42 protein-coding genes (1 of these 42 cut by a window edge) are annotated in these 44550 nt (G+C 61.3%); 17 read left to right on the forward strand and 25 right to left on the reverse strand.

Translation table 11 applies throughout. The annotated features are described in order from the left end of the window. Together CGA22_RS25765 and CGA22_RS25770 are read left to right on the forward strand one after the other, a co-directional pair. A protein-coding gene (locus tag CGA22_RS25765; RefSeq protein ID WP_041021346.1) for a two-component system sensor histidine kinase NtrB crosses the window boundary here: on the forward strand, positions 1 to 58 show its final stretch. The gene continues 1532 nt to the left of window position 1, outside the view; 58 of the gene's 1590 nt are visible here — the last part of the coding sequence; its start codon lies beyond the left edge, outside the window; it ends in the stop codon at positions 56 to 58. After that, positions 55 to 1398 carry a sigma-54-dependent transcriptional regulator gene (locus CGA22_RS25770; RefSeq protein ID WP_041021345.1) on the forward strand — a complete coding sequence of 448 codons (1344 nt, stop codon included), beginning with the start codon at positions 55 to 57 and terminating at the stop codon, positions 1396 to 1398. The genes CGA22_RS25765 and CGA22_RS25770 overlap by 4 nt, the downstream gene beginning before the upstream one ends. Before the next feature lie 507 nt (positions 1399 to 1905). Here the strand turns inward: CGA22_RS25770 and thiO are convergent. From thiO to CGA22_RS25805, 7 genes are read right to left on the reverse strand one after another with little or no spacing between them, the layout of a single operon-like run. Then, entirely contained in the window at positions 1906 to 3006 is a 1101-nt protein-coding gene (thiO, locus tag CGA22_RS25775) for a glycine oxidase ThiO (RefSeq protein WP_041024769.1), read from the reverse strand. A 56-nt stretch (positions 3007 to 3062) separates the two neighbouring features. Further along, a complete protein-coding gene (locus CGA22_RS25780; RefSeq protein ID WP_041024770.1) occupies positions 3063 to 3464 on the reverse strand; it encodes a type IV pilin protein in 402 nt (133 codons plus the stop codon). Between the two features lie 11 nt (positions 3465 to 3475). Next, on the reverse strand, positions 3476 to 6586 hold the full coding sequence (locus tag CGA22_RS25785) for a pilus assembly protein (protein WP_041024771.1): 3111 nt from the start codon (positions 6584 to 6586) through the stop codon (positions 3476 to 3478). After that, complete coding sequence (locus CGA22_RS25790; protein WP_041024772.1) at positions 6573 to 7052, reverse strand: PilX N-terminal domain-containing pilus assembly protein; 480 nt, start codon at positions 7050 to 7052, stop codon at positions 6573 to 6575. The genes CGA22_RS25785 and CGA22_RS25790 overlap by 14 nt, the downstream gene beginning before the upstream one ends. 10 nt (positions 7053 to 7062) lie before the next feature. Next, entirely contained in the window at positions 7063 to 7776 is a 714-nt protein-coding gene (locus tag CGA22_RS25795) for a PilW family protein (RefSeq protein ID WP_041024773.1), read from the reverse strand. After that, positions 7773 to 8231, reverse strand: coding sequence for a type IV pilus modification protein PilV (gene pilV, locus CGA22_RS25800; RefSeq protein ID WP_041024774.1), 459 nt, complete (start codon positions 8229 to 8231; stop codon positions 7773 to 7775). The genes CGA22_RS25795 and pilV overlap by 4 nt, the downstream gene beginning before the upstream one ends. Next, positions 8228 to 8701 (reverse strand): GspH/FimT family pseudopilin, encoded by a 474-nt coding sequence (locus CGA22_RS25805; RefSeq protein WP_041024775.1) that lies wholly within the window; start codon positions 8699 to 8701, stop codon positions 8228 to 8230. Before CGA22_RS25805 ends, pilV begins: the two co-directional genes overlap by 4 nt. A gap of 153 nt (positions 8702 to 8854) precedes the next feature. On the opposite strand from CGA22_RS25805, the gene CGA22_RS25810 reads away from it, so the two are divergent. After that, positions 8855 to 9370, forward strand: coding sequence for a GspH/FimT family pseudopilin (locus CGA22_RS25810; protein WP_041024776.1), 516 nt, complete (start codon positions 8855 to 8857; stop codon positions 9368 to 9370). Here CGA22_RS25810 and ispH read toward each other — a convergent pair. The 6 genes from ispH to murJ all read right to left on the reverse strand — a co-directional run bounded on the left by ispH (position 9347) and on the right by murJ (position 16818). After that, positions 9347 to 10294: a 4-hydroxy-3-methylbut-2-enyl diphosphate reductase gene (ispH, locus tag CGA22_RS25815; protein WP_041024777.1), complete on the reverse strand. Its 948-nt coding sequence runs from the start codon at positions 10292 to 10294 to the stop codon at positions 9347 to 9349. The two genes, CGA22_RS25810 and ispH, sit on opposite strands and share 24 nt — an antisense overlap. 137 nt (positions 10295 to 10431) lie before the next feature. Then, the gene (gene fkpB / locus CGA22_RS25820; protein ID WP_041024778.1) at positions 10432 to 10869 is read right to left on the reverse strand and encodes an FKBP-type peptidyl-prolyl cis-trans isomerase; all 438 of its coding nucleotides are present in this window, start codon (positions 10867 to 10869) and stop codon (positions 10432 to 10434) included. After that, on the reverse strand, positions 10862 to 11374 hold the full coding sequence (gene lspA / locus CGA22_RS25825) for a signal peptidase II (RefSeq protein ID WP_041024779.1): 513 nt from the start codon (positions 11372 to 11374) through the stop codon (positions 10862 to 10864). Before lspA ends, fkpB begins: the two co-directional genes overlap by 8 nt. Then, positions 11367 to 14198 (reverse strand): isoleucine--tRNA ligase, encoded by a 2832-nt coding sequence (gene ileS / locus CGA22_RS25830; protein WP_041024780.1) that lies wholly within the window; start codon positions 14196 to 14198, stop codon positions 11367 to 11369. The genes lspA and ileS overlap by 8 nt, the downstream gene beginning before the upstream one ends. Positions 14199 to 14211: 13 nt before the next feature. After that, a complete protein-coding gene (gene ribF, locus CGA22_RS25835) occupies positions 14212 to 15150 on the reverse strand; it encodes a bifunctional riboflavin kinase/FAD synthetase (RefSeq protein WP_041024781.1) in 939 nt (312 codons plus the stop codon). Between the two features lie 129 nt (positions 15151 to 15279). Then, positions 15280 to 16818 carry a murein biosynthesis integral membrane protein MurJ gene (gene murJ / locus CGA22_RS25840; RefSeq protein WP_041024782.1) on the reverse strand — a complete coding sequence of 513 codons (1539 nt, stop codon included), beginning with the start codon at positions 16816 to 16818 and terminating at the stop codon, positions 15280 to 15282. 254 nt (positions 16819 to 17072) lie between these two features. On the opposite strand from murJ, the gene rpsT reads away from it, so the two are divergent. Then, complete coding sequence (gene rpsT, locus CGA22_RS25845; RefSeq protein ID WP_020798646.1) at positions 17073 to 17351, forward strand: 30S ribosomal protein S20; 279 nt, start codon at positions 17073 to 17075, stop codon at positions 17349 to 17351. Positions 17352 to 17532: 181 nt separating this feature from the next. Here rpsT and CGA22_RS25850 read toward each other — a convergent pair whose 3' ends face one another. The 5 genes from CGA22_RS25850 to rplU all read right to left on the reverse strand — a co-directional run bounded on the left by CGA22_RS25850 (position 17533) and on the right by rplU (position 21423). Then, the gene (locus tag CGA22_RS25850; protein ID WP_039593900.1) at positions 17533 to 17997 is read right to left on the reverse strand and encodes a CreA family protein; all 465 of its coding nucleotides are present in this window, start codon (positions 17995 to 17997) and stop codon (positions 17533 to 17535) included. Between the two features lie 9 nt (positions 17998 to 18006). Then, complete coding sequence (gene proB, locus CGA22_RS25855; protein WP_041024783.1) at positions 18007 to 19125, reverse strand: glutamate 5-kinase; 1119 nt, start codon at positions 19123 to 19125, stop codon at positions 18007 to 18009. 276 nt (positions 19126 to 19401) lie between these two features. After that, positions 19402 to 20625, reverse strand: coding sequence for an Obg family GTPase CgtA (cgtA, locus tag CGA22_RS25860; protein ID WP_041024784.1), 1224 nt, complete (start codon positions 20623 to 20625; stop codon positions 19402 to 19404). A 190-nt stretch (positions 20626 to 20815) separates the two neighbouring features. Then, positions 20816 to 21073, reverse strand: coding sequence for a 50S ribosomal protein L27 (gene rpmA / locus CGA22_RS25865; protein WP_003176049.1), 258 nt, complete (start codon positions 21071 to 21073; stop codon positions 20816 to 20818). Positions 21074 to 21108: 35 nt separating this feature from the next. Continuing rightward, the gene (rplU, locus tag CGA22_RS25870) at positions 21109 to 21423 is read right to left on the reverse strand and encodes a 50S ribosomal protein L21 (protein ID WP_007950961.1); all 315 of its coding nucleotides are present in this window, start codon (positions 21421 to 21423) and stop codon (positions 21109 to 21111) included. A gap of 239 nt (positions 21424 to 21662) precedes the next feature. On the opposite strand from rplU, the gene CGA22_RS25875 reads away from it, so the two are divergent. From CGA22_RS25875 to CGA22_RS25885, 3 genes are all read left to right on the forward strand, one after another. Next, positions 21663 to 22631, forward strand: a complete 969-nt coding sequence (locus CGA22_RS25875; protein WP_041024785.1) for a polyprenyl synthetase family protein — start codon at positions 21663 to 21665, stop codon at positions 22629 to 22631. A gap of 124 nt (positions 22632 to 22755) precedes the next feature. Further along, on the forward strand, positions 22756 to 23097 hold the full coding sequence (locus CGA22_RS25880) for a zinc ribbon domain-containing protein YjdM (protein ID WP_041024786.1): 342 nt from the start codon (positions 22756 to 22758) through the stop codon (positions 23095 to 23097). Positions 23098 to 23300: 203 nt separating this feature from the next. Beyond that, positions 23301 to 23558 carry a hypothetical protein gene (locus CGA22_RS25885; protein WP_188258748.1) on the forward strand — a complete coding sequence of 86 codons (258 nt, stop codon included), beginning with the start codon at positions 23301 to 23303 and terminating at the stop codon, positions 23556 to 23558. Between the two features lie 117 nt (positions 23559 to 23675). On the opposite strand, the gene CGA22_RS25890 is transcribed toward CGA22_RS25885, so the two are convergent. The 4 genes from CGA22_RS25890 to CGA22_RS25905 form a co-directional block, all read right to left on the reverse strand. Next, a complete protein-coding gene (locus tag CGA22_RS25890) occupies positions 23676 to 24293 on the reverse strand; it encodes an FKBP-type peptidyl-prolyl cis-trans isomerase (protein ID WP_041022757.1) in 618 nt (205 codons plus the stop codon). Between the two features lie 187 nt (positions 24294 to 24480). After that, complete coding sequence (locus CGA22_RS25895) at positions 24481 to 24969, reverse strand: TIGR00645 family protein (RefSeq protein ID WP_003185611.1); 489 nt, start codon at positions 24967 to 24969, stop codon at positions 24481 to 24483. A 123-nt stretch (positions 24970 to 25092) separates the two neighbouring features. Next, entirely contained in the window at positions 25093 to 25434 is a 342-nt protein-coding gene (locus tag CGA22_RS25900; protein WP_041022769.1) for a hypothetical protein, read from the reverse strand. Between the two features lie 307 nt (positions 25435 to 25741). Then, a complete protein-coding gene (locus CGA22_RS25905; protein WP_041022758.1) occupies positions 25742 to 28180 on the reverse strand; it encodes a Lon protease family protein in 2439 nt (812 codons plus the stop codon). A 294-nt stretch (positions 28181 to 28474) separates the two neighbouring features. Here CGA22_RS25905 and CGA22_RS25910 point away from each other — a divergent pair, with 294 nt between their 5' ends. The 4 genes from CGA22_RS25910 (at position 28475) to CGA22_RS25925 (ending at position 31941) form a co-directional block, all read left to right on the forward strand. Further along, positions 28475 to 28963 (forward strand): DUF3015 domain-containing protein, encoded by a 489-nt coding sequence (locus CGA22_RS25910; protein ID WP_041022759.1) that lies wholly within the window; start codon positions 28475 to 28477, stop codon positions 28961 to 28963. 88 nt (positions 28964 to 29051) lie between these two features. Beyond that, on the forward strand, positions 29052 to 30905 hold the full coding sequence (locus tag CGA22_RS25915) for a DUF4105 domain-containing protein (RefSeq protein ID WP_041022760.1): 1854 nt from the start codon (positions 29052 to 29054) through the stop codon (positions 30903 to 30905). A 117-nt stretch (positions 30906 to 31022) separates the two neighbouring features. After that, positions 31023 to 31379: a hypothetical protein gene (locus tag CGA22_RS25920; protein ID WP_041022761.1), complete on the forward strand. Its 357-nt coding sequence runs from the start codon at positions 31023 to 31025 to the stop codon at positions 31377 to 31379. A 70-nt stretch (positions 31380 to 31449) separates the two neighbouring features. Then, positions 31450 to 31941 carry a GreA/GreB family elongation factor gene (locus CGA22_RS25925; RefSeq protein ID WP_041022762.1) on the forward strand — a complete coding sequence of 164 codons (492 nt, stop codon included), beginning with the start codon at positions 31450 to 31452 and terminating at the stop codon, positions 31939 to 31941. Between the two features lie 174 nt (positions 31942 to 32115). Here CGA22_RS25925 and ettA read toward each other — a convergent pair whose 3' ends face one another. Further along, positions 32116 to 33780, reverse strand: a complete 1665-nt coding sequence (ettA, locus tag CGA22_RS25930) for an energy-dependent translational throttle protein EttA (RefSeq protein ID WP_041022763.1) — start codon at positions 33778 to 33780, stop codon at positions 32116 to 32118. 272 nt (positions 33781 to 34052) lie between these two features. Between ettA and CGA22_RS25935 the strand changes: the two genes are divergently transcribed. The 6 genes from CGA22_RS25935 (at position 34053) to CGA22_RS25960 (ending at position 43196) form a co-directional block, all read left to right on the forward strand. Further along, positions 34053 to 37901 carry a bifunctional diguanylate cyclase/phosphodiesterase gene (locus CGA22_RS25935; protein ID WP_041022770.1) on the forward strand — a complete coding sequence of 1283 codons (3849 nt, stop codon included), beginning with the start codon at positions 34053 to 34055 and terminating at the stop codon, positions 37899 to 37901. A 212-nt stretch (positions 37902 to 38113) separates the two neighbouring features. Continuing rightward, positions 38114 to 39367: a serine hydroxymethyltransferase gene (glyA, locus tag CGA22_RS25940; RefSeq protein ID WP_024780756.1), complete on the forward strand. Its 1254-nt coding sequence runs from the start codon at positions 38114 to 38116 to the stop codon at positions 39365 to 39367. A gap of 198 nt (positions 39368 to 39565) precedes the next feature. Continuing rightward, entirely contained in the window at positions 39566 to 40090 is a 525-nt protein-coding gene (locus CGA22_RS25945) for a hypothetical protein (protein ID WP_041022765.1), read from the forward strand. 294 nt (positions 40091 to 40384) lie between these two features. Continuing rightward, the gene (locus CGA22_RS25950) at positions 40385 to 41698 is read left to right on the forward strand and encodes a C4-dicarboxylate transporter DctA (protein ID WP_041022766.1); all 1314 of its coding nucleotides are present in this window, start codon (positions 40385 to 40387) and stop codon (positions 41696 to 41698) included. A 60-nt stretch (positions 41699 to 41758) separates the two neighbouring features. Beyond that, the gene (locus tag CGA22_RS25955) at positions 41759 to 42460 is read left to right on the forward strand and encodes a FadR/GntR family transcriptional regulator (protein WP_041022767.1); all 702 of its coding nucleotides are present in this window, start codon (positions 41759 to 41761) and stop codon (positions 42458 to 42460) included. 22 nt (positions 42461 to 42482) lie between these two features. Continuing rightward, entirely contained in the window at positions 42483 to 43196 is a 714-nt protein-coding gene (locus tag CGA22_RS25960; protein WP_052435128.1) for a GntR family transcriptional regulator, read from the forward strand. Here CGA22_RS25960 and yjiA read toward each other — a convergent pair. Together yjiA and CGA22_RS25970 are read right to left on the reverse strand one after the other, a co-directional pair. Continuing rightward, a complete protein-coding gene (gene yjiA / locus CGA22_RS25965) occupies positions 43188 to 44156 on the reverse strand; it encodes a GTPase (RefSeq protein WP_041022768.1) in 969 nt (322 codons plus the stop codon). The genes CGA22_RS25960 and yjiA overlap by 9 nt on opposite strands. 287 nt (positions 44157 to 44443) lie before the next feature. Then, positions 44444 to 44550 (reverse strand): CstA-like transporter-associated (seleno)protein (locus tag CGA22_RS25970; protein ID WP_188258655.1); only part of this gene is annotated, 107 nt, incomplete at its 5' end.

The raw sequence follows: 44550 nt of genomic DNA on the forward strand, positions 1-44550 counted from the left end.
ACGCCAAGGCGGCGGCTGCTTTCGCATCACCTTTGCTCACGGACGGAAACAGATTTGAATACACGCTCACGGCAACGAATCCTGATCGTCGATGACGAACCGGACATCCGCGAACTCCTGGACATCACCCTGGGCAGGATGAAACTCGAAACCCGCAGCGCCAAGAATCTTGCCGAGGCCCAATCCCTGCTGGCGGATGAAGCCTTCGACCTGTGCCTGACCGACATGCGCCTGCCCGACGGTACCGGCCTGGAACTGGTGCAGCACATCCAGCAACGCTTCCCGCAACTGCCAGTGGCCATGATCACGGCCTACGGCAGCCTGGAAACCGCCATCGATGCCCTCAAGGCCGGGGCTTTTGACTTTCTGACCAAACCGGTCGACCTGGGTCGACTGCGGGAACTGGTGACCAGCGCCCTGCGCCTGCCGCCAGCCACCGCCCCGACCACCATCGAACGCTGCCTGCTGGGCGACTCCCCACCGATGCGCAGCGTGCGCAAACAGATCGAAAAACTGGCCCGCAGCCAGGCACCGGTGTACATCAGCGGGGAGTCCGGCTGTGGCAAAGAACTGGTGGCACGGCTGATCCACGAACAAGGCCCCCGCTCCAGTCGGGGGTTTGTGCCGGTCAACTGTGGCGCCATTCCGACAGAGCTGATGGAAAGCGAGTTTTTCGGCCATCGAAAAGGTAGCTTCAGCGGTGCCATCGAGGACAAGCCCGGTCTGTTCCAGGCCGCCCACGGTGGCACCCTGTTTCTCGATGAAGTGGCCGACCTGCCCCTGGCGATGCAGGTCAAACTGCTGCGGGCGATCCAGGAAAAGGCCGTGCGCGCCGTTGGCGGCCAGCAGGAGGAAGTGGTGGATGTCCGCATCCTCTGCGCCACCCACAAGGACCTGGACGCCGAAGTGGCCGCGGGACGCTTTCGCCAGGACCTGTACTACCGCCTGAACGTCATCGAACTGCGCGTCCCGCCCCTGCGCGAACGCCGCGAAGACATCGAACCGCTGGCCAACCACATGCTCCAGCGTCTGGCCGCCAGCACCGGCAACCCCGCCGCCAGGCTCCATCCCCAAGCCCTCGAGGCCCTTCGAAACTACCGCTTCCCCGGCAACGTGCGAGAGCTGGAAAACATGCTCGAACGGGCCTATACCCTCTGCGAACACCAACAAATCGAAGCCGACGACCTGCGCCTGGCCGAAGGCAACGGCATCACCGATGCCACCAACCCCGATCTGATGCGGGTCGACAACCTGGAAGACTATCTGGAAGACGTCGAACGCAAAGTCATCCTCCAGGCCCTGGAGGAAACCCGCTGGAACCGCACCGCCGCAGCCCAGCGATTGAAGCTGTCGTTTCGGTCGATGCGGTACCGGTTGAAGAAGTTGGGGTTGGATTGAGCAACTTGAAGCCCCTGTGGGAGCGAGCCTGCTCGCGATAGCGGTGGGTCAGTTCGAATACATGTTGAACGTACCGACGCTATCGCGAGCAGGCTCGCTCCCACAGGGGGCTCCGAATTCAGCTTCAAGAACAAACCCGCTCGCTTTTTTGTTTTTGCTTTTGCTTTTGCTTTTGATCTTCGGGCCCCGTTAACCATGACGGCCGAACGCAGGCATTGCGTAGTGGGCAACCCGGCATGGATGCCGGGTTAGCCGCGCTGGGCCATGGATGGCCCTTCGCGGCGGGCCCACGGAGCAATGCCGGAGTGAGGGCACACCGAGCCTAGGCGAGGTGCCGAGTGGTGGGGCCAAGCCTTTTTGGTTACTTTTGGGGCGTCTGCCAAAAGTAACCCGCTGTAAGAGCGGAACCATAAGTAGCCGTTACCGCAGCAACGGATATGTACTCAATAAGACCGCCATCGCGAGCAGGCTCGCTCCCACAATTGGATCGAAGTACAACCGCAAGTCCTACATCCGCCCCGCCGGCGCATACGGCGCAGGATCAATCACCGGCTCACGCCCCAACATCACATCCGTAAACAACTGACACGACGCAGGCGCCAACACCAACCCATTGCGATAATGCCCACAGTTCAACCACAGCCCCGCAAACCCCGGCACCTCGCCGATATAGGGAATACCCGCCGGCGATCCAGGCCGCAGTCCGGCCCAATGCCCGACCAACTCAGCCTCCGCCAGCGCCGGAATCAGTTGCTGCGCCGAAGCCTTCAGGCTCTCCAGCGCCGCTTCGGTCGGAGTCTTGTCGAAACCCTCGCGCTCCAGGGTACTGCCCACCAGGATATGCCCGTCACGCCGCGGAATCGCATAACGTCCCTTGGCCAGGACCATGCTCGACAGGAAGTCCGACGCGCATTTGTACAGGATCATCTGCCCCTTGACCGGCTCCACCGGCAACTTGAGGCCCAGGGTCTTGAGCAATTCCCCGCTCCAGGCCCCAGCAGCCAGTACCACCTGATCGCCACGAATCGCCCCGGCCGAACTCTCCACCCCCACGACACGTCCGCCGTCGCGGATGAAGCCATTGACCTCGCATTGCTCATGCAGCGTGACATCGGGCAGCGCCAGCAACGCAGCCTTGAGGGACTTCACCAACCGGGGGTTGCGCACGTTCGCCACGTCAGCCATGTGGATCGCTCGGGAGAACCCGGCACCCAGTACCGGCACCGCATCGTGGACGGCCGAGATATCCACGGCCCGCAGCGGCCGCCCTTCCCGCGCGGCCCAGGCCAGCGCTTCGTCCTGATCATCCAGATCCAGCCAATACAGCCCGGTGACATGCACCTGCGGATCAATACCCGTGGCCGCGAACAAACGTTGGCCCAACTGTGGGTAAAAATCCTGTGACCAGTGCGCCAGCGCCGTGACCGCCGGGCTGTAGCGCCACGGGTACAACGGCGAAACGATGCCGCCACCCGCCCAGGACGATTCCTGGCCGACACTGGAACGCTCCAGCAGCACCACACGTTGCCCTTCGGACGCCAGATTGAACGCTGTCAGCAGGCCAATGACTCCGCCGCCGACAATCACCACTTGCTGTTGCCTGGTCATGTTCTGATTCGACTCGTAAGACTGAAGGGCGCATGACAGCGCCCGAAAAAAGAAGCTCAGCGACCCCAGCAATCCTTGGTGGTCAGCCCGGACGCGGCGTTGAGCATGCTGCGCACGCCGGTGTTGTTGATGGTGAAATCACCGCACTTGTCCGTCGCCATGGACGAGCCACTTTTGCGTACCGCGGTCAGGGTAAAACTCTGGTCCGCCAGCGTCCGGTTGATGGTGTAGAAATCATTGCCATTGCTCAGCCCGGTCGCGTTGGTATAGACGTTGTTCTTCGAATAGTAGCGCTCGAGTATCTGCGCCTGTTCCGACAACAGCCCGGCGATTTCGGCGCGGCGGCCCTTTTTCATGTACTCGGTCAGGCTCGGGTAGCCGACGGTGATCACGATACCGATGATCGCGATCACGATCATGATTTCGATCAAGGTGAAACCCCGGTTGGTTCTGCGCATTCCCTTACCCCTCACTGTATTTGTCGCCACATGACGCGACGGCTACCGCCAACGGATTTGCCCAGCAGCTCGGTGATACCGCCGCCGGAATCATTCACGATCATGTTGGTGGCTCCGTTGGCACTGACGACGGCACTCAAGGTCGGGATACCGCCGGTGAACACCACCCCGGCGGAGATCGTGTCGAGGCTGCTGAGATTGCCGTCGCCGTTGGTGTCGAGCACCGCATAGTTGAGCATCTTACCGCTGAACGCATCCACTTCGATCAATTTGCCGGTCCCGAAGCTGGCGCAAGGGTCGGTGGTGTCCACCGCAGCCGTGGTAAAGACAACGCGCCCAAGCACCAGGTTGGCCGGGTTGATCACCCGCTCCCCGGTCAGCGCGTTGTTGTACACCAGGGGCAGGTACCAACCCTTTTTCGCCGGGTAAGTCACGTCGGTCTGGCTGGTGGTCACGAACTGCCCCGTGCTGCCTGAGAACACACCGGTGACCGACTGGGCCTGCAGACTCGATACCGTGATCTGCCCACCGCCACCGGTGGCGTCCCAGATCGAATAGAACCCCTGCAGATCCTTGTTGAGTTTGTCTGTTGCCTCGTTGAATTTACCGGTACCGAAAAAAACCTGAACCCCACCCTGAGGGTTATCCGCCAGCAACGGTTGAACGGTGATGGGCTGGGTCGCTCCGCCGGACGCGGTGAACAAGGGCTGGCCGGCAAATGCCAGCCCCCAGGTTGTCGGGGATGTGCCGCTGAGATCGAACTTCCACATCCGTCCTTTCAAGTCGCCACCATAGGCAGCCTGCACCACATTCTGGGAGTTGACCCGAAGCTTGACCGACGACAAGCCGTTATCGGTCTCGCTGCTATTGATGACGATTTTCCGAATCAGCGAACCGTCGCGGATATCCACCACATACAACGCCGCCACGCCGCTGTTGCTGCCGTAGCCGTTGGAAATGAACGCCGCCCAACGACCGTCCGCCAAACGGGCGACTTCGGGACGGGCATAGGCGTAGCCCAGGTCGTTGAAGGTATTGGCGGTGTTGGCAACGGTCGGCGCGCTGATTTCCCACAGCGCCCGAATGGTATTGCCGGCCGCTGCATCGAACAGTTGCACCGCAAAGAACGTCCTGCCCCCGGCCCCGGTCCCGCCCACGGCCACGGTTTTCCAGGCACTGCCCGATTGCGTATCGAATACGCCAACCTGACCATCCACCAGGAACCTGTGGCTCACCCCATTGATGTAGTTGACATCAGCGATGTCATCCAGCGCCGGCAACACGCTCGAAGGCATGTAGGCGTAACGCCGCGTGCCGTTGGCAGCGTTGATGACGCTGAAGAAGCCGTCATTGGCGTTCACCACGAGGCTGGTGTTCATGTTTGTCGCCTTGGTCGCCAGGTACGTGCTGTAGCTGGTGTCGTTCAGCAGGTCCGCGGCCGTCTGGTCATTGGGTGACGCCAGCACCAGCGGCGAGTTGATGATGTCCCCCAGCAATGCACTGCGCACCTTCAAGCCGGTTTTGTTGGTGCCCTTGCTCCACTCCACCAGATCATTCCCGGTGATCCCTGTGGGCAGGTTCTGGCTGAGGGTAGTTTGCTGAGCCGTTGAAAAGTTGCTGTAGGCCAGAGTCACCGGCGCATTGGTCGTGGGGTTCCACGATTGGTAAAGCGGCGCCGTGGCGCCGGGGACAATGGCGGTGTCGGTGGTCCATTGCACCGCAGCCCTGTTGACCGTGCCTGCCGAAGTGAAACCGAACGCCCGGATCGTGCCACGCCAGTCCTTGGGGTCATAGGTGGTCTGGTAGAAGCTGGACGTGGTGGATAATGTCGCACCGTTGGTGGTGCCGCCGCCCCCCGACCCGGCCTTGGAGGTGATGTCGCTCAGGGCCGATGTCAGGGCCGAGTTCAGGCCTTCGCTGTCGGTCGCCTGGTAATACCTGCCTGCACCGTAGCGAGCGGCGTCGGACAGCATCTGGTTGGTGGCGGTGAAACCGACCGTATAGGTGTTGAGGTACTGCCGGGGGAAATCCGCAGTGTCCCAGCTCTTGCCGGTGGCATCGGTACCGGTGGAGCGCATGTCGATGTCGAAGGCGAATTTGGCGATATCGTCCAGATACAGCGTATCGCCCTCATCATCACCATTAGGGTCGTTGCCATCGTTGGTTATGCCGTCCCAGTTTGGCAGACGCGGGCCGCCCGTAGCGACGGCCTGCGGGTCGTTGGTCGGGAACGTCCGGTCATAGGTGGGGAAGCCGTCGGTAATCACTACGCCAAAGTTTTTCTGGCAACGGTACTGTATCGGGCTGGTATAGGTACTGGGCGTGCCGTTGTAGTACGGCGCCATGCCCCGGAAATAGCGGGTAACCTCGTAATAACTCTCGGCCAGTGGTGTATTCGCGATAGCGCCCAGGCCGTTGATGGCGTTGATCAAGGCGGTGTAGTTGGCGTTGGCCTGGGTCTGGGTAACGCTGCCGGTCACGGGCGACAGGTCGCTGACAGAACGGGCGATAAAGCCTCCCGGGCCGGAGTTGGTGCTGTTGGGCGGGTTGAAGGTTGCAAGACCGATGCGCAAGGCGCGGTTGCTGGTGACCAGGTCGTTGGAGACATCCCGGGCCACGTTGATTCGATAGTCGTTGGGAATCGTGCCGGTGGTGAAGTCCCGGTTCGCGCCGTTGGCCAGGGTCAGCAGATAAGACAGGTAATTGGTGGTGTAACGTGTATTACCGTTGCCCACAGGATCCGGTAGGCGCAGGCAAACCCGCCCAAGGTTGCCTCGGTAGAAACCGTACCAGCCGCTGGAACAACCACCGCGAAACAGGCCCGCCAGCAAAACGTTCGTGTCATCCGGGTCCAGGGGCAGCCCCCCCGAGCAACTGCTACTGGAGTTGCAGTTGGAAATGGCTGGCCGGGGCACCGTCGGATCAAACCCCGCCGCCCAGATGATGTTGTTCATACTCCCCGAATCATCGATCAGCAGCATCACGTTCGGTGTCACCGCGGCCGCACTCAACAACGGCGAATCCGAAGGCGTGAACCCATAGACCGGGGCCGTCAGATAAAGGCTGAGCAATACCCCCCACAGCGCCTGCCTCCAGCCACGGCGAGCCTCAATATTTCGCATAGATGCTCTCCACTACGCTGCGCTGGTTGTTCCCCACCACCGCCACCGCCGTGATCCGGTACAGCGTCGCCGACGTCCCGTTGGGTACATTGACCGCCGCAAGCGTGGTGCCGATGTTCTGCACCCCATAAAATCCTCCGGCGGCGGCGACCCAGGTGACCCCCGACGATGAATTGCGCCCTGCCCCCGTCAGCGTGGCGGATTCCGCCGGTGGCGCACATTGGGTGGCGGTGGTGCAGACCGCCAGCGAGTAGGTTTCGACTTGCACGGCGTTCTCGCCCATCCTCAGCGCCGCCTCGGCCATCTGGAACGACTGGTTGCGCAGCATGACGCTACTGGTCATCTTTTCCTGAAGGGTGGCGCTCTGCATCGACGACAGGCCGATCAGCGTGAGGAGCAGCAGGAAGACCAGGCTGACCAGCAATGCCATGCCGCGCTGACGCTGCCCGAAGGATCTCGATCTCATCAAGCGCCCCTCACAAGAGCCGGTTGCGCAAGGCGGCAACCACGTTGAAGGTCTGGTCGCGCACGTTGTTCTTCGGATCGAAGAGCGTCAGGGTCAGGCGCACGCTGCGGATCAATGCCGGATCCGGCGGGTTGCTGCTGTAGCTCGAGGCCGCGATGTCCGTCGAGCTGCCGGCCACGCCGAAGGTCACGTTGAACGTGCGGACGTTGTCCACCAGCACCGCCAGGGTCGGATTGCCGGCCCCGGTGCCCATCGATAGCTGGTTGTTGCTGAAGCTGTAGATCAATCGGCGTACCGGAAACGCCAACTGCCCGGCCGCGGGAGCCCGCGCACCGGTATAGGCCGTGGCCGTGGTACGGCAGTCGGAGACGACGGTCCAGGTCGGCACGCCGCCACTGTTGCCCACATCCGTCGTCACCAGGGTCATTTTCTGGTTGGTGTTGTCCCACCGGATCGGCGTGATCTGACTGGCATTGAAGTCCCCTGCCGAGGACGCGTCGGTGATGGTACCCAGGCAACCGAACATCCCCACCATGCGAATCTCCTGGACCATCTTGCTCAAGGCAAAGCGCGCATCCTCCTGCATCACCGCCGCCGCACTCTGGCTGATGTAGGTGTTCTTGGCGGCGATGAAGATCTGCACCACGCCCAGGACCACAATGAGACTGATGACCAACGCGATCATCAACTCGATCAGGCCAAAGCCCCGGCAGCCCTTGTTCATGGCGTCCCCACCGGATCGACGGCGGCGCGACTGGTCAGCACGAAACTACGCCGCGCCTCGGCCGCGTCGGTGGTGTTGGCAGCCCGGGCATCGTCCCAGGAAATGGTGATGGTGTAGACCCGCTGGTTCAGCGCGATGGTCCCGGTGGCCGTGGCGCCGCCGAAGCTGATGATGTTGGTCTTGAAATCGTAGAGGTCCTGGTCCCGGGTCACGTTGAGGTTGGGTGAGCTGGGCGGCGTGACGGTGTAGTCGGCACCGGAGTTGGCGCGGATGCGGTCCAGCATGTCGTAGGCGATGAAGCTGGCCTGGCTGGTCATGCGCGAGCTGTCGGTGTACTTCAGGGCATTGAGCTGGATCATCGCCGCCCCCAACAAACCCACACCGAGAATCAGCACGGCCACCAGCACTTCGATCAGTGTCATGCCCTCCTGTGGCCTTTTACTGCACCCCTTCATCCGCAACTTCCACCCAATACGATTCGTCCATTGAGGCAAACGTTAAGCGTCCGGCTCTGCGTCCCCCTCACATAATTGAAGCTCACCGGTGTGGCCGGTGCCGACAACCCACCCAGGTTGTTGAAATCAATGTTGGTCACGTCTGAGGTTAGCGTCAGAGTCGCACCACTGCTCATCGCTGGAACAACCCGCAATACATTGGCCGGATTGCCAGTACTGTCGTACACCGTCAGTTCGCCGCTCCAGGCGCTGCCCTGGGCGGTGGGGCCAATGCGCGTGGTGACACCCCGGTCGATCGCTTCCATGCGGGCAAAGTTCAAGGCCCGGCGCAGGTCGCCGATCTCGGTATCCGCCTTGGTACTCTGCATCGAACCGGTGAACGCCGGCACTGCCATGGTGATGAGGATCAACAGTACGCCAAGGGCCACCAGCAGCTCGATCAGCGTGAAACCTTTTGTACGAAGATCCATCGATGCCCTCCGTTGCCGTCGGCTATACCTGCTTCTTGTAACGCTAGAACAAACCATTGGCGCTTGCTTGTGGCGAGGGGATTTATCCCCTCGCCACAATGAGCCCCCCAAGTCCTCAAGGACCACCCCCACACTCTCCAGGGAGGAGACATCATGCCCCAACAGGGTTTCAGCCTGATCGAACTGCTCATGGGACTGGCGATTGTCGCAATTGTTCTACCGTGGGCCAGTTCAAGCTTCAAAGCGCTGGTGGAGTCCACTGAACGCAATGACACCGCGCAGCTATTGGCCAGCGGCTTGCGCAGTGCCCGCAGCGAAGCCATCACGCGCAATCGGACAGTGACCATTCAAGGGATAGACAACGATTGGAGCCGAGGGTGGCAAATCAGGTTGGACGACGATGACCGGACATTGCTGGAACAGCGCAGCAATCGCACCCTGGTGGTGGGTAACTGGCCGGTGAAGCACCGGGTAACGTTCGCCGGTCATGGGGCCGCGCTACTGCCCAGTGGCGCCTTTCAGGCAGGCACTTTGCACGTGTGCGCCCGGTACGAGCCAGTCAGCCATCATCAAGTGGTGCTGTCACCCACCGGCCGCGTCAGCCTGCGCAGCAAGGTCACCGAGCAGGCTTTGTGCGCAAAGAATCTAAAGCAGGGAGCGGACGCGTAGTTCCTTGGGCATGGAGAACGTGATGTTTTCCTCCCGGCCGGCCAGCTCATCGGCACCGATGGCACCCCAGGCCTGCAATTGCTGGATCACACCGCGCACCAGGACTTCCGGCGCTGAAGCACCCGCGGTAATGCCGATGTGCTCGATGCCATCGAACCAGCTGCGCTGCATGTCCTCGGCACCGTCGATCAGGTAGGCCGGCGTTCCCATGCGTTCGGCCAACTCGCGCAGCCGATTGGAGTTGGAGCTGTTCGGGCTGCCGACCACCAACACGACGTCGCACTCGTCCGCCAGCTGCTTGACCGCGTCCTGGCGGTTCTGGGTGGCGTAGCAGATGTCGTCCTTGCGCGGTCCGCCAATGGCCGGGAAGCGCGAGCGCAGCGCATCGATCACCCGGCTGGTATCGTCCATGGACAAAGTGGTCTGGGTGACGAAGGCGAGTTTTTCCGGGTTACGCACCTGCAAGGCAGCCACATCCTCCTCGTCCTCCACCAGGTAGATCGCGCCGCCATTGCTGGCGTCGTACTGGCCCATTGTACCTTCGACTTCCGGATGCCCTTCGTGGCCGATCAGGATGCACTCTCGACCGTCACGGCTGTAGCGCGCCACCTCGATGTGCACCTTGGTCACCAGCGGACAGGTGGCGTCGAACACCTTCAGGCCACGCCCAGCCGCTTCGGTACGCACCGCCTGGGAAACCCCATGGGCACTGAAGATCACGATGACGTCGTCCGGCACCTGGTCCAGTTCCTCGACGAAAACGGCCCCGCGGCTACGCAGGTCTTCGACGACGAATTTGTTGTGGACCACTTCGTGGCGCACATAGATCGGCGGCCCGAAGACTTCCAGGGCGCGGTTGACGATTTCGATCGCCCGGTCCACGCCGGCGCAGAAGCCACGGGGGTTGGCGAGTTTGATTTGCATGCTGTGCCTCGTGTCTGTGGGAGCGAGCCTGCTCGCGAAAGCGGTGTGTCAGTTAATGATCCTGTCGCTGACTGTCCGCCTTCGCGAGCAGGCTCGCTCCCACAGGTAGTGTGAAAGCAGTGATTGCCCGTTAAACCTTAAACCGCCTTGACGTCGAGGATTTCCACTTCGAAGTTCAAGGTCTTGCCCGCCAACGGGTGATTGAAGTCCACGGTCACCTGGGCGTCGTCAAAAGCCTTCACCACACCCGGCAACTCGGTATTGGCCGCGTCGTTGAAGATCACCAGCAAGCCTTCGGACAGCTCCATGTCCTGGAACTGCGAGCGTGGCATGGTCTGCACGTTTTGCGGGTTGGGCTGACCAAAGGCGTTTTCCGGTGTCACGACCACGGTGCGTTTGTCGCCGGCCTTGAAACCGAAGATCGCCGCCTCGAAGCCTGGCAACAGGTTGCCGTCGCCCACCTTGAACACGGCCGGGGCCTTGTCGAAGGTGCTGTCGACGGTGTCGCCGTTTTCCAGGTGCAGGGCGAAGTGAAGCGTCACTTCGGTGTTTTGAGCGATACGCTGCTCAGTCATGGACGGCTTCTCCGGTTTTCTTGCTCTTGAACATGTCCAGGGCGAGCATGATGGCGCCCACGGTGATGGCGCTGTCAGCGAAGTTGAACGCCGGGAAATACCAGCGGTTCTGCCAATGCACCAGGATGAAATCGATCACGTGGCCCAGGGCAATGCGGTCATAGAGATTGCCCAGCGCGCCGCCGAGCACCAGCGCCAGCGCCACGGCCAGCCAGGTTTCGTCGCGGCCCAGGCGCTTGAGCCAGACCACCAGCACCGCGCTGACCACAACGGCGATCAGGGCGAACAGCCAGCGCTGCCAGCCCGAACTGTCGGCCAGGAAGCTGAACGCCGCGCCGGTGTTGTAGGCCAGGGTCCAGCTGAAGTAGTCGGGGATGACCACGATCTGCTGGTACATGGTCAACGAGCCTTCGAAGTAGAACTTGCTGGCCTGGTCGATGACCAGGACCAGCACGCTCAACCAGAGCCAGCCCAGCCGTCCGAAACGGCCCGCTGCGTTAGGCATAGTGGCGAACCTCGCCGGTGCCGCTGATGTTGTCGACACAACGCCCGCAGATTTCCGGATGTTCCGGGTTCACGCCGACGTCTTCGCGGCAGTGCCAGCAACGGGCGCACTTGACGAAGCCCGACTTGACCACCTTGAGCTTCAGCCCGGCCACTTCGGTCACCACGGCATCGGCCGGGGCTTGCACCAACGGCGCGACACTGGCGGTGGAGGTGATCAGCACGAAGCGCAGTTCGTTGCCCAACTTGGCCAGGTCGCCACTCAGGGCTTCTTCGGCGTAGAGAGTCACTTCGGCTTGCAGGTTGCCACCGACGACCTTGGCCGCGCGCTGGATTTCCATTTCCTTGTTGACCGCGGCCTTGACCGCCATGATCCGGTCCCAGTAGGCACGGTCCAGCTCGAAGCCTTGCGGCAACTCGCTCAGGCCTTCGTACCAGGTGTTGAGCATCACCGATTCGTTGCGCTCGCCCGGCAGGTATTCCCACAGCTCGTCGGCGGTGAACGCCAGGATCGGCGCGATCCAGCGCACCAGTGCCTCGCTGATGTGGAACAGCGCGGTCTGGCACGAGCGGCGTGCCTTGCTGTTGGCGCCGGTGGTGTACTGGCGATCCTTGATGATGTCGAGGTAGAAACCACCCAGCTCCTGCACGCAGAAGTTGTGGATCTTCGAGTAGACGTTCCAGAAACGGTATTCGCCGTAGTGTTCCTGCAACTCGCGTTGCAGCAGCAGGGTACGGTCCACGGCCCAGCGGTCCAGGGCCAGCATGTCTTCGGCCGGCAGCAGGTCGGTGGCCGGGTTGAAGCCGGTCAGGTTCGACAGCAGGAAGCGGGCGGTGTTACGGATGCGCCGGTAGGCGTCCGCGCTGCGCTGCAGGATCTGCTCGGAAACCGCCATTTCGCCGGAGTAGTCGGTGGAGGCGACCCACAGGCGCATGATGTCGGCGCCCAGGGTGTCGTTGACCTTCTGCGGCGCGATGACGTTGCCCAGGGACTTGGACATCTTGCGGCCGGACTCGTCGACGGTGAAACCGTGGGTCAGCAGCTCGCGATACGGCGCGTGGTTGTCGATGGCGCAACCGGTCAGCAGCGACGAGTGGAACCAGCCGCGGTGCTGGTCCGAACCTTCCAGGTACAGGTCGGCACGCGGGCCGCTCTCATGGCCCATCGGGTGCGAACCGCGCAGCACGTGCCAGTGGGTGGTGCCGGAGTCGAACCAGACGTCCAGGGTATCGCTGATCTTGTCGTACAGCGGCGCTTCGTCGCCCAGCAGCTCGGCGGCGTCCATCTTGAACCAGGCTTCGATGCCTTCGACTTCGACGCGCTTGGCAACGGCCTCCATCAGTTCGACGGTACGCGGGTGCAGCTCGCCGCTTTCCTTGTTCAGGAAGAACGGGATCGGCACGCCCCAGTTGCGCTGGCGGGAGATGCACCAGTCCGGGCGGTTGGCGATCATCGAGTGCAGGCGCGCCTGACCCCAGGCCGGGACGAATTGGGTGTCTTCGATGGCTTTGAGCGAACGTTGGCGCAGGGTGTCGCCGCTGGCAGGCTGCTTGTCCATGCCGATGAACCACTGCGCGGTGGCGCGGTAGATCAACGGGGTCTTGTGGCGCCAGCAGTGCATGTAGCTGTGTTCGATGACGGTGGTGTGCAGCAGCGCGCCGACTTCGGTCAGCTTGTCGACGATGGCCGGGTTGGCTTTCCAGATGAACTGGCCGCCAAAGAACTCCAGGGACGGCGCGTATACGCCATTGCTCTGGACCGGGTTGAGGATGTCATCGTTGACCATGCCGTATTTCTTGCAGGTCACGAAGTCGTCGACGCCATAGGCCGGCGCGGAGTGAACCACGCCAGTGCCTGCGCCCAGCTCCACGTAGTCGGCCAGGTACACCGGCGACAGGCGGTCATAGAACGGGTGACGGAAGTTGATCAGCTCCAGCGCCGAACCGGGGGCGGTGGCCAGCACCGAACCTTCGAGGCCATAGCGGGACAGGCAGGATTCGACCAGTTCTTCGGCCAGCACCAGCAGCTTGTCGCCAACGTCGACCAGGGCGTAGTTGAACTCCGGGTGGACGTTCAGCGCCTGGTTGGCCGGGATGGTCCACGGGGTGGTGGTCCAGATCACGATGGCGGCCGGCTTGGCCAGGTTGCCCAGGCCGAAAGCGGCGGCGAGCTTGTCTTCATCGGCAATCGGGAACGCCACGTCGATGGTCGACGACTTCTTGTTCTCGTACTCGACTTCCGCCTCGGCCAGGGCCGAACCGCAATCGAAGCACCAGTTCACCGGCTTGAGGCCCTTGAACACGAAGCCACCCTCGACGATTTTCGCCAGGGCACGGATTTCGCCGGCTTCGTTCTTGAAGTCCATGGTCTTGTAGGGGTTGGCGAAGTCGCCCAGCACGCCGAGGCGGATGAATTCGGACTTCTGCCCTTCGATCTGCTCGGTGGCGTAGGCACGGCACAGCTCGCGGGTCTTGTCCGCGCCCAGGTTCTTGCCGTGGGTCACTTCCACCTTGTGCTCGATCGGCAGGCCGTGACAATCCCAGCCCGGGACGTATGGCGCGTCAAAACCCGACAGGGTCTTGGAGCGGATGATCATGTCCTTGAGAATCTTGTTCAGTGCGTGACCGATGTGAATGGTGCCGTTGGCGTACGGAGGGCCGTCGTGCAGGACGAACTTCGGACGATCCTTGCCAATTTCGCGCAACTTTCCGTACAGGCCAATGCTGTCCCAACGCTGCAGAATCTGTGGTTCGCGCTGAGGCAGGCCGGCCTTCATCGGGAAGGCGGTGTCCGGAAGGTTTAGCGTGGCTTTATAGTCGGTCATTTAAGGCTCTTCATTAGCGATTGGCGCTGGTTGCGACAAGGGCACGGGCGGCGGCGATATCTGCATGGATCGCCGTCTTGAGCGCCTCCAGGGAGGCAAAACGCTGCTCTTCACGCAGCTTCTGGTGGAAAACCACCGTCAAACGCCGGTCATACAGATCGCCGGCAAAATCCAGAACATGTACTTCGAGATGGGCCTTGCCATCCCCCTGGACCGTGGGCCGTACGCCGATATTGGCGACACCGGGCCAGGCCTTGCCGTCGATCTCGACACTCACCAGGAACACCCCGGTCAGCGGCACACGACGGCGCTTGAGTTGCACGTTGGCGGTCGGCGTACCCAATTGGCGCGCCAGCTTCTGTCCGTGCAGGATCCGCCCGGCAATCCGGTACGGGCGGCCGAGCAAGCGCTCGGCCAATTCGAAGTCGGCAGCGGCCAGGGCGTTGCGGACCTGGGTACTGCTGACACGCAAGCCATCCATCTCGACGGTCTGCGCCGCCTCAACGGTAAAGCCACGGGCGAGGCCGGCCTGCTGCAGGTAGGCGAAATCCCCTGCCCGATCGCAGCCGAAACGGAAATCGTCGCCGACCTCCAGATGCTTCACGTCGAGACCGCCCACCAGGATGGTCTCGACGAACTCAGCGGCGCTGAGCTTGCTCAGGCGCTCGTTGAAGGCCAGGCACAGGACCCGGTCGACGCCTTCGGCGGCCAGCAGTTGCAGCTTGTCCCGCAGGCGGGCCAGGCGGGCCGGCGCGGTGTCCGGGGCAAAAAACTCCCGGGGTTGCGGCTCGAAGATGACCACGCAACTGGGCAGGCCCAGCTCCAGCGCACGCTCGCGCAGCCGCGCCAGGATAGCCTGGTGGCCACGGTGAACACCGTCGAAGTTGCCAATGGTGGCGACACAGCCCCGATGCCGGGGACGCAGGTTGTGGAGGCCTCGAACCAGCTGCATAACGCGCTTCTTGCTCATAAAGTGGCCGATTATAACCACACCCGGCGGCCAACGACAGGCAACACCGTAACCCAAAGTGATCGAACCGACAAAACCACTGCCCGGCCCGCCCTCATCGAGGGCAATCCCTCAGCGCAAGGCCTTGCGATTGAAGTCCCGCAGACGGAAGCCCATCAGCAGCAACATGCCGAAATACGCCACCACACCCGCGACGACCAGCACGCCCAGGCGCAGGAAACGCTCGAGCATTTGCCCTTCGCCCCAGGCCGGCATGAAATGCATCGCCCCCAGCAGCACCGCCGCCATCACCCCCACGGCCACCAGCAGCTTGAGGCCGAACGCGCCCCAGCCCGGCTGCGCTTGATACATCTTCTGCTTGCGCAACTGGTAGAACAGCAGCCCGGCGTTGAGGCAGGCGCCAATACTGATCGCCAGCGCCAGCCCGGCGTGGGCCAGGGGACCGATCAGCAAGAGGTTGAACAGTTGCGTCATCACCAGGGTGAAGATGGCGATCTTTACTGGCGTGCGGATGTTCTGCTGGGCATAAAAGCCTGGCGCCAACACCTTGATCAGGATGATCCCCAACAACCCCACCGAATAAGCAATCAGGGCCCGCTGGGTCATCAGGGCATCGAACGCCTTGAACTGGCCATACTGGAACAGCGAGACGGTCAGGGGTTCCGCCAGGATCCCCAACGCTACCGCGCAGGGCAGCACCAACACGAAGCACAGGCGCAGGCCCCAGTCGAGAATGCGCGAGTACTCCTGGCGATCCCGGCTGGCATAGGTCCTGGCCAGGGTCGGCAACAGGATCGTGCCCAGCGCCACGCCCAGCACGCCGGACGGCAACTCCATCAGACGGTCGGCGTAGTACATCCACGACACCGAACCGGCCACCAGGAACGAGGCGAAAATGGTGTTGATGATCAGGGAAATCTGACTCACCGACACCCCGAGGATCGCCGGCAGCATCTGCTTGAGCACCCGCCAGACGCCGCTGTCGCGCAGGTTCAGGCGCGGCAGTACCAGCATGCCGATCTTCTTCAGGTAGGGCAGCTGGTACAGCAGTTGCGCCAGGCCGCCCGCCAGCACTGCCCAACCGAGGGCCATCACCGGAGGGTTGAAATAGGGCGTCAGGAACAGCGCAAACACGATCATGCTGACGTTGAGCAGCGTCGGCACGAAGGCCGGTACCGAAAACCGGTTCCAGGTATTGAGGATCGCTCCGGCCAGGGATGACAGGGAGATCAGCAATATATAAGGAAAGGTCACCCGCAAGAGATCGGTGGTGAGCTGGTATTTTTCCGGAGTATCGGTAAAGCCCGGCGCCGTGGCCCAGATCACCCAGGGCGCGGCAAGCATGCCGGCCGTCGTGACGAGCGCCAGCACCAGTGTCAGCAGGCCGGTGACATAGGCAATGAAGGTGCGGGTCGCCTCGTCGCCCTTCTGGCTTTTATATTCCGCCAGGATCGGTACGAAGGCCTGGGAAAACGCCCCTTCGGCGAAGATCCGGCGCAGCAGGTTAGGCAGTTTGAAGGCGATGAAGAAGGCGTCGGTGGCCATTCCGGCGCCGAATATCCGTGCGATGAGCGTGTCGCGAACAAATCCCAGGACGCGGGAAAGCATCGTGATAGAGCTGACGGCAGCCAACGATTTGAGCAGATTCATGAAAAGAGTTTCAGCCTGTCGATAAACAGCAGGCGAACAACGCGCCCACTTGTGCGATACTCCGCGCCGCTAAACAGCACAGCGCCAAAGCCCGCGAGTTTACAGGTCACACGCCGGAAAGAAATCATCCGGTGCGTTGTACCTGCCATTCAGCGGAACGCGTCACCCGCCCTTGACAAGACCTCAACTCATCGGCATGATTCGCGGCCTATTTTGTTTGCTATTTCCCAAAAAGTCTTTCGAGGAGCTCGACGGTGGCCAACTCACCTTCCGCCAAAAAACGTGCAAAACAGGCTGAGAAGCGTCGCAGCCACAACGCCAGCCTGCGTTCCATGGTTCGTACCTACATCAAAAACGTAGTTAAGGCCATCGACGCAAAAGACGCTGAAAAAGCTCAAGCTGCCTACGTTCTGGCTGTGCCTGTTATCGACCGTATGGCCGATAAAGGCATCATCCACAAGAACAAGGCTGCTCGTCATAAGAGCCGCCTGAATGGCCACGTAAAGGCCCTGAACGTTGCCGCTGCTGCCTAAGCGACGCGCTCGTTAAAAAACCGACCTCCGGGTCGGTTTTTTATTGCCTGGAATTCTGTAAACACACCGCAATATAAATGTGGGAGCGAGCCTGCTCGCGATAGCGGAGTGCCAGACGACTTGCTGTCACTGTTACGCCGCCATCGCGAGCAGGCTCGCTCCCACAGAGATTATGTGTTGATTATTGCGCGCGAGCCCACGGCAGGATCGGAATCGCCGTCACCGCATTCTGCGGACTGCCCTCGATCACGCGGTCGCTGTAGACCAGGTACACCAGCGTATTGCGCTTCTTGTCGAGGAACCGCACCACCTGCATGGTCTTGAACACCAGTGAGGTACGCTCGCGGAACACCTCCTCGCCGTCCTTGAGCTCACCCTTGAAGCTGATCGGCCCCACCTGGCGACAGGCGATGGAGGCCTCGGCACGATCCTCGGCCAGACCCAGGCCACCTTTTACGCCACCCGTCTTGGCCCGGGACAGGTAACAGGTCACGCCATCCACCTTGGGATCATCGAACGCCTCGACCACGATCCGGTCGTTCGGCCCGACAAACTTGAATACCGTCGACACCTGGCCAATCTCTTCGGCCGAGGCCAGCAGCGGCATCGCCAACAGCAGGCCGATCAATCCTTTTGCCAAACCCATGTAATTTCCTTAGACAAGAATCAGGTTGTCGCGGTGAACCAGCTCAGGTTCAGCCATGTAACCCAGCAGACCGACAATCGCATCAGACGACTGACCGATGATTTTCTGCGCCTCCAGCGCGCTGTAGTTCGCCAGGCCACGGGCAATCTCACGACCATCCGGCGCCACGCACACCACCATTTCGCCACGCCGGAAGCTGCCCTGGACCAGCTTCACACCCACCGGCAGCAGGCTTTTGTTGCCCTTCGACAGCGCCGTCACGGCACCCGCATCCAGCACCAGGGTGCCACGGGTTTGCAGGTGCCCGGCCAGCCACTGCTTGCGCGCCGCCAACATGCCGCGCTCAGGTGAAAGCAACGTACCGATGTGCTCGCCCGCTTTCAGGCGATCCAGCACCCGCTCCAATCGACCACCAATGATGATGGTGTGAGCACCGGAACGCGCCGCCAGACGCGCAGCACGCAGCTTGGTCTGCATACCACCACGCCCCAACGCGCCGCCGGTACCGCCCGCCACCGCGTCCAGGGCCGGATCATCGGCACGAGCCTCATAGATCAGCTTGGCGTCGGGATTGCTGCGCGGGTCGGCGTCGAACATGCCATCGCGGTCCGTGAGAATCACCAGCAGATCGGCCTCCACCAGATTCGCCACCAGCGCGGCCAAGGTGTCGTTGTCGCCGAAGCGGATCTCATCGGTGACCACGGTATCGTTCTCGTTGATCACCGGGATGACTTTCAGCTCTACCAGCGCGCGCAAGGTACTGCGGGCATTGAGGTAGCGCTTGCGGTCGGAGAGGTCATCGTGGGTCAGGAGAATCTGCGCCGTATGACGGCCATGCTCGGCGAAGCTGGATTCCCAGGCCTGCACAAGCCCCATCTGGCCAATGGCGGCGGCTGCCTGCAATTCGTGCATCGCGCTGGGTCGCGACGTCCAGCCCAGACGGCTCATGCCGGCTGCCACGGCCCCCGAAGAGACCAGTACCAGCTCGACGCCAGCCTCATGCAAGGCCACCATCTGCTCGACCCACACCGCCATCGCCTTGCGATCCAGGCCCTTGCCATCCGCCGTCAGCAGTGCGCTGCCGATCTTCACGACCCAGCGCCGCGCACCCGTCACCTTGCTCCGCATCATCTTCAACCTTTGCCAGCGGACGGCGCGACCCAGCGCCGTCCATGGGATTATTCGTATTTGCGTTTTGCAGACACCAAAACGCCGCTCGAATGAGCGGCGCCCTGGAAACCGGCTGGCTGCGATGATAACACCGCGCCGAGCCACTTAAACCTGTGGGAGCGAGCCTGCTCGCGAAAGCGCTGGATCAGCGACATGGACATTGGCTGATATAACGCATTCGCGAGCAGGCTCGCTCCCACAGTTTTTGCAGCTTAACTGACGAACATTTCAGGATCAGTCGCGAACGTAGATGATCTCCGGACCATCTTCGTCATCCACATCTTCCTCATCCCAGTCGTCTTCGCCGATGTCATGGACCGACTTCACACCACTGCGACGCAGGGCACGCTGGTCATCCAGCGCCTGCAGTTGCGCACGGGCTTCGTCTTCGATGCGCTGATCGAGCTCGGCCAGCTCTTCCTTGTAGGCCGGATCATTGGCCAGGCGATCGGCGCGATCTTCCAGGTAGCGCATGATGTCGTGGCACAGGCGCTCGGTGCCTTCTTTGGCAATGGCGGAGATCACGTAGACCGGACCTTCCCACTCCAGGCGGTCGACGATTTCCTTGACCCGCTCCTCGTGCTCTTCTTCGAGGATCTGGTCGCACTTGTTCAGCACCAGCCAGCGATCACGCTCGGCCAGGGCCGGGCTGAACTTGGTCAGCTCGCTGACAATGACTTCGGCGGCATCGGCAGCATTGCTCTCATCCAGCGGCGCCATGTCCACGAGATGCAGCAGCAGGCGGGTGCGCGACAAGTGCTTGAGGAAGCGAATCCCCAGGCCAGCGCCATCGGAGGCACCCTCGATCAGCCCCGGGATGTCCGCAACCACGAAACTCTTCCAGCGGTCGACACTGACCACACCCAGATTCGGCACCAGCGTGGTGAACGGATAGTCCGCCACTTTCGGCTTGGCGGCCGACACCGAACGAATGAAGGTACTTTTACCCGCGTTCGGCAAGCCCAGCAGGCCCACGTCGGCCAACACCTTCATTTCCAGCTTCAGGTCACGCTGCTCGCCCGGCTTGCCTGGCGTGGTCTGGCGCGGCGCGCGGTTGGTACTGGACTTGAAGCGGGTGTTACCCAGGCCGTGCCAACCACCATGAGCCACCAGCAGACGCTGGCCCGGCTTGGTCAGGTCGCCAATGACTTCCTGGGTCGCGGAGTCGATCACCGTTGTACCGACCGGGACGCGCAGGACCAGGTCCTCGCCCTTCTTGCCGGTGCAGTCGGTGCTGCCGCCGTTGGAGCCACGCTCGGCATCGAAGTGCCGGGTGTAACGGTAGTCCACCAGGGTGTTGAGGTTTTCGTCGGCGAGCATGAAGATCGAGCCGCCGTCGCCGCCGTCACCACCGTTCGGACCGCCGTTTTCAATGAACTTTTCCCGACGGAAACTCATGCAACCATTGCCGCCGTCGCCGGCCTTTACTCGAATCGATACTTCATCAACAAACTTCATGACACACGCCTCTCGCCATACGGACGAGTCGAAAAAAACAAGACATAAGACTCTTGCAAAAATGAACGCAGCGACCAGATCAAGCGCCCGATAGCAGCGCCGGCAGCCCATACAAACAGCTTTGCAAGAGACTCACCCCACAAACGAAAAAGCCCCGTCGCAAGACAGGGCTTCTCCAGCATTCTCGCGATTAAGCCGCGACAACGCTCACGTAACGGCGGTTGAACGCGCCCTTTACTTCGAACTTGATCACGCCTTCGATTTTAGCGAAGAGGGTGTGATCCTTACCCATGCCTACACCGTAACCGGCGTGGAATTGGGTGCCGCGCTGACGCACGATGATGTTGCCCGGAATGATTTTCTGGCCGCCATACATCTTCACGCCAAGGCGTTTGGCTTCTGAGTCGCGACCGTTACGGGTACTACCACCAGCTTTTTTGTGTGCCATGAGTTCAATTCTCCTAGTGAGGAATTAGGCTGAAATTAAGCCTGAATACCGGTGATTTTGATCTCGGTGTACCACTGGCGGTGGCCCATACGCTTCATGTGGTGCTTACGACGACGGAACTTGATGATGCGGACTTTATCGTGACGACCTTGGGAGATCACTTCAGCCACAACGGTCGCGCCAGCAACAACTGGAGCACCGATATTCACGTCATCGCCGTTGGCGACCAACAGAACGCGATCAAAAGTCACGGATTCGCCGGTAGCGACTTCCAGTTTTTCGATCTTCAGGTATTCACCTGGGGCGACCTTGTATTGCTTGCCACCAGTAACGATTACTGCATAAGACATGGTATTTCTCCGATAATCCTGCTCACCCAGCGCTTTAGAAGAAGAGGTATTGGCTGGCATGGCTGCATGGGCTGGAAGGCCCGGATGCAATTGCGTAAGGCAGGTGCTGCCCAGGAAGTTCAGGGTGCGCGATTGTACGCAAGCTGTAATGGCGATGCAAGTAGCCGTCCATCGTGCCTTGACAGCCCCGGACGTGGGTCCTAGCATGCCGCGCAACCCTTCTGGAGCGCCTGTCGCTGATGCAACCCCAAGCTTTCTACCGCGCAGTGGCGGACGATTTTAGTGCCGTCGACGGCATCATCAAGAAGCAGCTGACTTCCCGAGTGCCGCTGGTGTCGAAAATCGGCGACTACATCACCTCGGCTGGCGGCAAGCGCCTGCGTCCTTTATTGGTGCTTCTGTGTGGCAAGGCCCTGGGCCGCGAAGGCGACGACCTGCGCCTGCTGGCTGCCACCATCGAATTCCTGCATACCGCCACCTTGCTGCATGACGACGTGGTCGACATGTCCGGCATGCGCCGTGGCCGCTCGACCGCCAATGCCATGTGGGGCAACGCTCCGAGCGTATTGGTGGGCGACTTCCTGTATTCGCGTTCGTTCGAAATGATGGTCGAACTGGGCTCGATGCCGGTGATGAAGATCCTGTCCCAGGCTACTCGCATCATCGCTGAAGGCGAAGTACTGCAGTTGTCCAAGGTGCGTGACGCCAGCACCACCGAGGAAACCTACATGGAGGTCATCCGCGGCAAGACCGCGATGCTCTTCGAAGCCTCGACCCACAGCGCCGCCGCGCTGGCCGGCGCGACCATCGAGCAGAGCGAAGCGCTGCGCACCTTCGGCGATCACCTGGGCGTGGCCTTCCAACTGGTGGACGACCTGCTGGACTACAAGGGCGACGCCGAGACCCTGGGCAAGAACGTCGGCGACGACCTCGCCGAGGGCAAGCCGACCCTGCCGCTGATCTACACCATGCGTGAAGGTACGCCGGAACAGGCGGCCCTGGTACGCCAGGCCATCCAGAAAGGCGGGATCGAGGACCTGGAAAGCATTCGCGAGGCGGTCGAAGCCTCCGGCTCGCTGGACTACACCGCGAAACTGGCCCGGGACTATGTCGCCCGCGCAATCAAATGCCTCGATGCCCTGCCGGCCAGCGAATACCGCGATGCCCTGGTGGAGTTGAGCGAGTTTGCGGTCGCCCGTACCCATTGATCCAAGGGCTTCCATGGTGAGGGGATTCATCCCCTCGCCACAATGCCTTCGCAGCACCACCCGCCTTGCAAAAAACCCTATATAATGTGCGCCCTTTTGCCCTCCTGATACCCAAGGAACCTTAGTGAGCACGTTGCCACCCTGCCCGAAATGCAATTCCGAATACACTTACGAAGACGGTACCCAACTGGTCTGCCCTGAGTGCGCCCACGAATGGTCTGCCAGCGGCGAAGTCGAAGCGGCATCCGCTGACACCGTGAAGAAAGACTCGGTCGGCAACGTCCTGCAGGACGGCGACACCATTACCGTGATCAAGGACCTCAAGGTCAAGGGCACGTCGCTGGTGGTCAAGGTGGGCACCAAGGTCAAGAACATCCGCCTGTGCGACGGCGATCATGACATCGACTGCAAGATCGATGGCATCGGCCCGATGAAACTCAAATCCGAGTTTGTCAGAAAAGTCTGAGCCTTCTGCATCCCATCCCGCGCCTCGCGTGGGATGGTGCCTCGCCCTCCCCGCTTCAGCCCGGCCTTGCGCATGCCAGCCAACTACCAGTCGTCTTGAGCTGCGACAACCCATCGTCAGAAAACAAACCGGAATACAAATAGAACCTTGCTATTTCGATAATAAGAATTATTCTCATCAAACCCATCAAGGAGATGAGAACCATGACTTATTTGATCGATGCCTGGCTGGACCGCCCACATCCCTACCTCAGGATCCTGCATCGGGAAACCGGGGAAGTCTGCGCGGTGCTTGAAGAAGAAGCCTTGAGCGAATTACAGGATCAGGGAGACCTGGACATCAACAGCCTGAACTCCAGCGAACCGCTGGTGCTCAAGGAGCTGGTGCGAAACCTGTTCCTGTTCTGCTACGCCCGGGCGTTGCGCCCGACGGGTGATTTTAATGGCAGGTTTCACGGATGAGCACACAAGCCCTGTGGGAGCGAGCCTGCTCGCGATGACGGCGTGTCAGTCACATTACTCTCGACTGACCTACCGCCATCGCGAGCAAGCTCGCTCCCACAAAGGCCTGTTACTGCCTTACAGAACGTCCAGCAGCTCGACGTCGAACACCAGAACGCTGTGCGGCGGGATGCTGCCAACGCCCTGGGCGCCGTAAGCCAGTTCGCTCGGCACGTACAGGCGCCATTTGCTGCCGGTATTCATCAGTTGCAGCGCTTCGGTCCAGCCCGGAATCACGCCGCCCACCGGGAATTCGGCTGGCTGGCCACGATCGTAGGAGCTGTCGAACACGGTGCCGTCGATCAGGGTGCCGTGGTAGTGGGTACGCACCTGGTCCTCACGGGTCGGCTTGGCGCCTTCACCCTGGGTCAGCACTTCAAATTGCAGGCCCGAAGCCAGGGTGGTGATGCCGTCGCGCTTGGCATTTTCAGCCAGGAACGCACGACCTTCGCCCGCAGCGGCTTCGGCTTTGGCGGCGGCTTCGGCTTGCATGATTTCGCGGATGACCTTGAAGCTGGCGGACATTTCTTCCTGGCCCACACGGCTTGGCTTGCCGGCGAAAGCGTCGGTCAGGCCGGCCAGGATCGCGTCCAGGCTGACGCCCGGTGGCGGGTTGTCGCGCAACTGGTCGCCCAGTTGACGGCCGATGCCGTAGCTGACGCGGGTTTCGTCGGTGGACAGGTTAACTTCGGACATGCTGCTGCTCCGCTGTGCGGACGGCTCGGGAATGGCCGTGCGTGACACAGCGCCTCCCGGAGCGCCCGGAACCAAAAGGGCGAGCAGACTAGCACAGATGCCATGACGGATGACGAGCGCTCACGTCAAAGTGCCTCGCCGGAAACGACAACGCCCGCCTGCCTCTCGACAGACAGGCGCTGCGCCACTAGTGCTTGGTCAGCTTGTCCAGGTAGCCCATGGCGAATGCCGACACCACGAAGGTCATGTGGATGATCACGTACCACTTCAGGTGTTCGGGATCGACGTTCTTGGCGTCCATGAAAATGCGCAGCAGGTGAATGGAGGAAATGGCCACGATGGAGGCGGCGACTTTCATCTTCAGCGATGAAGAGTCCATGGTGCCCAGCCAGTTGAGCTTTTCCTTGTCGGAATCGATGTCCAGTTGCGAGACGAAGTTCTCGTAGCCGGAAATCATCACCATCACCAGCAGGCCACCCACCAGTGCCATGTCGATCAATGACAACAGCACCAGGATCAGGTCGGACTCGGCCATGGAAAACACGTTGGGGATGACGTGAAAGACTTCTTGGAAGAATTTCAACGCCAGGGCCAGCAGGCCCAAGGACAACCCGAAGTAGATCGGCGCCAGCAGCCAACGGGAGGCGTACATTGCATTTTCGATAAAGCGTTCCATTGAATCTCACACCGGGGACAGAAAATGGCGGCGAGTATATCAGCCACGACGAGCCCCACAAACGCCAGGGCCGTCCCTGGCCGCTGTCTCCGGTGTCAGGTTGCGGATGCCGGAATCCACTCCTCAATGGGGTGGACGGAACTCGAAGCCGCCGGTACTGCGGCAACGACCGCCATTGATCTCACGTAGCTGGGCCTGCATGTGCAGGCACCAGATCTGCGGGTCGTCGGCCAGTTCATAACCATGCAAGGTCAACGCCTGGACGATAGTGTCGAGGATGGATTCGGCGGCGTTCGGACCGGGAAACGGGCCCTGAGCCTTGAGTGCGGAAGGTTGTTCGCCGGCCATTCCGGCGGCAAAAAGCAGGGTCCACATGCCGGTATCTCCCGCCAACGGACGGATGGCGCATTCGATACGAGTGACAAGACCCAGGCATTGACGGGTGAGGCAAAGGTTGCGCGACATGGCGGCGCCCCTCAGTGATACGGTATTCAGCCCCGGGGAGGCTGTTTCGATCCGATGATGACTCTCGTTATCCTTGAACTGAGGATAGAAGAAAAGTTCCGCTTGCAAGCCAAGCGAGACCAGAATACGCCGAATGGTCATAGTGTGAATATTGACGCCAAGAGCGTGGCATTTTTCACAATAAATGACCGCAAAACCTATTGTGGGAGCGGGCTTGCTCGCGAATGCGTTAAGTCAGTCACATCAATAATGCTGATCCACCGCTTTCGCGAGCAGGCTCGCTCCCACATTCAGTTCATCATCTCTCTCACGCCGGCTTGGTCTCCGCCAAGGCTTCTTGCGCCAGTTCCTTTTCCGCTTCCTTGATGTCGTCCTCGCTGATCATCTCCGCGATCACCCTCAGCCGCTCCACCACGCGGGCGTTGACGCTGCCCTCCGGGAACTCGCCGTTCTCATCCGGCTCGCCGGCGGGTTCACCCACCAGCAGGCTCAGGGCCTCGTCGGCCTGGCGCACGGCATAGACGTGGAACTGCCCCGCCCGGACGGCGGCCAGCACCTTCTCATCGAGCATCAGGGTGGCGACATTGGCCTGGGGAATGATCGCCCCCTGCTCGCCGGTCAGCCCACGGGCTTCACAGAGACGGAAGAAGCCTTCGATCTTCTCGTTGACCCCGCCCACCGCCTGCACTTCACCGAATTGGTTGATCGAACCGGTGATGGCGAAGCACTGCTTCAGCGGTGTCTTCGACAACGCCGAAATAAGCGTGCAAGCCTCGCCCAGGGAGGCGCTGTCGCCGTCGACATAACCGTAGGACTGCTCCAGGGCGATGCTGGCGGAGATCGCCAACGGGAATTCCTGGGCATAGCGGCTGCCCAGGTAACCGGTCAGGATCATCACGCCCTTGGAGTGGATCGGCTGGCCGAGGTTGACCTCCCGCTCGATGTCGACGATACCGCTGCCGCCCGGGTACACCGTGGCGGAGATCCGCGCCGGCACACCGAACGCCGAGTCGCCCACCTCCAGCACCGTCAACCCGTTGCATTTGCCCACGGCCGCGCCGTCGGTATCGATCAGGATGATTCCCGCCAGCATGTCATCGAGGATCCGCGCCGAAACCCGCCCGGTACGGGTGGCCTTGGCCTTGAGGGCGCGCTCGATATGGCCGGCGTCGGTCATTTCGTCACCGGCCAGTTGACGGATGAAATCCGCCTCGCTGACCAGTTGGAACAAGTCGCCGATACGGGCCGACAAGCGTCCCTGGTGTTCGGCCAGGCGCGCACTGTAGGTGGCCAGGCGCGCCACCGCATCGGCGGTCAGCGGTGCCATGCCTTCTTCCGAGGTGCGGGTCTTGAGCAACTGGGCGAACTGCTCGAGGCTCTCGTCGCCCATCGGGATGTCTTCGTCGAAGTCCACCAGCACGCGAAACATTTCCTGGAAGTCCGAGTCCAGGTCCTGCAAGGCGTAGTAGAGCTGGCGGGCACCAATGATCACGACCTTGACCTGCAACGGGATGTGCTGCGGCGTGAGGGTCACCGTGGCCAACCGGCCCAGCTCGCCCAGGGGTGACTCCATTTTCAGTTTGCGCGATTGCAGGGCACGCTTGAGCGCGTCCCACACGAACGGCTCGCCGAGCATTTTTTCCGCTTCGAGGATCAGGAAGCCACCGTTGGCCCGATGCAAGGCACCGGGGCGCAGTTGCCGATACGTGGTGTAGAGCGCGCCCTGGTCGGTGCTGTATTCGATACGCCCGAACAGGTTGTCGTAGGTCGGGTGCGGCTCGAACACCACCGGTGCGCCGCCGCTCGCCGGATGCCCTACTACCAGGCTCGGCGCATATTGCTCCTCCAGCATTTTGCGGGCGATGGCGTCGGTCTTGCTGTCGTCCACCAGTTGCTCGACCACCGTCCGGAGCAGGTTGACCTGCATCGCCTGCAGGTAACCGCAGACCGCCGCGTTCTCCGCGTATTTTTCCGACAGCGGCGCCAACAGCGGTTGCAGGGCCAGGGTGATGGTTTCTTCGTTGAGCTGGCGCAGCTGGTTGCTGGATTCACGCTTCCATTGCGGCAAGCTGGCCAGCTCTTCGTTCAGGCGCTCTTCCAGGCCGGAAATGTCTTCATGGAAACGCTCGCGCTCGGACTCCGGCAACTGGGCGAATTCCGCTTCATCCAGGGCCTTGCCGTCGCTCATCGGGGTGAATGCGATATTGCTGCTGTCACGGTACAGCGCGACATCCTTCTCCAGGGCCAGGCGCTCGATGACATCCAGGGCGCGGTCGTAGCGCTGGTTGAATGCCCGGTCGATGGCGCTTTTTTTCTGCTGGTAGGACGGGTGCTCGAAGACCGCCGGAAAGGTCGACAGCAGGTTGTCGATCAGGCCGTTGATGTCGCTGATGAACGCACCGGCGGTGCCCGATGGCAGCTCCAGGGCCCGGGGTTCGCGAGGCTCATCGAAATTGTTGACGTAGACCCAGTCGGCCGGGGTCTGCAGGCGCTTGCCTTCGGCCTTGAGATAGCGTTTTACGAATGAAAACCGGCCGGTGCCGGGCTCGCCCATGACAAATACGTTGTAACCGGGGCGCGGCATGGCCACGCCGAACTGCAATGCTTCGACCGCACGCTCCTGGCCAAGCACACCGCGGAAGGGCTCCAGATCATTGGTGGTAGAGAAGCTGAACTGTTCAGCGGAAAACGGACGGGTCAGCGCTTCGGGCGCTAGACGCAAGCTGGCAGCAACAGGATCAGGCATCGGGCTTCCTTACATCAGGCGGGGCAGATAACGGCATTCTGGCGCCGCCCGTACCTGACTGGCAAGGAGCGCCTCAGGTCAAAGCATAGTCAACCGGCCAGGCCCGAGCCGAAGTCGAGGCCCGCAACCTCATGACTTGCAGGATAGTTTTTGCAAAATGTCACGGAACCCTCGGATCGTGCCTAAACTCCAAACTGCGCGGCTGGAACAATAACCGGCCCACTGGCACGAGTGGTTGAGGCCACGAAGGCGCCAGACCCTGTCCATTGGTATGCACATAAAGAGAACATAGCTATGAAACGGATTCTTCTCGGTACTCTCTTCACCGCTGTATCCCTCAACGCCATGGCTCAGGCGCCGGGCGGCCCGGATTGCGGGTGGGGCAACATGCTGTTCGAAGGTCAGCGTGGCACCCCGGCTCACTTCCTCGCCTCCACCACCAACGGCACCTCCGGTAACGCCACCTTCGGCATGACCTCCGGCACCAACGGTTGCTCGACCAACGCGGCACTGACCTACGGTGGCAAGTCCTGGCTGTCCATGAATGGCATGATGAACGAGCTGTCCGAAGACATGGCCAAGGGGCAGGGCGAAGCGCTGACCACCTATGCCGTGGTACTGGGTGTGGCGCCGGAAGATCGCGCCCACTTCTCCGCTGTCACCCACGAGCACTTCCAGCAGATCTTCAGCAAGGCTGATGTGACCGCAGAAGATGTGCATACCAATACCCTGGCCGTGCTGAAAAACGATCCTCGTCTGGCCAAGTACGCCACTCAAGCTTAAGCTCGACCTCACTCGCTCCCCTCGGGGGGCGGGTTTTCTTTTTTGGGCCCATCCGGTCTTTATTTTTCGACTTTCCAAGTAGCCGACTATGCTCAAACGCCTTGCCTGGCTGGCGCTCTGTGTGTGCGCCCCATTGTCCGCCGCACCTCATGTCGACCCTCAACGTTTGCAGCAATTGGCCAATGACCGCTTCTGGATTTCCCTGGGCCACTACGAAACCGCCAAGCTCGGTGGCTGGCGCAGCTACGTCAGCGACAGGAAATTCTTCCTCGCACCCGACGGCAACGAACATCCCGACCATGAACTGACCGCCACGCTGCAGGCCCTTTACGGCCCGGCCAGCGCCGGCCAGCAACATGCCCAGTGCGCGTACCCGGCGCGCACGCGCTGGCTCAAGGCACAGCTCAACCTGACCGATCTGCCAGTGGTCGACTGCAGCGAATTCACCCAATGGTTCAAGGACGTCTCCCCTCACAGCGCGGTGATGATTTTTCCGGCCGCTTACCTGAACAGCCCGTCGTCGATGTTCGGCCATACCCTGTTGCGCATCGACCAGGCCGACGTGCAACGGGACAAGACCGCCCTGCTGAGCTACGCGATCAATTTCGGTGCCTACATCGAAGGTTCGGACAACAGCATCATCTACGCCTGGAAGGGCTTGATGGGCGGCTATCCCGGCCTGTTCGCCCTGGTGCCCTATCAGGAAAAACTGTCCGAATACCGTAGCCTGGAGAACCGCGACCTGTGGGAGTACCGCCTCAACCTGAGCCCGGAGGAAACCGAGCGCATGGTCGAGCACGTCTGGGAACTCAAGCAGATCCAGTTCGATTATTTCTTCTTCGATGAAAACTGCTCCTACCGCCTGCTCGAATTGCTGCAAGTGGCCCGTCCCAGCCTGCGCCTGACCGAACAATTCCCGTTGACAGCGATCCCCACCGACACCGTCAAGGCCGTGAAGGAAGCCGGGCTGGTGGAGAGCGTCGAATATCGGCCGTCCCGCGAGCGAGAACTGCTCAGCCGCGCCGAGCCGCTCAGCGCTGACGAACAGCAATGGGTATTGAAGGTCAGCGCCGACCAAAAGCAATTGCAAGCCCCCGAATTCAAGGCGTTGCCCCGCGAACGTCAGGCATTGATCGTTGACGCGGCCTATCGCCTGGAGCGTTACCGCGCCAACGGCCAGGAGCGCGACCCGCAACGCGCCCAGCGCAGTTTCGAACTGTTGCGGGCGATCAACCAGAACCCCGCGCCGGAACTCGATATTCCCCAACCGGGGCTGCCCGAAGACGGCCATGAATCGCGCACCTGGCAGGCCGGCCTCGGCACCCGAGGTGACCGGGCGTTCGGCGAATACGGCTTGCGCATGGCTTATCACGACCTCAATGACAATGGCGAAAGCTTCCCGTTGGGGGCGCAGATTGAAATCCTGCAATTGAAGCTGCGCCAGTACGAAGGTAACGACTGGCAGGTGCAGCGACTGGACCTGGCGACCATCCGCTCCCTGACGCCACGCAATGAGTTGCTGCAACCGCTGTCCTGGCAGGTCACCGGGGGCCTGGAACGGGTGCCTGGCAAGCACGACGATGAAACCCTGGTCAGCCACGTCAATGGCGGTGCGGGCGGCACCTGGGCGCTGGGTGAGGACGTATTGGGGTTTGCCCTGGGCACGGTGCGAGTGGAACACAACAACGACTTCGCCCAATTCATCGCCCCGGCCACCGGGTTCAACAGTGGCGTATTGTGGAAAAACCCGCTGGGCAATCTGAGCCTGGAAGCCAAGGGCGACTATTTCGTCAACGGTGAGGTGCGTCGTAGCCTGAGCCTGAACCAACAGTGGGAACTGTCCCGCAACCTCGGCCTGCGCCTGAGTGCCCAGCGGCAGTTCAGCCACCTGGCCTCGCCGGAGAACGAGGTGATGCTTGAGGTGAAGTGGTATCACTATTGATCAGGCAAGGCCCCCACCTGCAACACGGAGAACAGATTAATCACAGCCGTTTCACACCCGCCTGACGAATCCGCTTCTAGACTTCCTGTATATGGGCATGCGGCAGGAAGGCAGGAAATGAGGCGCGCGGTAGCGGTACTGGCAGTATTGATGTTGCTTGGCGGCTGTGAGACCACCCATGAGGACCTGATTGCCCGAGGTTATCCGCCGGCGTTCGCCGACGGCTTCGATGACGGCTGCAGCAGTGGCCGGCAAGCCGCTGGCGCAATCACCGGCCAGTTCAGGAAAGACGTGCCGCGCTATCTCAAGGATCCGCGCTACGCCGAAGGCTGGAGCGACGGCTTCCGGCAATGCCAGGCCATGCGGGAAAGTGAAGACCGGGACGCCTACCGCGACCGTCATTGGGATGAGCGCGAACGGGCCTGGCAGCAGGAAAAGGATCGCGACGCCGCTCGGGCCTATCGTTCGCAGTGAGTCGCGTATAGACATCCGTCGAAACCAAAAGCCTGCGACCATGGCCCAAACTCCAATAGAGGAGAACACCATGAGTCGTGCCTTCGTCAACGAAGACAGCGCCGCGGCCCAGGCCGATCAACCGGTCGAACGCCAGGTCAGCGCGCAACCCAACTACGTCACGCCCGCCGGGTTCGCCCAGTTGCAGACCCGGGTCGCCGAATTGCAAGCGCTGCACAGCCAGCAGGCTGCCCGCAAAGACCTGGCGGACAAACAGCGTCTCGCGGACCTGGAACGGGACCTGCGCTATTTCAACCAGCGCCTGCAAAGCGCACAGGTCGTTACGCCAACCTCAACGGATCAGGTGCGGATCGGACATTGGGTGACCTTTGTCGATGAGCATGACCATGAGCAGCGCGTGCAGTTGGTAGGTGAAGACCAGGCTGATGCGGCCAGTGGGCTGATCAATTGGGGCTCGCCGCTGGGGCGGGCGTTACTGGGAAGCAAGGTAGGGGATGAGGTGGTCTGGAAACGGCCAGTGGGGGATATGGCGATTGAGGTGGTGGCGATAGAACCGGGGTGATTCTGCTGGTCTTATCGCCAGCCAGCACACAATGGTTGCCCTGTCAGGAAACCACTGTGGGAGCGAGCCCTGCTCGCGATGGCGGTGAGTCAGGCAACATGAATGTTGATTGATCCGACGCTATCGCGAGCAGGGCTCGCTCCCACAGGTTTTGTGGCTTACCGGCAGATGGAATCAGGCCAGTTTCTTGTGCCGTACCCGATGCGGCTGGGCAGCGGCTTCGCCGAGGCGCTTCTTGCGATCGGCTTCGTACTCGGTGTAGTTGCCTTCGAAGAACACCGCTTGGGAATCGTCTTCGTACGCCAGGATGTGGGTCGCCACGCGGTCGAGGAACCACCGATCGTGGGAGATCACAATGGCGGCGCCCGGGAAGTCCAGCAGGGCTTCTTCCAGGGAACGCAGGGTTTCGACGTCGAGGTCGTTGGACGGTTCGTCGAGCAGCAGGACGTTGCCACCCTCCTTCAAGGTCAGCGCCAGGTGCAGGCGACCGCGCTCACCACCGGACAGGTCCTTGACGAACTTCTGCTGGTCGCCGCCCTTGAAGTTGAAGCGGCCCACGTAGGTGCGCGACGGGATCTCGTAGTTGCCGATGCGGATCTGGTCGGAACCGTCGGAGATCTGCTGGAACACCGTCTTGCTGCCGTCCAGGTCTTCGCGGCTCTGGTCGACGCATGCCAGCTGCACGGTTTCGCCGACTTCGATGGTGCCCGAATCCGGTGTTTCCTTGCCCATCAGCATACGGAACAACGTGGATTTACCCGCGCCGTTACCACCGATCACACCGACAATGGCACCTTTAGGCATGGAGAACGACAGGTTGTCGATCAGCACGCGGTCGCCATAGCCCTTGGTGACGTTCTTGAATTCGATGACCTTGTCACCCAGGCGCGGACCGGCCGGGATGTAGATCTCGTTGGTTTCGCTGCGCTTCTGGAATTCCTGGGACTGCATTTCCTCGAAGCGTTGCAGACGGGCCTTGGATTTGGACTGGCGGGCCTTGGCGCCTTTGCGTACCCATTCCAGTTCTTCCTTCATGGCCTTTTCATGAGCCGACTGCTGCTTGGATTCCTGGGCCAGACGATCGGACTTGGCTTCCAGCCAGCCCGAATAGTTGCCCTCGTACGGAATGCCCGCGCCGCGGTCGAGTTCCAGGATCCAGCCGGCGACGTTGTCCAGGAAGTAACGGTCGTGGGTAATCGCCACGACGGTGCCCGGGAAATCGTGCAGGAAATGTTCGAGCCAGGCGACGGAATCGGCGTCCAGGTGGTTGGTCGGTTCGTCGAGCAGCAACATGTCCGGGGCGGACAACAACAGGCGGCACAGGGCAACACGGCGTTTTTCACCGCCGGACAGGTGTTCGACCTTCGCTTCCCAGGCCGGCAGGCGCAGGGCATCGGCAGCGACTTCCAACTGGCGCTCCAGGTTATGGCCATCGCTGGCCTGCAGGATCGCTTCGAGCTTGGCCTGTTCGGCGGCCAGCTTGTCGAAGTCGGCATCCGGGTCAGCGTAGGCGGCATAGACCTCGTCCAGGCGCGCCTGGGCGTCCTTGATCACGCTGACCGCTTCCTCGACCACTTCACGCACGGTCTTGGTCGGATCCAGTTGAGGCTCCTGGGGCAGGTAGCCGATGTTCAGGTCTGGCATTGGACGGGCTTCGCCGTCGAATTCGGTATCGACGCCAGCCATGATCTTCAGCAGCGTGGACTTACCCGAACCGTTGAGGCCCAGCACGCCGATCTTGGCGCCGGGGAAGAATGAGAGCGAAATGTTTTTCAGGATTTCCCGCTTCGGCGGAACAACTTTGCTCAGCCGATGCATGGTGAAGACGTATTGAGCCATGGTGAACCTAGCGTCTGTGACAGGTGAAAAGAACGAACCAGGCCATGCACAGCGCCGGCAGTTGACGGTCATCAATGCCTGCGGGGCAGCTAAAGCCTGGGGATCTGGAGCTGGAACGCTCTTGTTTGACCGGCAAAGCTACCTCAACCGTCCGTCAAGGTCCAGCCACCAGGGACTGGCACTTTGCCACAACTCAAGGCATGCTAGCCGCCCTTCGGGCGTCCGGCTTATAGTGCGTGTCGCGCCAGTCCAGCAAACCGCAGGATTACAGCTTGTCCAACGTCACGCCGACCCTGTCCCCACGCGCACCGGATACCGTGCCCGGCTCGCCCCTGCGCGGGACATTGAAGGGCGCGCTGGCCACGCTCGTGCTGCTGTTGCTCGGATTGCTCTTCTGGCAATTGCTCGATCAACTGCGCGTCACCCAGCAGCAACAGCGCCAGTACACCATCGACTACACCGCCGACCTGGCCGCGCAAGTCAGCCTGAACATGGCCCTGAACGCGCAAATCGCCCTCAACCTGCTACCGATCGTCGAACAACCGCAGACAGCCGACGAACAGCAGGTCCTGTTGCACAAACTTCAGCAATCGCTGCCCCAGCTACGCAGCCTGGCATTGCTGAGTCCGTCCGGCATGGTGCTCAGCGACACCGACCCCGACAGCCACGACGCCGGCTACCTCAGCGAGCTGGTGCACCGCAGTCACAACCAGGCGCATTACTTCAGTAACGCCGACGACGGCTCCGTGGTGCATCTGTTGTTGCATCAGGCCAGCGGCAGTACCCGCGGCTACTGGGCCTTGCGCTTGACCCCGAATTTCTTCTCCACGCTGATCAAACAGGTCGATACCGGGTTGCGCCCACTGTGGGTGGTGGAGAACCGCCTCAACCAGCAAATCGTCAGCCGTGACGAAAGCCTGCCGTCGATCAGCCCCTCGCACCTGTCGTCGGACGATCTGGATAACACCGTGCTGACCGTGCCCCTGAGCAGCAGCGACTGGCAACTGCGGGGGCTGTTCGACCGGCGCCAAGTGCTCGAGCAACTGCTGCCGGCGTTCATCGGCAAGTGCCTGCTGGGCCTGGCGTTTTCGATGCTGCCGGTGATCGCACTGCTGAACATGCGTCGACGCCAGCGGCAGCTGCATGAAGGTCGTCGGCGCTATCAGGACATTTTCGAAGGCACCGGCGTGGCCCTGTGCGTACTCGACCTTTCCAGCCTCAAATCATTCTTTGCCCGGGCCGGCCTGCACAATGGCGATCAATTGCGGGCGTGGATAAAAGTCCCGCACCAGCTCGAGCAACTGCAACAGGAAGTGCGCATCACCGAAGTCAACCAGATGGCGTTGCAACTGCTCAACGTCAACTCTTGCGAACAGGCCTGGCAGTTGCTGGTAGGCAAGGGGCCGCAGGACAACAATCCGGTGGGCCCGCAACTGCTCGAAACCCTGCTTGACCAGCACAAGCAGCTGGAACTGGAAATCAAGCTCCAGGATGCCCACGGCCGTGACCAGCATCTCTGGCTGGTACTGCGCCTGCCGGAAAAACAGAACGACTACAACGCCGTTATCCTGAGCATCAACGACATCACCAGCCGCAAGCTGATCGAGCTCTCGCTGCTCGAGCGCGAAGGTTTCTGGTCCGACGTGGTCCGCACCGTGCCAGATCATCTCTACGTGCAGGACGTCATCAGCCAGCGGATGATCTTCAGCAACCACCACCTGGGCCAGACCCTGGGGTACGACCGCACCGAACTGCACCAGATGGGTGAATACTTCTGGGAAATCCTGCTGCACAGCGACGACGCCGACCACTATCACACGCTGCGCCAGGAACAACGACGGGGCGGGTATGCGCACCTGTTGCAATGCCAACTGCGCTTCCGCCATCGCGACGGCAAATGGCGACGCTTCGACATCCGCGAGCAGGCCCTGGCCCGGGACCGGCACGACCAGGTGACGCGGATCATCGGTGTGGCCAAGGATGTCACCGAACAGATCGAGGCCAGCGAGTCGCTGCGCGACAGTGAACAGCGCTACCGGATGCTCGCCGAGAGCATCAGCGACGTGATTTTCTCCACCGACAGCAAGCTTTCGCTCAACTACGTCAGCCCGTCGGTGCAAGCGGTACTGGGCTACAACGCCGACTGGATCTTCCAGAACGGCTGGCAGTCGACCATCGCCAATCCGCAGCAGTTGACCGGGATCTATACCCTGATGGACCGGGTCAGCAAGGCCCTCGACAAACCCGGGCAGTTGGCCGAGCTGCGCAACCAGATGCAAACCCAATTGTTCCTGTTCGACTGCCTGCGTGCCGACGGACGCAAGATCCCCATCGAACTGCGGTTGGTACTGGTCTGGGATGATGCCGGCGGGTTCGAAGGCGTGCTGGGTGTCGGCCGCGACATCAGCCAGCAACGGCGTGCTGAAAAAGACCTGCGCATGGCCGCCACGGTATTCGAGCATTCGACCTCGGCGATTCTGATCACCGACCCGGCCGGTTACATTGTCCAGGCCAACGAAGCCTTCAGCCGGGTCAGTGGCTACGCGGTGTCCCAGGTGCTGGACCAGTTGCCGAACATGCTGACCGTGGACGAGCAGCAGGAAGCCCACCTGCGCTACGTGCTCAAGCAACTGCAACAGCACAGCACCTGGGAAGGCGAGGTCTGGCTCAAACGGCGTAACGGCGAGCATTACCCGGCCTGGGTCGGCATCACGGCGGTGCTGGACGATGAAGGCGACCTGGCCAGCTACGTGTGCTTTTTCAGCGACATCAGCGAGCGCAAGGCCAGCGAGCAGCGCATCCATCGCCTGGCCTATTACGACGCCCTCACCCACCTGCCCAACCGCACGCTGTTCCAGGATCGCCTGCACACCGCGCTGCAATCGGCCGAGCGGCAGAAGAACTGGGTCGTGCTGATGTTCCTCGACCTGGACCGGTTCAAACCGATCAACGACTCCCTGGGCCATGCCGCCGGCGACCGGATGCTCAAGGACATGGCCACACGGCTGCTCGGCTGCGTCACCGACGACGACACCGTGGCGCGCATGGGCGGCGACGAGTTCACCCTGCTGCTGGAGCCGCGTTCCAGCCGGGAAACGGCGCTGAACCGGGCCATCAACGTGGCGGAGCAGATCCTCGCCAGCCTGGTCCGGCCATTCGTGCTCGAAGGCCGGGAGTTCTTCGTCACCGCCAGTATCGGCATCGCCTTGAGTCCCCAGGATGGCAACGAACTGAGCCAACTGATGAAAAACGCCGACACGGCGATGTATCACGCCAAGGAGCGCGGCAAGAACAACTTCCAGTTCTATCAGGCCGACATGAACGCCAGCGCCCTGGAGCGACTGGAACTGGAAAGCGACCTGCGCCACGCCCTCGAACAGAACGAGTTCGTGCTGTATTACCAGCCGCAATTCAGTGGCGATGGCAAACGTTTGACCGGTGCCGAGGCCCTGCTGCGCTGGCGTCATCCGCGACGTGGGCTGGTGCCGCCGGGGGACTTCATCCCGGTGCTCGAAGAACTGGGCCTGGTGGTGGACGTCGGCGACTGGGTCATCGACGAAGCCTGTCGGCAGCTCAAGACCTGGCACCAGGCCAAGGTCCGGGTGCCGAAAGTCTCGGTCAACATTTCGGCCCGGCAGTTCTCCGATGGCCAATTGGGTACGCGAATCGCCAATACCCTGCGCAGCACCGGCCTGTCACCGGCCTGCCTGGAGCTGGAGTTGACGGAAAGTATCCTGATGCGCGAAGTCAGCGAGGCGATGCAGATCCTGGCCGGGTTGAAGAACCTGGGCCTGAGCATCGCCGTGGATGACTTCGGCACCGGCTATTCGTCGCTCAACTACCTCAAGCAATTCCCCATCGATGTGCTGAAGATCGACCGCACCTTCGTCGACGGCCTGCCGTCCGGCGAACAGGACGCGCAGATCGCCCGGGCGATCATCGCCATGGCCCACAGCCTCAACCTGGCCGTGATCGCCGAAGGCGTCGAGACTCACGAACAACTCGACTTCCTGCGCGAACACGGCTGCGACGAAGTCCAGGGCTACCTGTTCGGTCGCCCGATGCCGGCCCACCGGTTCGAAGCGCAGTTCAGCAATGATGCGCTGTTCATGCTCGACTGAGGCTTTATAGCGCCTGGGCGGGCCTCATCGCGAGCAGGCTCGCTCCCACAGGGGAAACGCTTTGCAAATGGGGGAGCGAGCCTGCTCGCGATGAGGCCGCCGGGTTCTGGGTGAATCCCATTCGTCCACCACATGACGTCCTTTCATATCCCTTCCAAAACCGGTTGGGGTAGAATGCCTCCCTTTTCTGCCCCCGATCCTTGAGGACCGCCATGTTCAGCCGTGATTTGACTATTGCCAAGTACGACGCCGATCTCTTTGCCGCCATGGAGCAAGAAGCTCAGCGCCAGGAAGAGCACATTGAGCTGATCGCTTCGGAAAACTACACCAGCCCAGCGGTGATGGAAGCTCAAGGCTCGGTACTGACCAACAAGTACGCCGAAGGCTACCCGGGCAAGCGCTACTACGGCGGTTGCGAATACGTCGACGTGGTCGAGCAACTGGCCATCGACCGCGCCAAGGAACTGTTCGGCGCCGATTACGCCAACGTTCAGCCCCACGCCGGTTCCCAGGCCAACGCCGCCGTCTACCTGGCGCTGCTGTCGGCTGGCGATACCATCCTGGGCATGAGCCTGGCCCACGGCGGTCACCTGACCCACGGTGCCAGCGTTTCGTCCTCCGGCAAGCTGTACAACGCCATCCAGTACGGCATCGACGGCAATGGCCTGATCGACTACGACGAAGTCGAGCGCCTGGCCCTCGAGCACAAGCCGAAAATGATCGTGGCCGGTTTCTCCGCCTACTCCCAGGTCCTCGATTTCCCACGCTTCCGCGCCATCGCCGACAAGGTCGGTGCCTACCTGTTCGTGGACATGGCCCACGTCGCCGGCCTGGTCGCCGCTGGCGTCTACCCGAACCCGGTGCCATTCGCCGATGTGGTCACCACCACCACCCACAAGACCCTGCGCGGTCCACGTGGCGGCCTGATCCTGGCCCGTGCCAACGCCGACATCGAGAAGAAGCTGAACTCTGCCGTGTTCCCGGGCGCCCAGGGTGGCCCGCTGGAACACGTCATCGCCGCCAAGGCGATCTGCTTCAAGGAAGCCCTGCAACCTGAGTTCAAGGCTTACCAGCAGCAGGTGGTGAAAAACGCCAAGGCCATGGCCGGCGTGTTCATCGAACGTGGCTTCGACGTGGTGTCCGGCGGTACCGAGAACCACCTGTTCCTGCTGTCGCTGATCAAGCAGGACATCTCCGGCAAAGACGCCGACGCAGCGCTGGGCAAGGCATTCATCACCGTGAACAAGAACTCGGTGCCGAATGACCCACGCTCCCCGTTCGTTACCTCCGGCCTGCGCTTCGGCACCCCGGCCGTGACCACTCGTGGCTTCAAGGAAGCCGAGTGCAAGGAACTGGCCGGCTGGATCTGCGACATCCTGGCTGACCTGAACAACGAAGCGGTCATCGACGCCGTTCGTGAGAAGGTCAAGGCAATCTGCAAGAAGCTGCCGGTGTACGGCGCTTAATCAGCCCGTTCAGTTATAGCGAAAGGCCCACATCGAAAGATGTGGGCCTTTTTATTTGCGCATCAAAATACAAGATCCGGCCAGTACATACTTCAATCTTTGAAACACACCCCTCCACACAAAAAACCGGGAACCCCCTAACATCGATTTCATCATTCACGACAATCAATAACGGCCAACAAAGGATGCAATCTCTACATGGACAGTAAACTCTCTTTTACCGCTGCGATCAGCCTGCCTGACAAGAGCGTTAATTTGCTTGGAGTGCTGCATGGAAAACCGGCACTGGCGAGCATTACCGCGTTCAGCGGCGGCTTTTTCAGCGGCAAGGCGCACACCTATGATCACTCCAGCTTGCTGGGCATGCAGACCAAAGCCAAAGAAGGTCTGCCGCAGCCACTGAAGTTGCACTTTCGTCACACGGCCGATGGCTACATCCTGTCGATAAAAAACCAAGGCGAACACTACGATAACTTCATCGGCAAAAGCTGGCTTGAAGTATTAGGCGCGCAAAAAACGGGTACCCCCTCCATCTTCACGTTAATTGATCACAAGAACAGAGCGATTACGCTGGAGAACATAACGGCCAAACACGCCCCGCTGTCGCTCAGAACGAAAAACAATAAGTATGTAGGTGGCTTACGGACCCGGGGTTCGCCTTTTGTTTATCTGGCAGAAACGAATGAACGCTCAAAGTTGACCTTTCTATTCAGCATCCTCTGAGCAGGAATGCTCGAGCATCTTCAACCAGCTTGGATCTGCGCGCCGCTGTGGTGGGGGCTTTCCCTTCGCCACAGGCGCGCTGCTATTTTTTTGGGACTAGAAAGGCTCAAGAACAAGGCTTTATCCCAACTGGTAAGACCGGTAAAGCCAAATATCAAAAAATCACCTTGCGAATTCCCAAAAACAGCGCCTAGACTGCGCCTGCACTGGACAAACCGGTAAGACCACAATAATGAAGTCCCAACGCCTGCCCCTATGCCGGCGAACAAGGACACCGAACCAGGAATCCCTCCCATGCTCAGATGGTGCTCGCGTTCGATCTTCCTTCAAGTTGTCCTCGGATTGGTGCTCGGCATCGTCTGCGGACTGACCCTTCCCGAATATTCCGCACAGCTCAAACCCCTCGGCGACGGCTTTATCAAGCTGATCAAAATGCTCATCGGCCTGATCGTGTTCTGCGTGGTGGTCAGTGGTATTTCCGGCGCAGGCGACCTCAAGAAGGTCGGACGCATCGGCCTCAAGTCAGTCATCTACTTTGAAGTGCTGACCACCATCGCCCTGGTGATTGGCCTGGTGCTGGCCTTCAGCACCGGCATCGGCAGTGGCGCGAACATTCACCTGGAACAGTACTCCAGCGCAGACGTGGGTGACATCGCCCAACGCGGCCAGCACCTGGTAACCACCACGCAGTTCCTGATGAACCTGATCCCCACTTCGGTGCTCGGGGCCTTCGCGGATAACAACATCCTGCAGGTGCTGTTGTTCTCGGTCCTGTTCGGCAGTGCGCTGAACCTGGTGGGGGACGCAGCCTCCGGCATCTCCCGGTTGATCAACGAACTCAGCCACGTGATCTTCCGCATCATGGGCATGGTCGTGCGCCTGGCCCCCATTGGCGTCTTTGGCGCCATTGCCTTCACCACCAGCAAGTATGGGCTGGACTCGCTGCAACACCTGGGCAGCCTCGTCGGTCTGTTCTACCTGACCTGCATCGCCTTCGTCGCCCTGGTGCTGGGCCTGGTGATGCGATCGTCGGGCCTGCCGATGTTGCCGTTCCTCAAATACCTGCGCGAAGAGCTGCTCATCGTGCTCGGCACTGCCTCCTCCGACGCCGTGCTGCCGCAGGTCATGCGCAAGCTCGAGCACCTCGGGATCGGCAGTTCCACCGTGGGGCTGGTCATCCCGACCGGTTACTCGTTCAATCTGGACGGTTTCTCGATCTACCTGACCCTGGCCATCGTCTTCATCGCCAACGCCACCGGTACGCCCCTGGCCATGACTGACCTGCTGACCATCCTGCTGGTGTCACTGATCACGTCCAAGGGTGCCCATGGGATTCCCGGCTCGGCATTGGTGATCCTCGCCGCCACGCTGACGGCGATCCCGGCGATTCCGGTGGTCGGCCTGGTGCTGGTGCTGGCGGTCGACTGGTTCATGGGCATAGGTCGCGCCCTGACTAACCTGATCGGCAACTGCGTGGCAACGGTTGCCATCGCCCGTTGGGAAAAAGACATCGATGTCCCGCGTGCGCGCAAGGTACTGTCCGGCCAACAGGGCTATACCTTTCAACCGAGAAAACCGGTGGGCAACGCCCATCAGCAGCAATTCTGAAAGACCGCAATGCCGGCTCCCGAGCCGGCATTGCCTGATTGATTTTTGAAGGAGCATCGTGTGATCAGTTCATCAACCGTCGTCAATTCCGTGGTGGAGAAACTACGCGCGGCCCTGGCCCGGGGCCAATGGCGCTCGGGCGACATGCTGCCGGGCCAGCGGGAGCTGGCCGAACAGCTGGGCATCAGCCGGCCAAGCCTGCGCGAAGCGGTCATCGTGCTGGAAACCCTCGGGCTTGTGCGCTCGATGCCCGGCAAAGGCGTGGTGGTGCTGGAGACCAACGCCAGCGATATCCACGAAGGCAGCGCGATAGCCGGTGCGAGCCTGGAAGACGTGCTGCAACTGCGCTACACCCTGGAACCCTTCATCGTCGGGCTGGTAGCCCAGTCCATCAGCAGCAAGGAAGTCGGACAGTTGCGCCTGACCCTCATGGACATGCGCGAAGCCCTGGAAGCCAATGATAACGATGCCTGCGCCAGCGCCTACATCGCGTTCCACGAGGAGCTGTTTGCCCTGACGTCCAACCCGATCTTCCACAGTGTGGTGCAGCAGACCAGCAATGCCCTCAAGCAAAGTGCCGATGTGTTGCGCAATTCGCCCGAGCATCTGGCCGAACGACTGGAAGAGAACGAAGCCGTGGTACGCGCCATTCGTGGCAAGAACAGCGCCCAGGCCAGTGCGGAAATGCGCCGGCATATCCTCAGGGAGGGCCAGCGCATGGGCATCGAATTGAATATTCCGGACGACAACCTCGGTACCTGAGCCTCGTCTTGCGGAGACCGCCATGAACAACGCCATGTCCCATCAGCATCAACGCAATGTACTTGCGGCCCTGCCACTGCCCGGCGCTATCGGCAAGCCGTCGGTGGACGATATCTACCCGCGGATCTTCGACGCCATCCTCGAGCAGCGCATTGCGCCCGCCAGCCGTTTCACCGAGGAAGGCCTCGGGGATGTGTTCGGCGTCAGCCGCAGCATCATTCGTCGTGTATTGGCGCGCCTGTCTCACCAACAAGTGGTGATCCTGCGTCCCAACCATCGGCCGCAAGTCGCGGCACCGGACCTGGAGCAGACCCGACAGATCCTTCATGCCCGCCGGCTGACCGAACAGACATTGGTGCACCTGGCCTGCAAGGCTCCAAAACCCAGGGACCTGGAGCATCTGCGCGACCTGGTGGCGCAGGAGCAGCAGTGCCTGGAGCGCGGTGAGCGTGGCCCGGCGATACGCCTTTCCGGCGAGTTTCACCTGCACCTCGCCTCCATGGCCGGCAACGCACCGTTGGCGCGGTTTCTTGGCAGCCTGGTGCCCTTGACCTCGCTGGCCCTGGCCCGGCACGAGATCAAGTCTCGCCGGCATTGTGCCTGGCAGGAGCATCTGGCGATCGTGGACGCCGTGGAAAACGGCAACAGAGAGGAAGCGGTGCGCCTGATGGATGAGCACCTGGACCATCTTGAGCAAAAGCTGCTGATGGCCGCAGGCACGGCGGCGTCAAAATAAAGCGGCCTCGAATCCCGCGCGGATCTTCTCCTCGGGCAGCTCGTCGGCGATGAACACAATCACGCTTTCCCGGGCCTCATCGGGGGCCCATTCAGTGTCCCAATCGAAGCCGTACAACTTGAGAACACCCTGGAACACCAATCGCCGGGGTTCACCGGCGATGTTCAGCACACCCTTGTAGCGCAGCAACTGTTTGCCGTGGTCTTCCAGCAACTGGTTCATGAACTCGCTGAGCTTGTCGATATCCAGCGGCTTATCGGTACGCAATACCAGACTGCTGATGCGATCGCCCATAGCGGCCTTGGCGACTGGGCGCAGGCTGAACCCCGCGCCCAGGTCCGCATTGAGGTTGAAGCCGCGGATGTCGAGCAGTTCGGCCAGATCGATCTTGCCATGCTCCACGATCCGGATGGGCGCCCGCCGGTTGATGCGGGTCAAGCGCTCACCAAGTGCCTCGACATGGGCCGCGTCCACCAGGTCGGTCTTGCTCACCAGAAGGCGATCGGCAAATCCGACCTGGGCCTGGGCGATGGCTTGGGTCAGGTGGACCTCGGCGTGAGCGGCGTCCACCAAGGTCAGGATGCCGTCGAGAATGTAGCGCTCGCGCAACTCCTCATCGATGAAAAAGGTCTGCGCCACCGGGGCCGGATCGGCCAGGCCGGTGCACTCGATCACCAGGCGGTCGAAGGCGATGTCACCGCTGTCCAGCCGTTCGAGCAGCAGATACAGGGCCTTGGTCAGATCGGTGTGAATGGTGCAGCACACGCAGCCGTTGGCCAGGGTCATGACCTGCACCGGCTCGTCACCCAGCAGCTGAGTGTCGATGCCCGCGTCACTGAATTCATTCTCGATCACGGCTATCTTCAGGCCGTGCTCGGCCTTGAGCAGATGGCGCAGCAACGTGGTCTTGCCAGCACCGAGGAAGCCGCTGAGGATCGTCACAGGAATGGGAGAGGACAAACAGAATCTCCTTGATGCGGATTTTTTGGGAGAGCGAGCTTGCTCGCGATAGCAGTGGGTCAGTCACTATGAGGTCGGCTGATAGTACGCCATCGCGAGCAGACTCGCTTCCATAGGGAATCGGTGGTGGACACAGAACCTGAGGTTGCCCAAAAACAACTGTGGGAGCGAGGCTTGCCCGCGATGCAGGCGCCTCGGTCTACAGCAATACCGAGGCGATGCTATCGCGGGCAAGCCTTGCTCCCACAAGCTTGCTCCCACAGGGGATTTACCTCAGGGCTGCCGGGTCAACAGCACTTCGGCCCACCCTTGCCACCGTAACGGGCCTCCTGGCGTTCGCGGAAGAACGCCTCGTAGTCCATCACCGGTTTGTCCGGGTGCTTGGTTTGCATGT

The organism is Pseudomonas sp. PSB18 (assembly GCF_014596565.1).
GTDB lineage: Bacteria > Pseudomonadota > Gammaproteobacteria > Pseudomonadales > Pseudomonadaceae > Aquipseudomonas.

Coding starts and splice junctions, on each gene's coding strand:
- CGA22_RS25790 (WP_041024772.1), bottom strand. CDS start 7,052: ATGAGATCGAGATCCTTCGGGCAGCGTCAGCGCGGCATGGCATTGCTG.
- pilV (WP_041024774.1), bottom strand. CDS start 8,231: ATGAAGGGGTGCAGTAAAAGGCCACAGGAGGGCATGACACTGATCGAA.
- CGA22_RS25885 (WP_188258748.1), top strand. CDS start 23,301: ATGACTTATTTGATCGATGCCTGGCTGGACCGCCCACATCCCTACCTC.
- thiO (WP_041024769.1), bottom strand. CDS start 3,006: ATGACCAGGCAACAGCAAGTGGTGATTGTCGGCGGCGGAGTCATTGGC.
- CGA22_RS25810 (WP_041024776.1), top strand. CDS start 8,855: ATGCCCCAACAGGGTTTCAGCCTGATCGAACTGCTCATGGGACTGGCG.
- CGA22_RS25960 (WP_052435128.1), top strand. CDS start 42,483: ATGAACAACGCCATGTCCCATCAGCATCAACGCAATGTACTTGCGGCC.
- CGA22_RS25905 (WP_041022758.1), bottom strand. CDS start 28,180: ATGCCTGATCCTGTTGCTGCCAGCTTGCGTCTAGCGCCCGAAGCGCTG.
- CGA22_RS25915 (WP_041022760.1), top strand. CDS start 29,052: ATGCTCAAACGCCTTGCCTGGCTGGCGCTCTGTGTGTGCGCCCCATTG.
- CGA22_RS25780 (WP_041024770.1), bottom strand. CDS start 3,464: ATGCGCAGAACCAACCGGGGTTTCACCTTGATCGAAATCATGATCGTG.
- CGA22_RS25795 (WP_041024773.1), bottom strand. CDS start 7,776: ATGAACAAGGGCTGCCGGGGCTTTGGCCTGATCGAGTTGATGATCGCG.
- CGA22_RS25925 (WP_041022762.1), top strand. CDS start 31,450: ATGAGTCGTGCCTTCGTCAACGAAGACAGCGCCGCGGCCCAGGCCGAT.
- rplU (WP_007950961.1), bottom strand. CDS start 21,423: ATGTCTTATGCAGTAATCGTTACTGGTGGCAAGCAATACAAGGTCGCC.
- glyA (WP_024780756.1), top strand. CDS start 38,114: ATGTTCAGCCGTGATTTGACTATTGCCAAGTACGACGCCGATCTCTTT.
- CGA22_RS25920 (WP_041022761.1), top strand. CDS start 31,023: ATGAGGCGCGCGGTAGCGGTACTGGCAGTATTGATGTTGCTTGGCGGC.
- CGA22_RS25895 (WP_003185611.1), bottom strand. CDS start 24,969: ATGGAACGCTTTATCGAAAATGCAATGTACGCCTCCCGTTGGCTGCTG.
- CGA22_RS25910 (WP_041022759.1), top strand. CDS start 28,475: ATGAAACGGATTCTTCTCGGTACTCTCTTCACCGCTGTATCCCTCAAC.
- ileS (WP_041024780.1), bottom strand. CDS start 14,198: ATGACCGACTATAAAGCCACGCTAAACCTTCCGGACACCGCCTTCCCG.
- ettA (WP_041022763.1), bottom strand. CDS start 33,780: ATGGCTCAATACGTCTTCACCATGCATCGGCTGAGCAAAGTTGTTCCG.
- lspA (WP_041024779.1), bottom strand. CDS start 11,374: ATGCCTAACGCAGCGGGCCGTTTCGGACGGCTGGGCTGGCTCTGGTTG.
- cgtA (WP_041024784.1), bottom strand. CDS start 20,625: ATGAAGTTTGTTGATGAAGTATCGATTCGAGTAAAGGCCGGCGACGGC.
- CGA22_RS25950 (WP_041022766.1), top strand. CDS start 40,385: ATGCTCAGATGGTGCTCGCGTTCGATCTTCCTTCAAGTTGTCCTCGGA.
- CGA22_RS25785 (WP_041024771.1), bottom strand. CDS start 6,586: ATGCGAAATATTGAGGCTCGCCGTGGCTGGAGGCAGGCGCTGTGGGGG.
- proB (WP_041024783.1), bottom strand. CDS start 19,125: ATGCGGAGCAAGGTGACGGGTGCGCGGCGCTGGGTCGTGAAGATCGGC.
- CGA22_RS25900 (WP_041022769.1), bottom strand. CDS start 25,434: ATGTCGCGCAACCTTTGCCTCACCCGTCAATGCCTGGGTCTTGTCACT.
- murJ (WP_041024782.1), bottom strand. CDS start 16,818: ATGAATCTGCTCAAATCGTTGGCTGCCGTCAGCTCTATCACGATGCTT.
- rpmA (WP_003176049.1), bottom strand. CDS start 21,073: ATGGCACACAAAAAAGCTGGTGGTAGTACCCGTAACGGTCGCGACTCA.
- CGA22_RS25945 (WP_041022765.1), top strand. CDS start 39,566: ATGGACAGTAAACTCTCTTTTACCGCTGCGATCAGCCTGCCTGACAAG.
- CGA22_RS25805 (WP_041024775.1), bottom strand. CDS start 8,701: ATGGATCTTCGTACAAAAGGTTTCACGCTGATCGAGCTGCTGGTGGCC.
- CGA22_RS25875 (WP_041024785.1), top strand. CDS start 21,663: ATGCAACCCCAAGCTTTCTACCGCGCAGTGGCGGACGATTTTAGTGCC.
- CGA22_RS25850 (WP_039593900.1), bottom strand. CDS start 17,997: ATGGGTTTGGCAAAAGGATTGATCGGCCTGCTGTTGGCGATGCCGCTG.
- ribF (WP_041024781.1), bottom strand. CDS start 15,150: ATGCAGCTGGTTCGAGGCCTCCACAACCTGCGTCCCCGGCATCGGGGC.
- CGA22_RS25890 (WP_041022757.1), bottom strand. CDS start 24,293: ATGTCCGAAGTTAACCTGTCCACCGACGAAACCCGCGTCAGCTACGGC.
- fkpB (WP_041024778.1), bottom strand. CDS start 10,869: ATGACTGAGCAGCGTATCGCTCAAAACACCGAAGTGACGCTTCACTTC.
- ispH (WP_041024777.1), bottom strand. CDS start 10,294: ATGCAAATCAAACTCGCCAACCCCCGTGGCTTCTGCGCCGGCGTGGAC.